The sequence below is a fragment of the Verruconatronum alginivorum genome, from assembly GCF_056590205.1.
Map to the genome: position 1 here is coordinate 3,400,978 of NZ_JBWPVQ010000001.1, position 57,671 is coordinate 3,458,648.

General features: G+C 60.1%; 50 protein-coding genes (1 of these 50 running past the window's edge). 28 read left to right on the forward strand and 22 right to left on the reverse strand.

Features of this window, described 5'->3' with window-relative positions; all coding sequences use genetic code 11:
- Positions 1-56 precede the first annotated feature (56 nt).
- Both ACWUI2_RS12110 and ACWUI2_RS12115 read right to left on the reverse strand, forming a co-directional pair.
- Complete coding sequence (locus ACWUI2_RS12110; protein ID WP_486983105.1) at positions 57-914, reverse strand: SMP-30/gluconolactonase/LRE family protein; 858 nt, start codon at positions 912-914, stop codon at positions 57-59.
- Between the two features lie 23 nt (positions 915-937).
- Complete coding sequence (locus ACWUI2_RS12115) at positions 938-2,749, reverse strand: sodium:solute symporter family transporter (protein WP_486983106.1); 1,812 nt, start codon at positions 2,747-2,749, stop codon at positions 938-940.
- A 349-nt stretch (positions 2,750-3,098) separates the two neighbouring features.
- Here ACWUI2_RS12115 and ACWUI2_RS12120 point away from each other — a divergent pair, with 349 nt between their 5' ends.
- The 9 genes from ACWUI2_RS12120 (at position 3,099) to ACWUI2_RS12160 (ending at position 17,036) form a co-directional block, all read left to right on the forward strand.
- Positions 3,099-3,947 (forward strand): ion transporter, encoded by an 849-nt coding sequence (locus ACWUI2_RS12120; protein WP_486983107.1) that lies wholly within the window; start codon positions 3,099-3,101, stop codon positions 3,945-3,947.
- A 246-nt stretch (positions 3,948-4,193) separates the two neighbouring features.
- The gene (locus ACWUI2_RS12125; protein ID WP_486983108.1) at positions 4,194-6,743 is read left to right on the forward strand and encodes a TolB family protein; all 2,550 of its coding nucleotides are present in this window, start codon (positions 4,194-4,196) and stop codon (positions 6,741-6,743) included.
- 62 nt (positions 6,744-6,805) lie between these two features.
- The gene (locus ACWUI2_RS12130; protein ID WP_486983109.1) at positions 6,806-7,699 is read left to right on the forward strand and encodes a formylglycine-generating enzyme family protein; all 894 of its coding nucleotides are present in this window, start codon (positions 6,806-6,808) and stop codon (positions 7,697-7,699) included.
- 297 nt (positions 7,700-7,996) lie between these two features.
- Positions 7,997-9,784 (forward strand): hypothetical protein, encoded by a 1,788-nt coding sequence (locus ACWUI2_RS12135; protein WP_486983110.1) that lies wholly within the window; start codon positions 7,997-7,999, stop codon positions 9,782-9,784.
- A 121-nt stretch (positions 9,785-9,905) separates the two neighbouring features.
- Positions 9,906-11,291 (forward strand): MBOAT family O-acyltransferase, encoded by a 1,386-nt coding sequence (locus ACWUI2_RS12140; RefSeq protein WP_486983111.1) that lies wholly within the window; start codon positions 9,906-9,908, stop codon positions 11,289-11,291.
- Positions 11,292-11,293: 2 nt separating this feature from the next.
- Positions 11,294-12,439 (forward strand): hypothetical protein, encoded by a 1,146-nt coding sequence (locus ACWUI2_RS12145; protein ID WP_486983112.1) that lies wholly within the window; start codon positions 11,294-11,296, stop codon positions 12,437-12,439.
- A 7-nt stretch (positions 12,440-12,446) separates the two neighbouring features.
- Positions 12,447-14,606 (forward strand): fibronectin type III domain-containing protein, encoded by a 2,160-nt coding sequence (locus ACWUI2_RS12150; RefSeq protein WP_486983113.1) that lies wholly within the window; start codon positions 12,447-12,449, stop codon positions 14,604-14,606.
- A gap of 505 nt (positions 14,607-15,111) precedes the next feature.
- A complete protein-coding gene (locus ACWUI2_RS12155) occupies positions 15,112-16,362 on the forward strand; it encodes a DUF3592 domain-containing protein (RefSeq protein ID WP_486983114.1) in 1,251 nt (416 codons plus the stop codon).
- Positions 16,363-16,658: 296 nt separating this feature from the next.
- Complete coding sequence (locus tag ACWUI2_RS12160; RefSeq protein WP_486983115.1) at positions 16,659-17,036, forward strand: hypothetical protein; 378 nt, start codon at positions 16,659-16,661, stop codon at positions 17,034-17,036.
- Between the two features lie 92 nt (positions 17,037-17,128).
- Here the strand turns inward: ACWUI2_RS12160 and lpdA are convergent, their stop codons facing one another.
- Positions 17,129-18,523, reverse strand: a complete 1,395-nt coding sequence (gene lpdA / locus ACWUI2_RS12165; RefSeq protein ID WP_486983116.1) for a dihydrolipoyl dehydrogenase — start codon at positions 18,521-18,523, stop codon at positions 17,129-17,131.
- Between the two features lie 33 nt (positions 18,524-18,556).
- On the reverse strand, positions 18,557-18,985 hold the full coding sequence (locus ACWUI2_RS12170; RefSeq protein ID WP_486983117.1) for a phage holin family protein: 429 nt from the start codon (positions 18,983-18,985) through the stop codon (positions 18,557-18,559).
- A gap of 207 nt (positions 18,986-19,192) precedes the next feature.
- Here ACWUI2_RS12170 and ACWUI2_RS12175 point away from each other — a divergent pair, with 207 nt between their 5' ends.
- The 5 genes from ACWUI2_RS12175 to gpmI all read left to right on the forward strand — a co-directional run bounded on the left by ACWUI2_RS12175 (position 19,193) and on the right by gpmI (position 24,408).
- Positions 19,193-19,849 carry a phosphoribosyltransferase gene (locus ACWUI2_RS12175; RefSeq protein WP_486983118.1) on the forward strand — a complete coding sequence of 219 codons (657 nt, stop codon included), beginning with the start codon at positions 19,193-19,195 and terminating at the stop codon, positions 19,847-19,849.
- 87 nt (positions 19,850-19,936) lie between these two features.
- Positions 19,937-20,581: a dienelactone hydrolase family protein gene (locus ACWUI2_RS12180; RefSeq protein ID WP_486983119.1), complete on the forward strand. Its 645-nt coding sequence runs from the start codon at positions 19,937-19,939 to the stop codon at positions 20,579-20,581.
- Between the two features lie 88 nt (positions 20,582-20,669).
- Entirely contained in the window at positions 20,670-21,809 is a 1,140-nt protein-coding gene (locus ACWUI2_RS12185) for an LptF/LptG family permease (RefSeq protein ID WP_486983120.1), read from the forward strand.
- Positions 21,810-21,831: 22 nt separating this feature from the next.
- Positions 21,832-22,827 (forward strand): calcium/sodium antiporter, encoded by a 996-nt coding sequence (locus tag ACWUI2_RS12190; protein WP_486983121.1) that lies wholly within the window; start codon positions 21,832-21,834, stop codon positions 22,825-22,827.
- 6 nt (positions 22,828-22,833) lie between these two features.
- Positions 22,834-24,408, forward strand: a complete 1,575-nt coding sequence (gpmI, locus tag ACWUI2_RS12195) for a 2,3-bisphosphoglycerate-independent phosphoglycerate mutase (protein WP_486983122.1) — start codon at positions 22,834-22,836, stop codon at positions 24,406-24,408.
- Between the two features lie 67 nt (positions 24,409-24,475).
- Here gpmI and ACWUI2_RS12200 read toward each other — a convergent pair whose 3' ends face one another.
- The 4 genes from ACWUI2_RS12200 to ACWUI2_RS12215 form a co-directional block, all read right to left on the reverse strand.
- Positions 24,476-25,279 (reverse strand): PEP-CTERM sorting domain-containing protein, encoded by an 804-nt coding sequence (locus ACWUI2_RS12200; RefSeq protein WP_486983123.1) that lies wholly within the window; start codon positions 25,277-25,279, stop codon positions 24,476-24,478.
- 365 nt (positions 25,280-25,644) lie between these two features.
- Entirely contained in the window at positions 25,645-26,967 is a 1,323-nt protein-coding gene (locus ACWUI2_RS12205) for an MEDS domain-containing protein (protein ID WP_486983124.1), read from the reverse strand.
- 131 nt (positions 26,968-27,098) lie between these two features.
- Complete coding sequence (locus ACWUI2_RS12210; RefSeq protein WP_486983125.1) at positions 27,099-28,262, reverse strand: phosphotransacetylase family protein; 1,164 nt, start codon at positions 28,260-28,262, stop codon at positions 27,099-27,101.
- A gap of 1 nt (position 28,263) precedes the next feature.
- Entirely contained in the window at positions 28,264-29,292 is a 1,029-nt protein-coding gene (locus ACWUI2_RS12215) for a phosphate acyltransferase (protein WP_486983126.1), read from the reverse strand.
- A gap of 74 nt (positions 29,293-29,366) precedes the next feature.
- On the opposite strand from ACWUI2_RS12215, the gene murJ reads away from it, so the two are divergent.
- From murJ to ACWUI2_RS12275, 12 genes are all read left to right on the forward strand, one after another.
- Positions 29,367-30,962, forward strand: coding sequence for a murein biosynthesis integral membrane protein MurJ (gene murJ, locus ACWUI2_RS12220; RefSeq protein WP_486983127.1), 1,596 nt, complete (start codon positions 29,367-29,369; stop codon positions 30,960-30,962).
- 5 nt (positions 30,963-30,967) lie between these two features.
- Positions 30,968-31,951 carry a bile acid:sodium symporter family protein gene (locus ACWUI2_RS12225; protein ID WP_486983128.1) on the forward strand — a complete coding sequence of 328 codons (984 nt, stop codon included), beginning with the start codon at positions 30,968-30,970 and terminating at the stop codon, positions 31,949-31,951.
- A gap of 70 nt (positions 31,952-32,021) precedes the next feature.
- Positions 32,022-32,426 carry a type VII toxin-antitoxin system MntA family adenylyltransferase antitoxin gene (gene mntA / locus ACWUI2_RS12230; RefSeq protein WP_486983129.1) on the forward strand — a complete coding sequence of 135 codons (405 nt, stop codon included), beginning with the start codon at positions 32,022-32,024 and terminating at the stop codon, positions 32,424-32,426.
- A 155-nt stretch (positions 32,427-32,581) separates the two neighbouring features.
- Positions 32,582-32,845, forward strand: a complete 264-nt coding sequence (hepT, locus tag ACWUI2_RS12235) for a type VII toxin-antitoxin system HepT family RNase toxin (RefSeq protein ID WP_486983130.1) — start codon at positions 32,582-32,584, stop codon at positions 32,843-32,845.
- Positions 32,846-32,948: 103 nt separating this feature from the next.
- Positions 32,949-34,316, forward strand: a complete 1,368-nt coding sequence (locus tag ACWUI2_RS12240; RefSeq protein WP_486983131.1) for a trypsin-like peptidase domain-containing protein — start codon at positions 32,949-32,951, stop codon at positions 34,314-34,316.
- An 82-nt stretch (positions 34,317-34,398) separates the two neighbouring features.
- Positions 34,399-35,550 carry an exosortase/archaeosortase family protein gene (locus tag ACWUI2_RS12245; RefSeq protein ID WP_486983132.1) on the forward strand — a complete coding sequence of 384 codons (1,152 nt, stop codon included), beginning with the start codon at positions 34,399-34,401 and terminating at the stop codon, positions 35,548-35,550.
- Positions 35,551-35,898: 348 nt separating this feature from the next.
- Positions 35,899-37,275, forward strand: coding sequence for a TolC family protein (locus tag ACWUI2_RS12250; protein WP_486983133.1), 1,377 nt, complete (start codon positions 35,899-35,901; stop codon positions 37,273-37,275).
- A gap of 3 nt (positions 37,276-37,278) precedes the next feature.
- Complete coding sequence (locus tag ACWUI2_RS12255) at positions 37,279-37,869, forward strand: Maf family protein (RefSeq protein ID WP_486983134.1); 591 nt, start codon at positions 37,279-37,281, stop codon at positions 37,867-37,869.
- Positions 37,870-38,112: 243 nt separating this feature from the next.
- Complete coding sequence (locus ACWUI2_RS12260; RefSeq protein WP_486983135.1) at positions 38,113-39,201, forward strand: hypothetical protein; 1,089 nt, start codon at positions 38,113-38,115, stop codon at positions 39,199-39,201.
- A gap of 26 nt (positions 39,202-39,227) precedes the next feature.
- A complete protein-coding gene (locus ACWUI2_RS12265) occupies positions 39,228-39,977 on the forward strand; it encodes an RluA family pseudouridine synthase (RefSeq protein WP_486983136.1) in 750 nt (249 codons plus the stop codon).
- A gap of 3 nt (positions 39,978-39,980) precedes the next feature.
- Positions 39,981-40,523: a transglycosylase SLT domain-containing protein gene (locus tag ACWUI2_RS12270; protein ID WP_486983137.1), complete on the forward strand. Its 543-nt coding sequence runs from the start codon at positions 39,981-39,983 to the stop codon at positions 40,521-40,523.
- A gap of 19 nt (positions 40,524-40,542) precedes the next feature.
- Positions 40,543-42,915, forward strand: a complete 2,373-nt coding sequence (locus ACWUI2_RS12275; protein ID WP_486983138.1) for a DNA topoisomerase 3 — start codon at positions 40,543-40,545, stop codon at positions 42,913-42,915.
- Between the two features lie 432 nt (positions 42,916-43,347).
- Here ACWUI2_RS12275 and ACWUI2_RS12280 read toward each other — a convergent pair whose 3' ends face one another.
- The 14 genes from ACWUI2_RS12280 to ACWUI2_RS12345 all read right to left on the reverse strand — a co-directional run bounded on the left by ACWUI2_RS12280 (position 43,348) and on the right by ACWUI2_RS12345 (position 56,326).
- Entirely contained in the window at positions 43,348-43,752 is a 405-nt protein-coding gene (locus ACWUI2_RS12280) for a type II toxin-antitoxin system VapC family toxin (protein WP_486983139.1), read from the reverse strand.
- On the reverse strand, positions 43,722-43,997 hold the full coding sequence (locus ACWUI2_RS12285) for a type II toxin-antitoxin system Phd/YefM family antitoxin (protein WP_486983140.1): 276 nt from the start codon (positions 43,995-43,997) through the stop codon (positions 43,722-43,724). The genes ACWUI2_RS12280 and ACWUI2_RS12285 overlap by 31 nt, the downstream gene beginning before the upstream one ends.
- Positions 43,998-44,047: 50 nt before the next feature.
- Complete coding sequence (locus tag ACWUI2_RS12290) at positions 44,048-45,850, reverse strand: sodium:proton antiporter (RefSeq protein WP_486983141.1); 1,803 nt, start codon at positions 45,848-45,850, stop codon at positions 44,048-44,050.
- A 29-nt stretch (positions 45,851-45,879) separates the two neighbouring features.
- On the reverse strand, positions 45,880-46,722 hold the full coding sequence (locus ACWUI2_RS12295; RefSeq protein WP_486983142.1) for a cytochrome c oxidase assembly protein: 843 nt from the start codon (positions 46,720-46,722) through the stop codon (positions 45,880-45,882).
- 117 nt (positions 46,723-46,839) lie between these two features.
- On the reverse strand, positions 46,840-47,211 hold the full coding sequence (locus ACWUI2_RS12300; protein WP_486983143.1) for a cytochrome C oxidase subunit IV family protein: 372 nt from the start codon (positions 47,209-47,211) through the stop codon (positions 46,840-46,842).
- Between the two features lie 19 nt (positions 47,212-47,230).
- Positions 47,231-47,845, reverse strand: coding sequence for a cytochrome c oxidase subunit 3 (locus ACWUI2_RS12305; RefSeq protein WP_486983144.1), 615 nt, complete (start codon positions 47,843-47,845; stop codon positions 47,231-47,233).
- Positions 47,842-49,743: a cytochrome c oxidase subunit I gene (gene ctaD, locus ACWUI2_RS12310; RefSeq protein ID WP_486983145.1), complete on the reverse strand. Its 1,902-nt coding sequence runs from the start codon at positions 49,741-49,743 to the stop codon at positions 47,842-47,844. The genes ACWUI2_RS12305 and ctaD overlap by 4 nt, the downstream gene beginning before the upstream one ends.
- Before the next feature lie 18 nt (positions 49,744-49,761).
- Positions 49,762-50,811, reverse strand: coding sequence for a cytochrome c oxidase subunit II (gene coxB / locus ACWUI2_RS12315; RefSeq protein WP_486983146.1), 1,050 nt, complete (start codon positions 50,809-50,811; stop codon positions 49,762-49,764).
- A gap of 326 nt (positions 50,812-51,137) precedes the next feature.
- Positions 51,138-51,938 (reverse strand): 3-ketoacyl-ACP reductase, encoded by an 801-nt coding sequence (locus tag ACWUI2_RS12320; RefSeq protein ID WP_486983147.1) that lies wholly within the window; start codon positions 51,936-51,938, stop codon positions 51,138-51,140.
- A gap of 20 nt (positions 51,939-51,958) precedes the next feature.
- Positions 51,959-53,110, reverse strand: a complete 1,152-nt coding sequence (locus tag ACWUI2_RS12325; RefSeq protein WP_486983148.1) for a Gfo/Idh/MocA family protein — start codon at positions 53,108-53,110, stop codon at positions 51,959-51,961.
- 131 nt (positions 53,111-53,241) lie between these two features.
- Complete coding sequence (locus tag ACWUI2_RS12330) at positions 53,242-53,649, reverse strand: four helix bundle protein (RefSeq protein ID WP_486983149.1); 408 nt, start codon at positions 53,647-53,649, stop codon at positions 53,242-53,244.
- 43 nt (positions 53,650-53,692) lie between these two features.
- Positions 53,693-54,142 (reverse strand): dimethylsulfonioproprionate lyase family protein, encoded by a 450-nt coding sequence (locus ACWUI2_RS12335; protein WP_486983150.1) that lies wholly within the window; start codon positions 54,140-54,142, stop codon positions 53,693-53,695.
- A 208-nt stretch (positions 54,143-54,350) separates the two neighbouring features.
- Entirely contained in the window at positions 54,351-55,736 is a 1,386-nt protein-coding gene (locus tag ACWUI2_RS12340; protein ID WP_486983151.1) for a glycosyl hydrolase, read from the reverse strand.
- Positions 55,737-55,759: 23 nt separating this feature from the next.
- Positions 55,760-56,326, reverse strand: a complete 567-nt coding sequence (locus tag ACWUI2_RS12345) for a helix-turn-helix domain-containing protein (protein WP_486983152.1) — start codon at positions 56,324-56,326, stop codon at positions 55,760-55,762.
- Here ACWUI2_RS12345 and eda point away from each other — a divergent pair.
- A complete protein-coding gene (eda, locus tag ACWUI2_RS12350; protein WP_486983153.1) occupies positions 56,234-57,034 on the forward strand; it encodes a bifunctional 4-hydroxy-2-oxoglutarate aldolase/2-dehydro-3-deoxy-phosphogluconate aldolase in 801 nt (266 codons plus the stop codon). The two genes, ACWUI2_RS12345 and eda, sit on opposite strands and share 93 nt — an antisense overlap.
- Before the next feature lie 368 nt (positions 57,035-57,402).
- On the forward strand, positions 57,403-57,671 hold the 5' end (the start) of the coding sequence (locus tag ACWUI2_RS12355; RefSeq protein WP_486983154.1) for a DUF5703 domain-containing protein. It continues 2,662 nt past the right edge of the window; the window shows 269 of its 2,931 coding nt (coding positions 1-269); it begins with the start codon at positions 57,403-57,405; its stop codon lies beyond the right edge, outside the window.

Genomic DNA, 57,671 nt, shown 5'->3' on the forward strand with positions numbered 1-57,671 from the left:
CAATCGCATTGGCTCAGACCACAGGTCACAGACAGGAATGTCTGTGTCACGATGGGTCAGTCGAGGAGAATGCGGGATCGATACTCCAGGCGGCCGCGGCAGCCGGGGTCGTAGGTGAAGAGCGCGCCGTCGTCGGTCCCTTTTTCCGGGTCGCCGCCGCCGGTGGTGATGTAGAGCCGGTCCATTTCGGGGCCGCCGAAACAGAGGGAGGTGACCATTTCGACCGGCAGGGGGATTTTGTCCACGACTTTGCCGTCGGGCGAGTGACGGAAGATCGCGCCGCCTCCCGCCCGGGCGGACCAGAGGTGGCCGGTTTCGTCGATAGTCAGGCCGTCGGGAAGTCCTTCTTCTTCGGGGCCTTCGAAAATCGTTTCACGGTCGGTGAGTTCGCCGGTGACGCGGTCGTAGCGGAAGCGGTAAAGGGTCCGGTTCGGGGAACAGGTGTAATAGAAGGTCTTCTCGTCACGGGTGAAACCCATGCCGTTCGGGATGGCGCAACCCGTGAAGAGCGGATGGATCGTGCCGTCGGGATCGAGGCGGATCAGGCCGCCGTGTTCGGGGTCGTCGGCGAGGCGGGTGGCGTAGACGCGACCGGCCGGGTCGGCGATGACGTCGTTGAAGCGGTTGGCTCCGTCGCGGGGATATTCGATCAGCGGAATCACGTGCCCGTCGGGATAAAACCGGGCGATGTCGTGGACGCGGAAAAGGAGGAGGGTGCCGTCGGCTTGCTGGGTGAAGCCGCCGACCGGCGGGCCGTCGTAGATTTGGGTGACTTTGCCGGTCCGGGGCTCGAGTTTGTAGAGTTTGCCTGCCGGGATGTCGGTCCAGTAGAGCGCTTCGTGGGCGGGATCCCAGAGCGGATTTTCTCCGGTTTGGCAGTGGCGGTTGGCGATGGGTTGCGGTGCTGCTGGCATGACACTCCTTTCGTTTCGGTGACTCAGTCGCGGTCGGGCTCGGTCTTCCGCGGTCCGGCTAAAAGATAACCGAAGACAAAGGTGATTGTCGAGCCGAGCGGCGCATACCATGGCCAGGCGATCCGGCGTTTGATTTCCAAACCGGTTTCGGGATCGGTTCCGCCCGGGAGATATCCCCACCATTTCAGGGCGAGCACCACGAGGAGGGCGAGGAGGAGGTAGGTGGTTTTGGGGAGATAGATCCGTTGTTCGGCGGAGGGCAATTGCAGGAGGGTGGCGATCCAGAGGGTGAGCAACAGCGCCGCGCCGATCCCGACCGTCCAATAGGCCCATGGTTGGAACCAGGCGATCGCCAGCACCGCCAGCACGCCGATCGGGGCCGACCAGAGGAAACCGCGCCCGTTGATGTTCAGGCGTTCCGCGAAGAAGGCGAGGAAAAATCCGGCCATCAATCCGCCGCCGACGTAGCCGGCCATGCTCAGGGCCAGGCCGAGGAGGTGGTTGTAATGTCCCGCCGCCAAGTGGGCCACGTAGGCCATCAGGCAGAGGACCACGCCCCAGACGACCACGATGATGCGGGAGACGAAGACGGTCCGGCGGTCTTCTCCGGGGCCGGGACCGCCGGAGCGGGCGAGGTGGCGTTCCCGCCAAGGGAGGTAGAAAGCGGACATGGAGGTTTGGGAGAGGGCGGCGAGGATCGAATCGAGGCTGGAGATCGCCGCGGCGAAAATACCGGCGATGATCAGTCCGGTGACTCCGGCAGGGATCACGGTGAGGATGAAAATCGGGAAAATGCGGTCGCCGCTTTCCTGGTAGGCGGCGAGGGCCTCGCCTTCGAGGGGGAAGTGGGTGTAGTAGGCGTAGAGACCGACGCCGACGAAGAGGACCAGGACGGTCACGCCGATTCCGGCCCAGCTGGCGATGATCGCTTTGCGGGCGTCGCGTTCGTTGCGGCAGCAGAAGAGCCGTTGGGTCATCAGCTGGTCGGTGCCGTAGGCTCCGATGTTGCCCCAGGTGGCGGCGATGGCGGCGGTCCAGATGGTGAATTGTTCGGTCGGGCTGAAACTGAATTCCCAGAGTTCGAATTTCCCGGCGGCGCGGCCGAGTTCGATCACCTCGGTGAAACCGCCCGGGACGTGGAAGGCGATGGTCACGAGCGCGGCGATGCCTCCGCCGAGGAAAACGAAGAAAAGCAGGACATCGGTCCAGATGACGGTGGCCATGCCGCCCATCAAAGTCCAACCGATGGATACGACGCCGATGATGGCGATGGCGGCGACCAGCGGGGGAATGCCGGTGGCGGTTTGGAGCGAGGCGAGCGGTTCGTGGAGGACGAGGGACAGGATGATCGCGGTGAGATAGACCCGGGCGGATTGGGCGAGCATGCCGCCGAGGGAGAAGAGGGCGGTGGTCAGGGCGCGGACCCGATGGCCGAGTTGGTGGCCCATGTAGTCGTAGGGGCTGTAGATCTCGCGTTTGTAATAGGCGGGAACGAGGACGTAACCGACGACGAGGCGGGCGAGAAGGGCGCCGACTAGGCCGAGTTGGAGGTAAGTGAAGTTGCCTCCCGGCTGGAAGACGACGAACGGGACGCTGACGAAAGTGATGGCGCTGATCTCGGTGGCGATGACCGAACCGGAGACGGCGGGCCACGGGAGTTTTCGTCCGGCGAGGAAGAAATCCTTGATGTTCTGTTGTTTGCCTGCGAGCACACCGCCGACGACAGTGGTCACGAGGAAGTAGCCGAAAACGACCGCCCAGTCCAGCGCGGTGAACCGGCCGCCCAAATCGCCGACCGCCCCGGCGATGTCCGCGAAAATGAAAGAGAAAATCACGCCTCAGGGTGCGCGCTTCGCGCGCGATAGACGATAGCAAATAGCAAATAGACGATAGCAATTGTCGAACAGACGAACGATAGACGGCAGGTGGCGGTGCTGGCGCGATTGAAAGTGGTGGGGAAAACAGACAACCGTCTGTCATTGCGAGGAGGGAGGAACGACTGACGCGGCAATCCACCTTCCGGGAAAGGGGGCGCGGGTCGCTGTTTCGTGGATTGCTTCGTCGGCGGAGCCTCCTCGCAATGACACGATGGGTAATCCCACCACTTCTGATTACATGGCTCCGGCGATGCCGCGGTTGGAAAAAGGGATTGAAGTCGTGAGGCTGGTCGGGTGACTTCGGGGGATGGCTGAGCAGGATATTGTCGAACTTTTGCGGCGGAATGGGGTGATCGCTCCGTGGCGGCTGCGGTTGGCGCAGTGGGTGGAGTCGAAACGGATCCAGACCTTTGTGATTGTGGTGATTCTGGTGAACGCGGTGATTCTCGGGTTGGAGACCGATGCGGGGATCATGGCGAGTCCGTGGGGGCCGTGGTTGGTGTTGGTCGACCGGATCTGTTTGGCGATCTTCATCGTTGAGCTCGGGTTGAAGATCGCCGCCTTCCGGTGGGTGTTTTGGCGAAGCGGCTGGAATGTGTTCGATTTTCTGGTGGTGGCGGTCGCCTTGGTGCCCGGGGGCGGGGCTTGGGCGGTGTTGCGGTCGCTGCGGGTGTTGCGGGTGTTGCGGTTGCTCACGATGATTCCGTCGCTACGGCGGGTGGTGGCGGCGTTCATTCATTCGATCCCGGGGCTCAGCGGGGTGGTGATGATGATGGCGATCTTCTTTTTCACCGCCGGTGTCTTGTCGACCAACCTGTTCGGAGAGACTCATCCGGAATGGTTCGGCTCGCTGGGACGGAGTCTTTATACGCTCTTCCAAATCATGACCTTGGAAAGTTGGTCGATGGGAATTGTCCGTCCGGTGATGGAGGCACATCCGCTGGCGTGGGGCTTTTTTATTCCATTTATTATCGTCGCGACGTTCACAATTTTGAACCTTTTCATCGGAATCATTGTCACCACGATGCAAGAGCTGAACACTCTGCCGGTGCCGAATCTGTCAAAAACGGAATTGATGGAGACGGTGGAGCGGATGGCGGATGATTTGAAGCGGCTTCGTTCGGCGCTGGGGGAGAAACCGCCAGAGGGGGAGTGACGGTCAAATTGACTGATTCTCCGGGAGGGGAAGCCGGGGACGCTTGTGTTTAGGCCACTTCCAGGCGACGGGAAACCGTTGAAACCTTGGTCAACGATTGAACGAATTCCCGTTGTCTCATCCCCCCTCGGTGAATTGATTACTCCCTTAATGTGAAGTCGCTGACTCCCTTCTCTTCATCCCGAGTCGACTAAACGAAGAGAACCAGGCGGGTCTGTCAGTCGTTGAATCCCTTTTGTTGAAATTATGATATTTGGAAGGAAGTCGAAGGACCGGAACAACGGAAATGGTTTTGTCGGAAGCGTGGCGCTTCGGTCGGTCATCGGGGCGATGGCGCTTTCCTTCGGCTTCGTCGGCTGTGGCGGCGATCAAACCGGCGGGGAAGCCTGGCAGGATCGCGGCGAGGGCAGTGAAGTCCGGCGGACGGTTGCTCCGGTTTCGATCCAGCGGGCGTCGTTTGATTCTTCGCGAATTGAAGGGATGACGCTGACGGAGGTGGTGGCAGCCCGGGCGGAACACCCGGGCTTGGAGCCGGTGATCGAGAAAGTGGTGTATTCGCGGTTTCCTTACGGGATCAAGATGATCGACGACGGGATGGAGTGGGAGTTGACCTATCATTCCAGCGAGACCGCCGCTCCAGTGATCTCTCCGGACGGCACCCGGGCGTTGTTTACCTTTCCGAAAGGGGAAGAGGATGCGCTTTGGGTGATCGGACTCGATCCTGGAAGCCGGGCCGAGCCGCTGGGGGAAGGCTCGCAGGGGAGTTGGTTGCCTGATGGGGATGGAATCGTGTTCCAGCGTGGCGGGGCGATCTATCGGCGCGGATTGAATGGAGGCTCCGAGGAGCGGATCAGTCCAGACGGATTGGAGAATTGCGCCTGGCCGGTGGTTTCCCCGGATGGGGCAACGGTGATGTTTGTCGCCGGAGGCGAAGCCGATGGCACCGGTCAACGTGCGCTTTACCTGGCCGATGCGAACGGAGGAGGCGAGAGCCGCAGCGTGGTCGAAGGGGCTATCGGAAGCCGGCCGGCCTGGTCGCCCGACGGAGGCGCGATCGCTTATCAAGATGGCTCGCGAATCTTTTTAACCGATGTTGAAGGGCGGGAGAGACGTCCGCTCACTGACGAAGGGGGATACCAATCGTTTCCGGTTTGGTCGACCGATGGCGGCGGGGTCGCTTACAATCATTCTCCCCGGCCGGAGGGCCCTTGGCGGTTGCGGGCGGTCGACGTGGCGGGGGCCCATCGTTCGGTCTTGGTGGAAGTGGCGATGGAGCAATTCGACCGGGAGGAACCGCGTCAGGAAGACATGGACCCGGGGGCTGGAATTGTTTGGCAGGCTGGGAACAATGGCTCCGCGACGGCCCCGGCGGCGGGCTTGCATTATCTCGCGGAAGGGGGCGAGGCCGCGCTTGCGCTCAGTTCCGATCTGAAGGTGGAGTTGTTCAGCGAACGGGCGGAGTTGCTCGAGGGAGCGGAAAAGTCCGGGCATCATTTGACGCTGGCCTTGGCCGACGGAGAGACGGTGTCGGTCTGGGCGGATGCTGAATTCTTCGTGGCGCCGGACCGTTTGGGCGACGACCTGATTTTCGAGGTTGGTTCCCTCAATGGGGAGGAGCTGAATCTGAGTCACGGGTCGTATGTTTTGGCGATGTTGGAGGGAGGTAACGGCATCGCGGTTTTGGCTGCTCCGGACGGGGAGATCCGTCTGCGGAAGGCAAGCGACGGCGATGGCGTGCGGGTCGATTTGTCTGGTGAAGGGGCGGTGTACGTCGGATTGCTCTCGGCCGGAGAAGGTAAGACCTGGTCGAAACGAAACGGCAGTTGGGAGCCTCCCTTCAAGGCGGTCTGGCGGGTCGCCGGACGCGACGGCGACAAGCACGCGGCCCGGATGGCGGTCTTTGGCGAAGGAGAAACCGCGGGGGATGTCCGCCGGTTGGTGGAGGCGGTTCGGAAGCATTCCGGCAGTCCGGCGGTGATTTATCCGTTCGAGCGGACCAGTGATACCTCGCTTCACCTGGTGACGGTTTCCGACCTGCTGCATCAGGCGCTTGGGCGGGCCCGGGCCGAGGAAGCATTGCAGCGCGCCGCGGTGGCGAATTTCGTGACTTCGGAACGTTGGACCACGTTTCCGACGGTCGACAAGACCCTCGACATGATGCATCGGGCGCACATTTCACCGACGGTGATGGCGGGCGGATTCTATGCCGAGATCCCGGAAGACGTGGCCAATTGGGCCGACGATATGGCGGCACTGTTCGCGTTGAAAGATCAGCGGATCGAGGAGTATGCCGAATTCGTCTCATTTTTGGAAGCGAACGGCAACGGCGGGGAATCGATCGCCCGGCACCGGGGGAAGCTCAAGGAATTGGTGGAGAAACGAGATCAGCTGGTGTCACGTGACGAGCTCGACGGCCGGTTTTCCGAACTGAAGAACGGCGACCTTTCCCGGCAACGGGTCTTGAACCGCTGGGTCCCGGAAGTCCGCCAGGCGGCCGCCACCCGGACTGAACTCCTGCAACAATACCGGCAGACCGTCCGGCAATTGCGCACCGACTTGAATCTCGCCGTGGCCCAAAATGCCGGCGGCGATAGCGACGCCCTGCTCGAGATCCGGCGGCGGGCCGACGAACTGCTCTCCGGCCGAATCCTGGCCGAGGAGGATTGGCGCGGCGAGGCGGTGGTCCGGCCTTACTTCGATCTCGCCCCGGCGACCGCTCTCGCGGGGGACCTGCGGCACGGCAATGTCCAGCGACCGAACACGATCCGGCACGACCGGACCCCGCGGATGTGGTGAGCGACGTTCCATCCGTGACTGGAAATCAATTTAACGACACAACCGACAACCATCCTTCAATTATGAAAACACTTATCTCACACTCCACTTTGATTGAAAATCTTTTGAAGCGCTCGGCGGCCGTTTCCCTCATGGCGGCAGGAACCCTGTTTCTCTCCGGTTGCGGAGCGCAGGAGACGGCCTCGGCCCAAGGCGAAGGCGACCAGGAGGGCGGCGGAATCGAAGAAGTCGAATCGGAAAGCGGCGTGGCTATGATCCGGCTTCCGGGCGGTGAGTTTCGGATGGGCGACGACCGGGGGGGCGAAGGGGAGCAGCCCCGCCAAGTGCGGGTCGATTCGTTTTATATTGGGAAATATCCGGTCACCCAGGAACTCTTCCAGCGGGTGATGGGGGAGAATCCGTCGAACCGGAAGAACCCGAACAATCCGGTCGAGCAGGTCCGGTGGTCGGACGCGGTCCGTTTCTGCAACGCGCTCTCGGAGAAGGAGGGGTTGGAGCCGGTTTATGACCTTGACGATTGGTCGATCAATTACGAAGCCAACGGCTACCGGTTGCCGACCGAGGCCGAGTGGGAGTATGCGGCGCGCGGGGGCACGACGACCCGGTTTTTCTTCGGCGACGACCCGAACCGCCTCGGCGATCACGCCTGGTTTGCGGCGAATTCGGGGGGGCAGCCCCGTCCGGTCGGCCGGAAGCGGGCCAATCCATGGGGATTGCACGATATCCTTGGCAATGTTTGGGAGTGGACCAACGACTATTTCGAGGCCGTTCCGAATGGCACCGACAACCCCCGCGGCCCGGAGTCCGGCGACGAGCGGGTGGTGCGGGGCGGTGCCTGGGATTCCCGCGGCGAGCGGTTGGCGGTGTTTCACCGGCATTCGGAGGAACCCGGTTACGCCGATGTTTGCGTCGGATTCGATGTTTACGGGTTCCGCTTGGCCCGCAACGCGAACTAACCCTGTCCTGTTGATTTGAATACGAACATCATGGTTTTCCGTCGGAAACGAACTTTAGTCGGAGGGTATCCGAAAAGGGTTGCGGCCGTTCGCTTGGCTGAAACAGCGGGGACACACCCCACCATGCTCGCGCATGGTCCCCCCCTCTCAAGAGGGGAATGGCTTACAAAAAGATCCCCTCTCGAGAGGGGGGGACCGCTCGCTAGAGCGGTGGGGTGTGTTTCCAGGCCGGTCCGGTCGCTACGAACCCTTTTCGGACGGGACCTAGTCGGCCTTCTCCTGACCGGGACCGCGTGGATGCTCCTCGCGGGCCAAGTCCAGGGGAAGCCGGAGGTGCTGGCCGGTCCGTCGGTCGGTGAACTCGAAACGGTCCCGTCCGGAGAGACCCCGAGCCTGGATGGGGCGGCGTTGCTCCGGAGCGACTTCGGCGGTCTATCGTTGACTGAGGAAGGGATCTTTTTCGCGACCCGCGATGCGGAAGGGGAACTCAACGAACGGACCCGCTTGATCGCATTGCGCGATGGGCGCCCGGCCGTCAGTGCCGCCACCCTCCGTCTGGAGGAGAATGACGGGGAGCGGATCCGGGCGGTGCTGGTGCAGAACGGCCACGATGCGGCGGCCTTCGTTTTCGAAAACGGCGCTCCCTCGGTTCGGATCGAGCCGTTGCTCGACGGATTCGGCCTGCGGTTGGAAGGCGAGGCCCGGCATCTGATTGCTCCGACCTTCATCGGAGATGATTTTCTGTTCAATCCGGCGGAGTTCGGCGCCGGTGCCCGGCCGTTGCCGATCAACCCGCATTACCTGATGCTCCTTGGGGAGGGGACCGCGATGGTCCAGATGATTCTCCCGGGGGAAAGGCAGCGGGCGCGGGTTCAGGTGTCCGGCGACGGGGATTCTGCGGCGATCGCGGCGGTTGATTTGCTTTTCGCCGGGGAAGCGGTGCATCTCAGCGGCTTCGAGAAAGCCGACCTCTGGTATGAACAATCGTTTCAGGAAATCTTTGCCGGCGTCGAGAATGGGGACGGGGCGGAAACCACCTTGGATTGGTCGCCGCCATTTCCGGCGAACTGGAAGGCGGTCTTGCAGGGCAAGGATCGGGAGACGGCTTGGTTCGCCACGGACACCCGGCGCGACGACGCGGAGATCGTGCACGGACGAGTCGAATACGTTTGGCCGTTTTGGATTTCGAACGGAACGGCGAACCTCGCGGTTCCCCATCCCGACCTGCAGGAGGCCGATCCGCTGGAGTTTTACGAGACCCTGGTGATTTATCCGCTTACCCGGATCACCGGAGATCCCCGTCGGCCGGTCGCTTCCCACAGCCGGTACTGGCTGTATCCGGCGTTCGATCCGACTCCGGAAGAGATCCGGGTGCCGGAAGACGTGCTTCGCTCCGTGCTGGGAGACCGGTTTGAGCAACATTTCCCGGAAGGGGTCCGGCAGGAGACCTTGTCGACCCGTCTCGGGGCGATTTGCTCGGTGCGAAATGCCTTCGCCCACCAGATGAACGGTTACCGGGACGCCCCTCCGGCCAGGCAGTCGCAGACGATGCGGTTGAGCGCCGACCGGTTGTTCGAGGAAGGGGTCATCCAATTCCGCCGGTCCAGCGCCTACCAGGAGTTCGGTCAAACCGTGGAGCGGAAGGCCGGGGAGTTCGCCGAACAAAGCCCCGGATCCGCCGAGCAAGTCGAAGCGCTTCGAACCATCGCTCGGGAGATGGTTCCTTATCACAATCGGATGGTCAACGCCTTCGCCGACCGCCGCGCCGGTTGGGTGCATTACGAGCCGACCAGTGAGGATCCGGTGGAGATTCTCGAAGAATTGCATGCCCGCTTGATCGCCTCGCTGCAATTGTCGCACTCGGCGAAACAAGCGGAGTGGGCCTACCACAGTGACAAGCTGGAGCGTTTCGCCGTCGTGGGACAAAACCGCTTCTCCGGTCCCCGGTATCTCACCCTGAAGATGTTCAACCGGGCGGCTCGGGTCGCGGTCGAAGCCCCGGAAGCGGCTGACTTCGCGCGGGAAATCCAACGGATGTGCGTGGCGATGCTGCAAGACAAGCATTGGTCGGAAGGAACGAAGTAGATTCGTCCGCGTCGCCCCGGCCCTCCATTTCATTTTCCAATTGATTAAGGTTAAGTTTTTCTTTTTTTAACACCAATTAACGTAGGCTCCGACGGGAGCATATCACTCCGGAACTCTCTCTATGCTATTCCAGACCTGGCATTTCCTGATCTTCTTCGTGGTCGTCTATCTGCTGTATTTGCAGTTGAAAGGGACCCGTTTCAAACTGCCGCTGCTGCTTGCCGCCTCCTACTTCTTTTACGGATGGTGGAATCCGCTTTACCTGCTGCTGATCGTCTATTCGACCCTGTTGGATTATACGGTGGTCCACTGCATGGACCGGAGCCAACGGAAAAAGCTCTGGCTGACGGTCAGTATCTGCAACAACCTCTTTTTGCTCGGATTCTTCAAATACGGGCAATTCTTCGCCGACAATTTGAACGCCCTTTTCCGGGCGACCGGAGTTCCGCTCGACGTGCCGATGGCCGACGTCCTTTTGCCGGTCGGTATCTCGTTCTACACCTTCCAGTCGATGAGTTACACCATCGACTTTTACCGCGGCCAGATCCCGAAGGAGCGGAATCTGATCAAGTTCGCCACCTTCGTGTCGCTCTTCCCGCAGTTGGTGGCCGGGCCGATCGAACGGGCGAAGACCTTCCTGCCGCAATTCGCGAAGACCGCCCGGATCACCTGGCACAACATCTCCGACGGCATGACGCTGTTCATGATCGGATTCTTCAAGAAAGTGGCGATCGCCGATTACCTCGCCCTTTATGTCGATCCGGTTTACGCCTACCCGCAGGATCAGACCGGGGCGACGCTCCTGTTTGCGACCTTCCTGTTCGCCTGGCAGATCTATTTCGATTTCAGCGGTTACACCGACATGGCCCGCGGTATCGCGCGGATGATGGGCTTCAACCTGATGCTCAACTTCAACCGCCCCTATCTCGCCAATAGTCTCGGTGATTTCTGGGGACGATGGCACATCAGTCTTTCGTCCTGGTTCAAGGACTACGTTTACATTCCCTTGGGGGGCAATCGCCGGGGCACGGTGAACACCTACATGAACATGTTCCTGGTCATGGTGATCTCCGGACTCTGGCACGGGGCGGCCTGGACCTTTGTCATCTGGGGGGCTCTCCATGCCATCGGCCGGATGTGCACGCGGGCGTTGGAGCAGACCACCACCTATCGGGTGCATACGCCGAACATCGTCAAACAGGCGCTGGTTTTCGCGTTCGTTTTGCTCACCTGGGTCTTCTTCCGGGCGGAAAGCCTGGGCGACGCCTGGTTGATCATCGGGAAGATTTTCTCGGCCTCGCTCTTCGCCGGGGCAGAAGTGCCTTATCTCGCCTTGGCGTTCTGTTTCGCGATTTGGATCTTTCAGTATCTCGACGAGTCCCGCGTTCAGCTCGTGCTGAAGCCGGTTTATGTCCGGGTCGGCGCGGCGACCTGCATGATCCTCTACGTCCTGGCGTTCCTGATTTCCGGAACTCCTGAACAAGCCTTCATCTACTTCCAGTTCTAACCATGCCTGCTCAAACACCGATAGATAAACCGGCCCGGCTCGAAACGACCACTCCCGGTCAACCCGAGAGCCAGGAAGAAGTTTTTCGTTTCAGCTCGCAGACGCTCCGTTTGCGGATGCGCGAATGGTTGGCGGTCTTCGTCCTGGTCCTGGTGGGCGTGTTGGCCATTCCCCGGTTCTGGGCGATGTTCGACTCGTTCGAAACGGGGGAAAACTTCCGTTTCCCGTATGACCTGAGCAACGACTACTGGTTGGTCTCCCGCTGGATCGACGAAGCCGCGGCCAACTATCCGATCCTCACCCTTGGTGACTCGGTGATCTGGGGGCAATATGCCGGTCGGAATGAAACCCTCGCCGCCCATCTCAACACGCAACTCGGGCGGGAAGAGGTCGGCAACATCGGCCTCGACGGCCTGCATCCGGCGGCGATGTATGGATTGGTTCGCTATTACGGAAAGGATGTCCGCAACCGCCAGGTCTTGATTCAGTTGAATCCGTTGTGGATGAGTTCCACCCGGCACGACTTGCAGTCCGACGAAGTGGTACGGTTCAACCACCCGAACCTCGTTCCTCAAGTCTGGCCGAACCTGCCGGTTTACGATCCGACCTTCGAAGAAGCGTTTTTCTCGATCGTCGAACGCTCGGTTAACTTCTTCTCCTGGGCCCGGCATTTGCGGTTGGCCTATTTCGAGAACTTGGACTTCCACAGTTATACGACCCTTTATCCGAACGAGAATCCGCTCCGGTTTCTCTTTCAGGAACTTCCGGCGCCCGACGAAAATCCGCGGAGTCCGGCGATTCCGTGGCAGCAAGGCGGCTTCACCGTGACCGATTTTCCGTGGATCGATCTCGAAACCTCGTTCCAGTGGTATTCGTTTCGCAAGATGGTCAACCTGTTGCAACGTCGCGGCAACGAGGTCTTCATTTTGGTCGGTCCCTTCAACAAATACATGATGACGCCCGATAGCCTGGAGCGTTACGAGCAATTGAAGGGAGAAATGGTCGCGTGGCTGGAGGCGGAAGGAATTCCCCACAACGCCACCGCGATGTTGCCGAGCGAGGAGTTCGGCGACGCCAGTCATCCGCTGGGCAGCGGGTACGAGATTCTGGCGCGCGCTCTCCTCGAAGATCCCACTTTCTTCCGTTGACCGCGTGATGGCGGGCAAGTTTACGCGGTATTGGCTCGCGGGCGTCTTGACGCTCGGGGGTTGGGCGACCCTGCGGGCGGGAGAGGAACCGGTCGGTTTGCTGCTGACTTGGCAGACCGATCCAACCACCACCATGACGATCGACTGGCACGTGGAAGAATCGGTGCCGGGGGATTCGGCCGCCGTTCTTCGTTTCAAACCGGCGGGGAGTGACGAATGGGCGGCGCGGGAAGCCGTTTCGGTGGAGTTTCCCTATTCCCGTCGACAAGTTCGCCGGGTGGAGTTGACCGATCTGACCCCCGGCGCGGAGTATCGGTTTACGGTCGGGGATTTCGAGCGGCAATACCGGTTCCGGACCATGCCGTCGGAGTTGGACGGCCCGCTGGTTTTCGCCACGGCCGGGGACACCCGCCACGCCCATGATTGGATCCGGTTGATGCGGTATGTGATCGACGAATACGATCCGGCATTCGCTCTTTGGTCGGCCCCGAAAGCCTATTATGGAAATCGTCCGGAAGGTTCTCTCGAACGGTGGGAAACCTGGTTTGAAGTAGCCAAACGAGCGTTGGTCGACGCGGACGGGAACGTGCTGCCGATCGTCGCCAATATCACTTCCCAGGAAGTCCGTTTTCCGGTCGGAGCGGCCGGCGTCGCCACCGACGAGATTCGGGAAGAAGCGGCCCCGTTTTTCTACTCGTTGTTCGCGTATCCGGGACAACCGGGCTACGGCGTGCTCGATTTCGGAGATTACCTGAGCTTGATCGCGCTCGACACGGAAACGAACGTGATCGACGGAGAGCAGTCGGATTGGTTGGAAAAACGGTTGGCCGAGCGCCGCCGGGTTTCGCACGTGATCCCGCATTATTACTTGGCCGGTTTCCCCTCGGACCGGGATCTATATGAGCGGAACTGGGAAGTCCGGGAGGAATGGGCTCCGCTCTTCGAGCGAAACGGTATCCGTCTGGTCTTCGAGGAATCCGACATGACCTACAAGCGGACCTCTCCGATCCGGGCCGGTCGGCCCGACCCGCATGGGGTGACTTATCTCGGAAGCGGCTCGTGGGGTGCCGGAGGAAGAACCCGTTACGATCCGGCGGTCTCATGGTATCTGGAGCGGGCGGAGCCGTCGTATTACTCGATCGTGGTGACCTTGGACCAAGGGCGGGAAAGTTATGCCGTGGTCAATATGCACCGCGAAGTGATCGACGAATATCCAGGCACCGACGAGAAGTCGCCGAAGTTGCTCGGGCTTGGGCTCGGATCGAGCGAAGCATTCGTGGGGTGGATCGCCCGTTTGCTCGGCGAGACCAACGAGGAAGAACGTGCGGCCGGAGCGGAGTTGTTGGAAGTATTCGCCCGGCATTACGATGCCGGACGCCCCGGGGATCGGGCGGCGTTTCTGGAAGACGTGTATTCGTTTTTTGAATCCGAAGACGTGTCGGAGGAGAAACGCCACGTGGCGTATCAGATTTTACTGATCCATGTGGAAGGGTCGGAGTCGGCGCGGGAATGGCTGGATCGCGGTATGGCGGATCGGTCGGCGCGGATCCGGGCTTTGGCGCGGACGGTTGATGAAAGCGATTTGCGGACGGCGGAAGGGCGATTGCTGCTGCAGACGGTGGGAGAGTCCCATGTGTTGGAGATGCGGGAGCGGGCTTTCGCGCGGAAGACCAACCGTCCGTTGTCCGAGTCGGGCGGGGAGGACTTCGAAACGGCGTGGGAGTTCGAGTTTCCCGCCGAAGGGTGGAGATTTCGGAAAGATCCATGGAGAGTGGGGCATTTGAAAGGATGGCCGGATTCGGCTGATGACGAGACGGATTGGATGGAGGTCGAAACCGGCATTCACTGGCACCACTTCCTGGGAGAACAGTATCAAGGAGTCGGGTGGTATCGCCGGGAAGTTGAGATCCCGGCCATGGGAGACTACGACGCGCTCGCCCTCTGGTTCGACGGGGTCGAGGAAAACGCTTGGGTTTGGATCGACGGTCGATTCGCCGGGCAACACAACATCGGTCCCGATGGTTGGAACATTCCCTTCCAGGTGGATGCGACCGACCTCATCCGTCCGGGCGAAACGCATCAGATCACGGTCCGGGTGATGAATCAGCGGAGCGTCGGCGGGATTTGGAACACGGTGCGGCTTTGGGCCGGCGAGCAAAAGCCCTGAGGCGCTTCATCGTTTAGCCTATTTTCTGCGATTGGGATAGCCGCGAAAAAACACAATAAGGCTCAAAAAAGAGGAAGATGAATTCGCAGCCCTGAGTCAACCGATCACTCATCCGGTGAAACAGACTTCTTCAAATGACCCTCTTTTTTGAGCATTTTGCGCCTTTTTGCGGCTATTAACTCCGACTTCTCTCTTCGCGACGGAGGCGGAAGTGTCAAACGTCGGGGGGAAGGGTCGCGTTTGAAAGTGGTGGGAAAAACAGACAACCGTCTGTCATTGCGAGGAAGGAGGAACGACTGACGCGGCAATCCACGTTCCGGGAAAGGGGTGCGGGTCGCTGATTCGTGGATTGCTTCGTCGGCGGAGCCTCCTCGCAATGACACGACGGTGATTCCCACCACTTCTGATTACTCCAGGGAGGCAGCCGGGGACTAAACTTCAGCTTGTCATTGATGAGTAAACATCCCTAGTTTGGATCTCTCTGGACATGAGGAGGGGAACACGAGTGAACGGGCGGAGATCGGCGGGCGGCCTGGGGTTGTCCCTGTTTGGGTTGGTGTTCATTGTGGTCGGGCTCGTGTTTACCTGGTTTTTTTCGGTGGAAACCTGGATGCGGATGATCGATGCGCGGGGGTGGGTTGAAACCCCGATGGTGATCGTGGAGAGCCGGGTCGAGACAGTCCGGACCTCGGATGGAACCAATTACCGGCCGGAAATCGTGTTTACCTATAGGTGGGAAGGGGAAACCTACCGGAGCGATTCGTGGCGATTCATGACGGTTTCATCGAGCCGGGGGTGGGCGAGGGAAGTGGTGCGGGAGTATGCGCCGGGCACTCGGCACAATGGTTGGGTCAACCCGGCCGATCCGACGGAAGCGGTGTTGGACCGAAGTCTCGGGCTCTGGGTTGCAATGACTTTTCTGCCCTTGATATTCGTGGTGGTTGGTCTGGTGATTGTCGTGGCCGGATTGCGGTCGAAGCGGCGGTCGAAAGGACTGGTTCGCTCGGGGGATTCGCTGGCCGGGGAAGGCTGGCGGGAAGGATCGTTGCTCGGCCTGCCCGCGTATCCGGTGGAACGTGGCGGAGGCGATCCGGTGCGATTGGAGCAGAGACAGGGGACGGCGGGGAAGTTGGTCGGTCTCCTGATTTTCGGCCTGTTTTGGAATGGGGTCACTTGGACGCTGCTCGGCCTGTTGTTGGCGGAAGGGCGGCGGGACGGAAGACACGAGATGTTTCCGATTGTTTTCCTATCGATCTTCGCATTGATCGGTTTGGTGATCGCCCTCGCTTTTCTCTATTCCCTGCTTGGGGCGTTGTTCGGTCCGAAAGTGGAAGTGTCGGCCTCGACGGCGATTTTGAAACCGGGCGGAACCTGGGAAGTTTCGTGGCGATTTTCACGGGGGGCGGGCCGGGTGCGGGAGTTTCGGTTGGCGCTGGAGGGCCGGACTGAAGGAGACTATACCCAAGGAAGCGGGAAGAACTCGAGGCGGGTGACCGATAAGAAAACGTTTTTACTGCGCGAGTTGGTGATCGCGACGCATCGCGGCGAGATCGTCCGGGGGACGGCGCAAATCGCTTTGCCGACAGAAGGGTTGCCCCCCTCATTTGAAGCGCCGAGCAATCGGATTCGTTATCAACTGCGGTTGGACGGGAAAGTGCGGTTGCTGCCGAATTTGAAGGAAGAGTTTCCGCTGTATGTGGTGCCGCTGGTGGGACCGGAAGTCGGGGAAACAGGGGAAACCGTCAATCACCGGTGATGCTGGATTCGGCATTTAAACACGGATGTATAGCCACGAAGCAACGAAGTGAAGTTGGCGTAGCATGAACACGAATAGACACGAATGAAGGACTTACTGAAGCACGCCCTTGGGTTGAGGCATGCCACAGTTAATCGCCGCGAAAAGGCGCAAAATACTCAAAAAAGAGAGCTGTGATCTTGCTTCCTTGTTTTGTGCCTTTTGTGCTTTTTGCTTCGTCATCTTCGCTTACGCTACGTCGCGGCTATCACGTTGCGGACTGTAGATGAATCGAAACCCAAGGGGGAAACTGGAGAATGAACGAGCCGATATCGATTGTGTTGCCTGAGGAGCCGCCGGTTTACGAACCGAGGCAGGAGTTGTTGGGGACGTTGGTCTGGAAGCGGGCGAAGCCGTTTTCCAAGATCGAGTTGATGTTGTTTTGGTATACGAGCGGGCGGGGAGACCGGGATAGTTCGGTGGTCGAAACCTTGGAGTGGAAAGATCTCGGGACGGAAGGGGAACGTTTTTTCGAGATTCGGTTGCCCCGGGCTCCGCATTCGGTGCGGAGCGAGAACTTGGAGATCCATTGGCGTCTGGAGGCGGTCGGCCATCCGGGAAAGGACCACACATTCGTCGACCTGGTGATCGCCCCGGGGCGGCAAGTCTGTCGTCTGCTCCCTCTGGGGGAGTAGACAATAGACAATAGCCGATAGACAATTGGGACTTTCTATCGTCTATCGTCTATCGGCTATCGTCTATGCGCGCGCAGCGCGCCCCCAGCGCGCTAAATGTGGATCGCTTCGTCGTGGACGGCGGCGGCGGCTTCGCCGAGGGCTTCGGCGAGGGTCGGGTGGGCGTGGATGGTGCCGTGGATTTCGTCGATGGTGACTTCCAGGGACATCGCCAAGCCGTATTCGGCGATCAATTCGGTGGCTTCGGAACCGATGATGTGGGCGCCGATGATCTCGCCGTCCTCGCCGGCGAGGACTTTGACGAAACCTTCCGATTCGTTGGCGGCGACCGCCTTGCCGGAGGCGGTGAACGGGAATTTGCCGACGGTGTATTTGATCCCCTTTTCCTTGGCGGCCTGTTCGGTGAGCCCTTGGCTGGCCACCTGCGGTTGGCAGTAGGTGCAGCCGGGGAATTGGGTGACGCGGCGCGGTTTGCTGTGGCCGAAGATGCCGTTGACCGCTTGGATCGCCTCGAAAGTGGCGGTGTGGGCGAGCCAGGGCGGTCCGATGATGTCGCCGGCGGCGTAGATGCCCGGGGTGCTGGTCTGGTAGCGGTCGTCGACCTTGAGGTAGCCGCGGTCGAGTTCGAGTTTCACCCGGGGGGAAACGGCCCCGTCGAGATTCGGGGTGACCCCGATCGCGAGCAGGAGGGAATCGGCTTCGATCGATTCGGTTTTGTCGCCTTTGACCAGATCGCAACGGACTTTCTTCTTTTCGACCTGGATGTTTTCGACGCGGGTGGAGGTGTGGGAAGTGATCCCCTGTTTTTTGAAACTACGTTCGAGGAGACGGGCGCACTCCTGGTCTTCGACCGGGAGGAGTTGGGGGAGCATTTCGACCAAGGTCACTTTGGTGCCGAAAGCGTTGAAGAAGTAGGCGAACTCGACGCCGATCGCGCCGGCGCCGATGATGATGATCGACTTCGGTTGTTTTTGGATGGCGAGCGCCTCGCGGGAGGTCATGACCCGTTCGCCGTCGACCGGGAGTCCGGGGAGGCGGCGGGCGTGGCAACCGGTGGCGAGGAGGATGTTGCGGGTCTTGAGGAAGCGGCCCTTCTCTTTGCCCTCGGTGACCTCAACCATGCCGGGCACGTTGACCTGACCGCGGCCGACGATGTATTCGACCTTGTTTTTGCGGAACAGGAATTCGATTCCCTTGGCCATCTGGTCGGCGACTCCGCGGGAGCGGGCGACGATCTTCGGGAAATCGTAGTCGATTTTGTCGCAGGAAAGGCCGTAGTCGGCGGCCTTTTGGATCTTGAGGTAGAGCTCGGCGCTCTTGAGGAGGGCCTTGCTCGGGATGCAGCCCCAATTGAGGCAGGTGCCTCCGGCGCGCTCCACCTCGATGCAGGCCACTTTTTTGCCGAGTTGACCGGCGCGGATGGCGGCTGCGTATCCGGCGGGACCCCCGCCGATGACTACAAGATCGTACGTTTCGTTATCAGGCATCTACTGGTTGGTTGGTGGGCGAAAGGCCCGGGTTTAAATGTCAATTACGTCGTCGTCCTTCGGCGGCACCCGTTTGCGCGGGCCGCCTTCAGTCGGTTGGCTCGGCGGAGCGCTGAAAAGAACGGCGTTTAGCAAAAAAGTCGTGATGCTGATGATCAGGCCGCCGGCGAAAGCCGATCCGAAACCGGCCACGTGGAACCCATCCACCAGTCTCCCCACCAGGAGGAAAAGTAAGGCGTTAATAAAAAGAATCCCGATTCCCATCGTCAAAACAATAAACGGGAGGGTGAAAAGGAGGAGGATCGGCTTGAGGACGGCGTTCAAGAGACTCAGGAGGAGGACGACGACGATCAAGGTCGGGGCGTTGGCGTAATGGATTCCGGGCACGATGTGGGCGCTGACCAGCACGCCGAGGGCGAGCAGGAGCCACGTTTGGATCAGTCGGGAGATCGGATGTCTCATAGGGAGCACTATAGCACCGGTGGGCGGAAGCGGAAGGATGAAACCGCGCACTACGTGCGCATAAACGATAGCTGATAGACGATAGACGATGGAAAGGCGGAGTGATTTTGGGTGTGGGTTGGCGGGGGGGCGATCTTTGTTTATGTTACGGGATGGGGAAAGCGGGGGATGCGTTTTCCAGGAATTTTTTGCGAGGAAGGAAATGGAATGAGATTGATGTTCAGGGATCGGGTGGAGGCCGGGGAGCTTTTGGCGGAGCGGCTTTTGCATCACGCGGGGAAGAGGAATGCGATCGTATTGGGCCTGCCGCGGGGCGGGGTGCCGGTGGCGTTCGAGGTGGCGAACCGGTTGAGGCTGCCGCTCGACGTTTTCCTGGTGCGGAAACTCGGGGTGCCGGATCACGAGGAATTGGCGATGGGAGCGATCGCCAGCGGCGGGGTTCGGGTGCTGAACGCGCGCCTGGTCTCCCAATTGCGATTGCCGGAGGAAGCGATCGAGGAAGTGGTCGCACGCGAGATCCGGGAATTGAAACGGCGGGACCAGGCTTACCGGAAAGGACGGGAGCCTGCCGAGGTGAAGGGGAAGACGGTGATCTTGGTCGACGACGGAGTCGCCACCGGGTCGACGGTGATGGCGGCGGTCGAAGCGTTGCAGGCGAAACAGGCGGCGGAGGTGGTGATCGCGGTTCCGACGATCGCGGCGGCGACGATCCCGGTGTTGCAACGGAAGTCGAACGAAGTGGTCTCGGTGATCGCCCCGGACGACTTTTTGGCGGTCGGACAATGGTATGAGGATTTCTCCCAGACATCCGACCGGGAAGTGGAGGAATGTTTGGAGAAAGGGCGGAACCGGCGGGCGGCGTAGCTTCTTCGCCGGGAGGCGAAGGAGCATAGACGATAGGCGATAGACAATAGGTGATAGGCGATTGGGGGGAGGTTCATGATGGGGAAAATGGCGGAGAAGCAGGTGAAGATCCCGGTGGGGAATGTCGCTTTGGAGGGGGATTTGGTTTTGCCGGAGAGGGCGAAGGGACTGGTGGTGTTCGCGCATGGGAGCGGGAGCAGCCGGAGGAGTCCGCGGAACCGGTTTGTCGCGGAGGTGATCCGGGAAGGGAACGTCGGGACGTTGCTGTTCGATCTGTTGACCCGGGAGGAGGAGGCGTCGGAGGCGGAGACGCGGCATCTGCGGTTCAATATCGGTTTTCTGGCCGGTCGACTGCGGGAGGTGGTCGACTGGTGTGGTCGGCAGCCGGAATTGCGGGAGCTGCCTCCAGGGTTTTTCGGATCGAGCACCGGGGGCGGGGCGGCCTTGGTGGCGGCGGCCGATCTGCGGGACCGGTGCGGGGCGGTGGTCTCGCGCGGGGGACGCCCGGATCTGGCCGGGGCGGCGTTGCCGGCGGTGAGTGCGCCGACGCTGTTCGTGGTCGGTGGGCGTGATACGGAGGTGTTGAAGTTGAACGAGCGGGCGCTGGAGGAGTTGACCTGCGAAAAGGAATTGAAGGTGGTGCCGGGGGCGGGGCATTTGTTCGAAGAGGAAGGGACGTTGGAGGAAGTGGCCCGGTTGGCGGCCTCGTGGTTCGCACGGCATTTGGGATAACGGAGCGGATTCAGGAGGAAAGCGGGCGGGAAGCTGGAATTCGTGCTTTCTCCGGCGATAATATTCGGTCAATCTCCTCCCTTTTCCGATGAATCTTCTCCACCGGTATCTGTTCAAAAGCATTTGCGGGGCCAGCCTGATGGCGGTTGGCCTGTTCGCGTTTGTGCTGCTGATCGGAAACGTGTTGCGGGATGTGGTCGGTTTGGTGGCGGACGGCCAACTCGGGCTGGGGCTGGTGTTGCGGCTGGTGTCGCTGTTGATCCCGTATGTGGTGGCTTACGCGTTGCCGCTCGGGATGTTGACGGGGGTGTTGCTGGTTTTGGGGAGGTTGTCGGCCCAACGGGAAATCACCGCGATGCGGTCGGCCGGGTTGAGTTTGTTTCAAATCGCTTCGCCGATCTTCTTTTTGTCGCTGGTCGGACTGGTTTTCGCGGTGTTGGTGAACTTCCATTACGCGCCGCAGGCCCGCACCCAATACCGGGAGGATCTGGCGCAGGCGATCCGGGTCAATCCATTGAGCTTCATCGTGGAGCGGACCTTCGTGAACCATTTTCCGGGATACGTGTTGTATGTCGGGGAAAAGCGGGACCGGAGTCTGCGGGACGTTTGGGTTTGGGAATTGGACGATCAGCGGAGGGTGCTGAAATTCATCCAGGCGGAGCAGGCGAACCTCGATTATGATCCCGGGACCGAATCGTTGTTGTTGTCGCTCGATTACGGGTATTCGGAAGCGCGCAGTGAACGGGATCCGGAGGAAGTGCGGGCGGGGCGGCCTCCGTTGGAGTTCGAGCGGACCAGCATCCGTTTGCCGCTCGAGCAGATTCTCGGAGGGCGAACCGAGACGAAGAAACTCTCCCGCATGACCTTCAATGAAGTGATGCGGGAGCGGCAGCGGGTGTTGGCCGAGATGGAGGAGGGGCCGACGGAGGAACATCGGCTGGCGTTGCTCCGGATTCGGATGTCGATTCACGAGCGGTTCGCGATGGCTTATGCGATCCTGTCGTTGGCGATGTTGGCGATTCCGTTGGGGATCACGATCCAACGTAAAGAAACGTCGGCGAATTTGTTCGTCGCTTTGATCCTCGCGCTCACGTTTTATCTGTTGATGGTCATCATTGCCTGGTTTGAACGAATGCCGCATCTGCGTCCCGACCTGATGTTGTGGATACCGAATCTCGCGTTCCAGGCGCTCGGGATCTGGTTGTTCGTGCGGACCGAGCGGAGATGAGTTCGACGGAGGAAAGGCCGGTATGAATCTCGGGGACTTTGTCGCGTCGCTTCCGTTGGTGGTATTGTTGGTGGTCTTCGCGGTCGGGGTGGCCGGGTTGACGGCCGGAGGCGATTGGATTTGCCGGGGGGCGGTGCGGTTGGCGGCGGCGTTGAACGTGCGCCCGGTGGTGATCGGGTTGACGGTGGTGTCGGCGGCGACCTCGATGCCGGAGTTTTTCATCTCGCTGCTCGGATCGCTGCGGGGAAGCTACGATCTGTCGGTCGGCAACATCGTCGGGAGCAACATCGCGAACATCGGTTTGATCCTCGGGATCTCGGCGCTGATCTGTCCAATCGCGATCCGCATGCGGCTGATCCGGATCGACGTTCCGATCCTGATCGCCGTCTCGTTCTTGTTCGCATTTTTATCATGGACCTCGCTGGGACGAATCGACGGCTTGATCCTGGTCGCCTGTTTGGTGGGGTATCTCTGGTTTCTGGTGCGGGCGGCGCGGCAGCGGGAGGAAGGGGAAGACGAATTCGAGGAAGAACTGGCGGACGATTTGCGGAAAACATCGTTGGGGGGGAGTCTGTTTTGGGTTTTGTTGGGAACGGCGGCGCTGGGCGGATCGGGCTGGTTGTTGGTGCAAAGTTCGGTGGAGTTGGCCGGACGGTTCGGCGTGAGCGAGGCGTTGATCGGGTTGACGGTGGTGGCGGTCGGGACGAGTTTGCCGGAATTGGCGACATCGGTTATGGCGGCGATCCGGAGGCACGCCGACCTCTGCGTGGGAAACGTGGTCGGATCGAATCTGTTCAATCTGATTTTGGTCAGCGGATCGGTGGCGCTGATCAGTCCGTTGGAAGTCGACCGAAATTTGTTCCAGCTGGAGTTTCCGGTGATGTTGCTCTTTGCGTTGTTGCTTTGGCCGTTGATTTTTACCGGAAGAATCGTCAGCCGGAAGGAAGGGGCGCTGCTCTTGATTTTGTATGGCGGGTTCGTCATTCTCACCAGTCTGTTTCAAGCCGGGAGATTTTAAAATTTTATGTCAGACCATAAACCAGTAGTCTTGATCATCCGTGACGGATGGGGCGCGAACCACGAGTCGGGCCACGACAAATTCAACGCGGTGAAAATCGCCCGTACGCCGTGCGACGACGCGTTGCGCGCGAAGTATCCGGTGACGGAGCTCGCCGCCTCGGGGGAGGACGTCGGTCTGCCGGACGGAATCATGGGCAACAGCGAAGTCGGTCATCAGAACATCGGGGCCGGCCGCATCGTGGACCAGGAGTTGGTCCGGATCAACAAGGCGTTGAAGCAACGTCAGGTGAAGTCGAACCCGGTGTTCGCCGCGGCGGTGGAGCGGGTGAGAAAGAACAAGAGCCGCTTTCATCTGATGGGAATCGTATCCGATGCCGGGGTACACGGGATGCTCGACCATCTGTATGGCTTGCTGGAAATTTTGAAGGAAGAGAACGTCGCCGACGTTTGCATCCATGCCTTCACCGACGGACGCGACACCAGTCCGTCGAGCGGAATCGAGTTCATTCGCCAGGTAGAGGCGAAATGCCGGGAGATCGGCGTCGGCCGGATCGCCACCGTGAGCGGACGATTCTGGGCGATGGACCGGGACAACCGCTGGGAGCGGGTGGAGAAGGCTTACAACTGCCTGACCGGGCGCTCGGTGGAGAAGACCGCGAAAAGCGCCGGGGAAGCGGTCGAGGAATATTACCGGAATCCGCTCGATTCCTCGCGCAAAGGGGACGAGTTCGTGGTGCCGACCCAGATCGTCGATCCGGAGGGGAATCCGGTCGGAGTCATCCGCGACGGGGACAGTGTATTGTTTTACAACTACCGGGGGGACCGTCCGCGGGAGTTGTCGAAGGCGTTCGTGGAAACCGGTTTCCAAGGATTCGACCGCGGAAACAAACTCGACCTATTCTTCGTCACGATGACCGCCTATGAAGCCGGGTTGCCGGTTGAGGTCTTGTTCAAGAAGCCCGAGAAGATGAAGAACATTCTCGGAAGTTACGTCAGTGACCGGGGGATTCCGCAGTTCCGGTGCGCCGAAACGGAGAAGTATCCGCACGTGACGTTTTTCTTCAACGACTACCGCGAAGAGCCATTTCCGTTGGAAGACCGGGCGATGGCGCCGAGTCCGAAAGTGCCGACCTACGACCGGCAGCCGGAAATGTCGGCGGCGGAAGTCACCGCGAAAACCTGCGAGGCGATCCGGTCGAAACGTTATGGACTGGTGGTGGTGAATTTCGCCAACCCCGATATGGTCGGGCACACCGGTTCGTTGGAAGCGACAGTGCAAGCGGTGGAAACGGTGGACGCCGCCGTGGCGGAGGTGTTGGCGGCGGTGAAGGAAACCGGTGGCAAAGCGGTGGTGACGGCCGACCATGGGAACGCGGACCAGTTATGGGATCCGGCGATCGACGGACCGCACACCTCCCACACGTTGAATCCGGTGGAACTCTTCGTCGCGGGGGAAGGTTGCGAAGGATTGAAACTCCGTTCCGGAGGTCGTTTGGCCGACATTGCTCCTACGATCCTGGAGTTGATGGACCTGCCGAAACCAGCCGAAATGACCGGCGAGAGCTTGATTGAGAAGTAGTTTAGTTGGAACGCCCGCATGCCCGGGGGGCGTGCGGGCGTGCGGTGATAATCGATGATCGGGTCGTTCAGCTTCGCAGGGTGCGGCGTCGGTGGAAAAGTGCGAATCCGAGGAAGCCGATGCCGACGATCAAGGCGTAGGTGCTTGGTTCCGGCACAACGGTGGTGATGTGCAGGCTGGCGGCCGATACGCTGCCCGTGAAACCGGCATTTACGTCCCTCACCTGCAAGGTCCAGATGCCTTCGGCTGTCTCGTGGAGACCCGAGAAGGCATCAAAAGTAACCGCTGTTCCGCTGAAGCCACTGGGCTGGTAAGTTCCAGGAGAAATGGGTGAACCTGAAGACGTTGCCGCCGCCGCCGTCCAGATGTCGGCGCCCCCGACCGCGAAAACATAGGTGCCGTTGAAGGTCGCTGTCGAACCCACAGTGTCCCATTCTGAGGAACCGACTTGAACCAGGAAAGGTTGGCCGGGCATCTGCGCCCCGGGAGGATTGATTGCCAGTGAGATATCGCCAGCCCGTGGGTGTTCCAGGGTGACTGAAACCGATACGGATTGGATAGGGGCGTTCAATTCGGGGACGGCGAATGAAATCACCAGTCCGGCATGGTCGTTGTCGGGTATTGCTCCGGTCCCGGTTCCGGGAATGGCAAATTGGGCCCCTGCTTGAGCGGCCCAAAGTGAAACGAAAGCTGCAACCAATCCAGTTTTCTTAAGTAATTCCATAAGTGAAATATGAATGAAGCTGTTCACCACGTCTGAAAGTATTGTCTTCTGCAATACAAAAATGAGGGTGGGGACGTTTGCTGTCGCTCGCTGTGGCCGACGGGTCTTCGGCTGAAGCACGAAGCTCCGGCTGATGCTCTGTTTCATCGAATGAAAATTCGATGCTACGGGTAGCATCCGGCTTTCGCCGGATGAAGGAGCGGGGTCTTCGGCTGAAGCACGAAGCTCCGGCTTATGCTCTGTTTCATCGAGTGAAAACTCGATGCTACGGTAGCATCCGGCTTTCGCCGGATGAGGGAGCGGGGGCTTCGGCTGCAGCGCGAAGCTCCGGCTTATGCTCTTGTTTCATCGAGTGAAAACTCGATGCTACAGTAGCATCCGGCTTTCGCCGGATGAAGGAGCGAAGCTCCGGCCTATGCTCTGTTTCATCGAGTGAAAACTCGATGCTACGGTAGCATCCGGCTTTCGCCGGATGAAGGAGCGGGGTCTTCGGCTGAAGCGCGAAGCTCCGGCTACGAGGCGTGGGCGGGAGCCGGGGAGGCGGGTGCGTCCGAGGGGATGGGAGCGAGGTGGGGGATTTGGGCGGTGAGGGTGGCGCCTTGACCGGGGGTCGAGTTAATGGCCAAGGTTCCGCCCAGCAGTTCGAGTCGTTCGCGGATGCTTAACAATCCGAAGCGGTCGCCGACGGCTTCGTTTTCCAATTGGGTCGGATCGAATCCGTTCCCTTGGTCTTGCACCGAGAGTTCGACGTTGCCCGCGACATTCTGGAGATGGACGACGGCTTCGGGGACGTGGGCGTGCTTTGCCACGTTGAAAAGCATTTCCCGGCAGACTTCGAAAAGAGTCACTCGCTCGTTGATGCCGAGGTGCGGTTCATGGGGCGGCAGGTGGATGTGAACCGTTAGAGCGTGCTGCTGTTGGAACCAGGATCTCAGCCACTGGAGCGCCGGGAGGAGGCCGCGATCGTGCAGGATCGGCGGACTTATTTCGGTGGTCAGGGTGCGGCAGGCGGTCAAGGCCTCGTCGAGCAACTCCGCGATTCGGTCGATGACTTCGTCCCGGGCGAATCCGGCACTGTCTTTGACTCGGGCCAAATTCAGTTGGGTGCCGACGATGGTTTGCTGAAGTCCGTCGTGGAGGGCTTGGGAAACCCGGCGACGCTCCTTCTGCTCCAAATGGACCATTTGATGGGTCAATGATTTGAGGCGTTCGTGGTTTTCCCGAAGTTCCTGCCGCATGTGGCGGAGGGTGGCGCTCTCGATGATGTCCCAGACGCCGTCGCGGCGGATCAACACCAATTCATGGGCTTTGGCGACGTCGACCACGTCCGCCGCGGAACAGATCGCCAGGGGGTAGGTGCAAACCGCCGATATGCGGTGGTGGCGGAGGGTTTGATCGATATGGCGTTCGTATTCGAGGAGGTCCGACCACATGCCATCCTGTGCCCAGACGGTGTTGCCCGTCACCCGCAAGCCGGTGAAACCCGCCTCCAGTGCCGTCGCTTCGTGGTCGACGAATTGTTGGATGACGCGGGCCCTGTCGAAACAACCGTTTTTCACGTACCAGTCGGTGTGTTCGACGATTTCGATCTGCCCGGACTCCGAACGCTCCTTCCAGTCCGGAACCGCGTCGGCCATCGCCTGTTCGGCCTGAGCGACCGTTAGGATTCCATCGACGATCCAGAGGCATTTCTCGTTGCGCGCCAACCCGGCGGTCAGATACGGGACCAAGACGTCGAGCATGTCCTGCGGCGTCTGGTAAAAATGGCAGAGATGGGTGCCGTGTCGCATGTTTTGCAACACTTTGAGGATGCGTTCGGTCAGATCATTTCCCATGGCGGATGCTTCGGCCGGAAGCCCGGTGCGGGAACTCTCGACGTGAAGGGAGGGTGGACCAATCGGGGGAAATAGCAAGTCCCGATCCGAAATAGCCGAAATAGTTGAAAAAAGCGCCGAGCCGCCGGGCTTCAGAGCGACTTGACCATCATGTCGATGTTCACGTGGTCGAGTATCATCTTTTTAATGACAGGGATTTTATCGGAGTCCTCCGGTTGGGTCTTGATCGTCATCCGGTTGATTTTGGAGGCGATCATGTAGCTGTCCTGCGCGGCGGCGATGACCGGTATATTGGTCTGGGCCAGAAGCTCCATGATTTTCGGATGAGGCATGATGTCTCGGGTCAGGATGATGCCCGAGATCACTTTCTTTCCGGAGATGCCGGCGGTGGCGATGGCGGAGAGGATCACGTCGTCGCGGTCGCCGGGAGTGATGATCAGGATGCCGGGCTGGAGGTAATCGATCATCCCTCGGGCGGTCATGGCTCCGATCACGAAACGGTGGATACGTTCGTGGAGGCCTTGGGCCTTGCCGTTGATCCAGCGTCCGTCGACCTCTTCGACCACTTGGGCGAGGTTGGGGGCTCCGAGCATTTTTTGAATCGGCAGGACCCCGAGCAGGGGAATGCCGAGGCGTTCGAGGCCGCGTCCGGCGTATTCGGTGACGAGATCGATTTTGTCGGCCTGGACCTTGTTGAGAATCGCTCCGATGACCTCGACTCCCTGTTGGTCGAAGAGGGCCTTGTTCAAGGCGATCTCGTCGACTGGACGACCGATGCCGCCTTGGGCGACGATGACCGCTTTGGCGTTCAGCAGTTTGGCGACCCGGGAGTTGGAAAGATCGAAGACCGCGCCGACTCCGGCGTGACCGGTTCCCTCGATAATGGTGATGTCTTTTTCCCAGGAAACCCGGTCGAACGCCTGGCAGATCTTGTGGACCAGTTCGTCGTGCATCGCCCCGGGATCGGTGAGGTAGCGGCGGGTGAACGTGGAGTCGACGGCGATCGGGCTCATCTCCTCCAGCGGCACCCGGACGTTGTAAATCGCGTCGAGGAGGTAGGAGTCCTCGTCAATGTGATGCCCCTTGACCTCGACGAAACGTTGGCCGACCGGTTTGATGAATCCGATTCTTGGATACAGACTTTGGAGGGCGGCGTAGAGACCGAGGCAGGTGGTGGTCTTGCCGTCGTTCTGGCGGGTGGCTGCGATGAAGACGCGCCGGGTTTCGGTGTTGACCGGACTTTTCTGTAATTTGCGGCGGGCGGCGCCTTCGCCGGAGGAAGTCGGAGGAATCATGTCAACCGTAGAGGAGGCGATGGTCGATGGCCTGGCAGCCGACGATGGTGGCGGTGCCGAAGATGTCGTGGGCGCTGGCGCCGCGGCTGATTTCGGCGGCCGGTTTTTTGAGGCCGGTGATGATCGGTCCGAAGGTGTTGGCACCGGCGAGCATCTGGACCATTTTGGCGGAAATATTGCCGCTGTTGAGATCTGGGAACACCAGGACGTTGGCCTGTCCGGCCACGCTGCCTTCGACCGCTTTGGTCTGGGCGACGGTCGGATCGAGAGCGGCGTCGACCTGCATTTCCCCGTCGATCTCCATCGCGATGTCGAGGGTCTTGGCCTTCTCGCGGGCGGCCTCGGCGGCGGCCTGCATCTTGAGGATCGACGGATGGCGGCGGGTGGTGCTCTTGGTGGAATAGCTGAGCATGGCGACTCGCGGATGGCCGTTGGTCAAGTGATGGGCGAGACGAGCGGTGGTGACGGCGATGTCGGCCAGTTGTTCGGTCGTCGGTTCGGGGATGACCCCGCAGTCGGCAAGGAACAAGCTGCCATCGAGGCCGAATTTCGGGTCGTCGAGGTCGAGGATCAACATCGAAGAGGCGGTTTGGACGCCATCCTGCCGGGGGATGATTTGGAACAACGGCCGGAGGGCGCTGGAGGCGGTGGCGGTGGCGCCGGAGACGATCGCGTCGACCTGGCTGGTGGCGAGCATCATGATGGCGAAGTAGTTGGGATTCTTCATCGCCTCCCGGGCCTCCTTAGCTTGGATTCCCTTGTAGCGGCGGAGGTTTTCGAACCGCTGGACGAAGTCGTCGAAGTCGTCGCTCCGCTCCGGCTCCACAATCCGGATACCGTCGAGACTGATATCGAGGCGGGCGGCGGTCTCCTTGATGCGGGTTCGGTCGCCGACGAGGACCGGCACGCCCATCCGCCGGGTGGTGAATTGCCGGGCCGCTTGGAGGATTCGGGGGTCCGCGCCTTCCGGAAAGACGATCCGTTTCGGATGGCGCTGCATTTTCTCAATTAATTTCTGGATAAGTGCCATGAGCTTTTTGGAACAGGCGAGACTGACGAAAAATCTCCTTTTAGAAAAGGAAATAAAGAAACATAACTGGGGGCGTGTCGAGGAGTCTGGAACGTATCGGGATCGTGTCGATCGCCACCGTTTTGTCACGGTTGCTCGGTTTTGCGCGCGATGTTTTGACCTTCGTGGTCTTCGGGACCTCGGCGATCAATTCCGCGTTTCTCTTCGCCTTCACCCTGCCGAATCTGTTCCGTCGTCTGCTGGGGGAAGGGGCGCTGACGGCGGCTTTGGTGCCGAACCTGACCGAAGAAATCGAGCGGTCGGGGCGGGAAGGGGCGTTCGCCCTGTTGAGTAAAGTCTTCTCGTGGATTTTCGTGGTGACGACGGTGCTGGTGGTGGCGGGGATCGCGGCCTTCCTGGCGATCCCGTGGATCCCGGGTTTGCCGGAGCGGTGGTATGTCAGTTCCGGCCTGGCGATTTTTCTCTTTCCTTATCTGATCTTCGTCTGCTTGGCGGCGGTGTTGGCGGCGGCGTTGAACGTGCTCGATCGCTTCGCGATTCCGGCGTTGTCGGCGGTTTGGTTGAACCTGGCGATGATCGTGGCGCTCGGTGGATTCGGCTTGGTTTTCGCGGAAACCGACGAAGGGCGGATGTTGTATCTTTGCGCCGGGGTGTTGGTTGGCGGTTTTTTGCAGATGGCGGTTCCCTTCGGGGCGATGATGCGCGAAGGCTGGCGCCCGAAGCCCGACCTGAAAACCTCGCCGCGGTTGAAGGAAGTTTACCTGTTGATGCTGCCCGGGCTGGCCGGGACGGCGATTTTCCAAGTCAACGTCGTGGTGTCGCGATCGCTGGCCTTCGGGGTCGACGAAGCGGGGGTGGCGGTGCTTTACCTGGCGAACCGTTTGATGGAGTTTCCCCTCGGCATTTTCACCATTGCGGTGGCGACGGTGATTTTCCCGTTGTTGTCGCGTCACGCGGTGCGGTCGGCCTGGGAGGAATACGGGGAAGTTTACCGGAAAGGATTGCGCCTGATTCTGTTGATCACCCTGCCGGCGGCCGCCGGGATCGCGCTCCTCAGCGAACCGATTCTCGGACTCTTTTTCCAGTGGGGGGCGTTCGGGGAGGACGATACGGCCGTGACGGTGCCGGTGCTGGCGGTGTTCGCGTTGACCCTGCCGTTTTATTCGATCGCCACCTTCGCCACCCGCGGATTCCATTCGGTGAAAAACACCGGGACGCCGGTCAAGATCGCCGGCCTCTCGTTCCTGGTCAACCTCGCGGCCAGTCTGGCGTTGATGAAACCGATGGGGATTCTCGGCCTGGCCCTGGCCAATCTGATCTCGATCGTTTTCCAGAGCTACCTCCTGCAATGGCAATTCGCGCGACGGCGTCACGGGTTGCGGATCCGGACGATCTGGCCCGATGCGGTCAAAATGGCGGCGGCGGCGGCGGCGATGGGAACGGTGATTCACTGGACGAGTCCGGTGTTGCAGGCCTGGGCCGGAGGGGGGAAACTCGGGGATGCGGCGGCGATCGGGCTGTTGATCCCGGGCGGAATCGCGGTCTATTTCGCCCTGATTTGGACGCTGCGGGTGGAAGGACGGGCGGAGGCGAAGTTGCTCGTTCGTCGGTTTTTGCGGAAAACCGGAGGAACGGAGGCTGGACCCGGCGGGGATGGTTCGGTTAGGTAACCCGGATGGTATCGTGGTTCACCAAAAACTGGTTTCTCGCCGGGCTCCTCGTGGTCGCCGGACTGGGGATTTTGCTGCCTGAAATCGGGGCGAGCGGGGGACCCTTGCGGACGGAGTGGACGACCAAGCTGGCGATCTTCGCGCTTTTTCTGATTCGCGGCACGCTGTTGCCGCTGCGGGAGTTGGGGCGGGCGGCGCTCAACTGGCGGCTCCATGTGGCGACGCATCTGATGATCTTCGTGGTGTTTCCGGTGGCGATGCTGGTGGTGGTGGAGGCGGTGGGGAGGATTTGGGTCATCGATCCGAACCTGCGGCTCGGCTTCCTCTTTCTGGCCGCCCTGCCGACGACGGTTTCCACGGCGGCTCTCTTCACCACGATGGCGGGCGGAAACACCGGAGGAGCGGTGTTCAACTGCACCCTTTCAAACTGTCTCGGGGTCTTGATCGTGCCGGTCTGGATGGCTTGGATCCTGCAGCGGGAGGCGACGGCCGGGGTTCCGCTCGGCAGCATGCTGGGCCAGATCGTGATTCTGGTACTGGTGCCGTTGCTGTTGGGGCAGGCGTTGAAACCGTTTTTGCGGGAATATTCCGCCGGGCAGCGGAAAGGCTTGGAAATCTTCAGCAGTCTCCTCCTGTTGTTCGTGATCTTCGCGGCATTGGCGGATTCGGTGGCGGCGGGAGTCTGGCTGGAATACGCCTGGCAGATGTTGGTGGCGGGGGCAGTCGCGGCCGGGGTGGTCTTCGTGACGGCGATGGTGGCGGCCCGGTTGGCCGGGAAAATGCTCGGTTTTCAGCGTCCGGACTATCTCTGTTTTTTCTTTTGCGGAACCCAAAAGACCTTGGCCTGCGGCGTGCCGATGGGGAACATCATCTTCGCCGACAACCCGGCGCTCAGTCTGATCCTCCTCCCGATCCTGCTCTACCACTTCATCCAACTCTTCGTCGGCGGCTTTCTGGCGGCGGGGCGCGGGCGCGCTTCGCGCGCATAGACGATAGCCAACAGCTGATAGCGATGGGGGAATCTTGACGTTAAGCGGGTGGTTATGGTTATTTCGTAAGGTGAAGATAGGGGCAAATCACATCGGAGAATCCATCCGCGATGTTCTCGCCCGAGTCCCGGAAATTAAATTGGCTATACTTTTCGGATCGGCTGCGCAGGGGTCTTTGCGAGGAACGAGCGATATTGATTTGGCAGTTGCGGGGAATAAATCCCTGAGTGTCGAAACCCGGTTTCATTTGATTGGAGAACTTGCCGCCGCATTGGGGCGTCCCATCGATCTCGTCGATCTGTCGAATGCCAGCGGACCGCTGCTGGGTGAGATCTTGCGAGGACGGGTATTGGTCAAGGATGACCCCTCGTTACTCTCGCGTCTCATGCGCAAGGCCTGGAGTTGGGAAGCGGACATTGCGCCGACTTGGAGAGTGAATGTGAGGGCACGAAATGCGCGAATTTTCAGTAAATGATGATTTGTTTCGAGCGAAACTCGACTCGTTGGGCCGATGCTTGGAGCGGATTCGGGAAAAGTGTCCTGGTGATGCACGGACTTTGGCAGGGGATTTCGACCGGCAGGATATTTTGGCGGTGAATTTTGGAGCGGGCGGTTCAATTGTGCGTCGATATGGCTTCCCATTTTATCTCGCGAACCAACTATCCGCCGCCACAAACCATGGGGGAAGCTTTTGATGCCTTGGCGGAGTTGCGAGTCATTGACACCGATTTGGCACAATCTCTTCGTCGGGCGGTTGGATTCCGGAATCTTTCCGTTCATGCGTATAGTAAACTCGATTGGAGTATCGTCCATCGTGCCGCAGTGGACGGGGGCAAGGACCTGGCTGCGTTTGGAAAAGCATTGGAAAGCCGACTTTTTCGGGAGAATGAGTGAGTTTTGCTTCATTCCTGGCTCCTTTCCGGACCCAAGTTGAGGGGAAGGGGTGGGGAATTTGTTCGCAACTATTGGATGAAGTTGTTGTCTGGGGTTTTTCACCATGACCGTATCTTGGCTTCGTTTGCTGGTTGTTTGTTTGTTGCCCGGCCTCTTTGGCGCGGGGTGTCGGACCGTGGTCGTCTCCTCGGGAGACGACGTGGTGCGGCAGCGGGAGTTTGTCAACTTGCTCGATTCGGTGGTGCGGATCGACGTGCGGGAGAGGACGATCCAGAACGGCCGTCCGCAGACGATTTCCGGGGTCGGATCGGGGGTGATTATTTCGCCCGAAGGCCATATCGTGACCAACGCCCATGTGGTCAGTTTCAAGGCGGTCGACATCTCGGTGACTTTGGCGAGCCTCGAACGGGTGAACGCCCGGTTTATCGGCTGGGACCATTGGACCGATCTAGCTCTGATCCAATTGGATATGGAGGAAGTGGAGCGGAGGGGGCTCCGGTTCGCCACGGCGGAGTTCGGGGATTCGGATCAACTGTATCCCGGGAAAACGGTGTTCGCGGTCGGCACGCCGAACGGCCTCACCCGGACCGTGTCGCGGGGAATCATTTCGAACGTCAGCCGGTATTTCGAAGGGGCCGACGGCGTCCGCGGCTATGAGACCGGCTTTTTCAACACCTGGCTCCAGACTGACGCCGCGATCAATCCCGGCAACAGCGGGGGGCCGTTGGTGACCGCGCGGGGAGAAGTGATCGGGATCAACACCCGGGGTTACCTCGGTTCGAACAACCTCGGGTTCGCGGTGCCGGCCAGCACGGCCCGGGCGGTGGTGACCGAGTTGCTCGAAAAAGGCGAAGTGACCCGGAGTTACATCGGGTTGCTGGCGGGGCCGTTGCAGGATTTGGAAGAATTTTTCGCGATCGGGGCGAACCAGGGAATGTTGGTCGCCAGCATCGATCCGCGGTCGCCGGGGGACAAGGCGGGGCTTCGGGCGGGGGATATTTTGCTCACCCTCGATGGCGAGCCGTTGGACGGACGTTTTCCGGAGCAGTTGCCGCCGATCCGGAACCGGATCGCCAATTACCCGGTGGGCGGTTCGATGGAGTTCATGGTCCGGCGGGGCGCCGACGTTTTCCCGGTGACCGTCACCACCGAGCGCCTGGAAAGCCGGGTCGGGGAGGAGTGGGCCTTCGAAAGCTGGGGGTTGAGTGTGCGGAAAGTTTCCCGCGCCTATGCCCGCGAGCAGCGGTTGCGGGCGGACGACGGATTCGTGGTGATCGGGACCCAGCGGGCCTTTCCGGCGGCCGAAGCCCGGCTCCAGCCGAATGACATCATCGTCCGGGTCAACCGGGAGAAAGTCGGCACCCTCGACGAATTCAGGGAAATTTACGAACGGTCCCGCGAGGAAAAACAACCGATTCTGTTTGAGATTTCGCGGGATCACTCCACATCACTCTTGGTCATGCGACCGTAGTCCGAGCCAAAACCATTGACTCCATGGGCCGAAAAGCTCTCCTTTAAACGCTACCTGTCACACGATTTTTCTTAGCCGCAACATGTCCACGCCATCCATCACCGCCACCTTCAAGGAATTCCCTGACTCTTTTCGATTCGCGCTGTTGTTGGCGGCGGGGTTCATGCTCTTCATCATTTGGGACCAGTGGCATTGGTGGAACACCCGGGAGGATTACTCGTTCGGTTTTCTGGTGCCGATGTTCGTGGCCTATGTGATTTTCGACCGTTGGGCGAAGATCGTGGAGTTGGTGACCGGTAAGCCGGCCAACCCCGAGGCGGAGACGAAGTTGAGCATCACGACCGGCGGCCTGCTTCCGGCCTGGTTGGAAACTGTGGCGCGGGCGGCGGCTTACACCCTGATCACCGGCGGGATCCTCCTCTTTTTCACCGGCGCGTTTTACCGGGCCGGTGCCGGGCCTTCAAATCCCGGTTCTCTTTTTATCGCGCTTGGGTTCGGAGTGGTGTTGTTGCCCCTGTTGTTTTTGTATGCGCCAGCCGGATACGTGGGAGAGAACGCGCCGCGGAATTGGTGGGAAGCCTTCCGCTACGATCGCCGGGTGCAGATCGCGTCGCTCTTCCTTTTCGTCGCCTTCATTTGGCTGATTTCGGCGCCGCTGGTGTCGGTGGTGGAGAGCAGGCTCAACCTCTTCCTGCTCGGGAAGGTGACCTACGTGGTGGTGTTCGTGTTCGAAATGGGAGGGTTTCCGCTGGAACAGCGGGGGAACGTCCTGATGCTCCCCAATGGGGGCGAAGTCGGCGTGGCCGAGGCCTGTTCGGGGATCCGTTCGTTGACCGCCTGTTTGTTCGCCGGCTCGTTTCTTGGAGCGGTCTTCTTCGACAAGTTCTGGAAAAAAGTGGTGCTGGTCGGCGCGGCGCTCTGCCTGGCGGTCTTCACCAACCTCTTGCGCAGCCTTTTCCTCACCACCTGGGCCTACAACTACGGGGCGGATGCCATCGCCGGATTTGTGCATGACGCCGCCGGGTACGCGGTCCTGGGTCTGACCTGCATTGGCCTGATCTGCCTCCTGCCGATTTTGAATTTTTCGCTGAAGGTCGATCCCGCCGACATCGATTTCGACCTCGACGACGAGGACGAGGGCGATGACGCTCTGGACGGGGATGAGTCGACGGAAGGTTCCGGCGGAGAAGAATCCGGCGAACCGGAGTTGGAAGAAGCCGGGAAAGAACGTTGATTCCCGTAGCATCGAGTTTTCACTCGATGAAACAGAGCATAAGGCGGAGCTTCGTGCTTTAGCTGAAGACCATCAAACTAGGCACTGACGGCGACTAAAGCGCGCCGCTCCTTCATCCGGCGAAAGCCGGATGCTACCCGTAGAGCATACGCCGGAGCTTCGTGCTTCAGCCGAAGACCCGTCGACCACGGCACTGCCGGCGGCTAGAGCGCGCCGCTCCTTCATCTGGCGAAAGCCGGATGCTACTCGTAGCATCGAGTTTTCACTCGATGAAACAGAGCAAAAGAGAATCGGTTTTACATTGGCGGGGGCATCGGGCATTGATGGATGGCTATTATGATGCGGAAAATGAGGGCACACCGGGGGGCGATGGCAATCGGACTGATCGCGGGTTTTTTGGCGGTATCGGCATCGGCGGTCGTCGGGGAGACGGGGGAATCGTCCACCATCTCCCTGGGAGGGGCGCTGATGCGGGTCGAGTCGGAGAATCTCGATGTCCTGCTCAACCGCGAGGCGGTGCAACAGGCGATGGCGACCGCCCAGCGGGAACGCTCGCCGTTGTTTCCCCGGCTCGACTTGGAGGTGTCGCAGGCGCGCAGTCAGGTGGTCAATATCGGCCGGGGGTTCGACGCTCCCGGGATTCCGACCCAGATGCGCCCGGGGAATCGCTTCGACGCCCGGCTCGCCGGGAGCGTGGCGCTGGTCGATCCGGTTTTGATCGCTTCCTACCAGGCGGCCAAGCTCGGGGTCGAGGTGACCGAATACGAGCACCAGCGGTTGCTGCAGGAGGTGCTCAACTCCACTGCCGTCGTTTACTTTTCCCACCTGCGCAACCTCCGGCGGTTCGAAGTGATCCGCGCCAACATCGAGCGCGGGGAAACCTTGTTGCGGTTGGCGCGCCATCAATTCGAGGTGGGGGTGGCGACCCAAATCGACGTCACCCGGGCGGAGGTCCAGCTGGCTTTTGACGAACAGGCCCGGTTGCAACAGGAAACCGTGGTGTTCGAGAGCGAACTTCTCCTGAAGCGGTTGCTGCAATTCGACCTTCAGGCGCCGCTCTCGATCGGGGACTTCGCGGCCAGCCGTCACTTGCCCGGGGATGCGCCGGATGTGTCGGTGGAGGCGGTGCTGCCCGACCGTCCCGAATACTTGCGGGCGCGGTCGCAGTTGGAGCGAAACCGCTTGGAGCGCCGCGCGGCGGGTTGGGAGCGGTTTCCATCGATCCAGGCGTTCGGGGATTACGGATTCGTCAGTCAGACTGCCTGGGACGGCGACGGCGACACCGGTTGGACAATCGGGATCGCGGCGACCATGCCATTGTTCGAAGGATTCCGGATTCGGTCGAACAAGGACTTGGCCGACTCGCGGATTCGGGCGACCCGCTTGGAACTGCGGCAGATCGAGCAGGAGGTCTCGTCGGACCTGTTGATGGCGTGGCAGGATATGCGTTCGCGGCTCGCCCAAGTCGGAGTGGCGGAGCAGAACGTCCGGTTGTCGGAAGAGGAACTCCGGTTGGCCCGGATCCGGTTCGAGCAAGGGGTGGCGGACAACCGGGAAGTGATCGACGCCCAAAACCGGGTGGCGGTGGCGGAGGACAATTTGGTCGAGGCGGTCTACCGGTATAACCTGAGCCGGTTGGAATACGCCCGGAGCAAAGGGGATGTTCGTCTGTTGTTGGCCGATCAGGAAGTCGCGCCCGCGGACCGCGGAGGCGAAGAGAACTAAGCGATGGCGGACGATCCGATGATGACGTTGATTCTGGCCTCGGCGTCGCCGCGCCGGGCGCAATTGCTCGGGGAGCTCGGCATTCCGTTCACGGTGGTTCCGGCCGATGTGGAGGAAGACCCGGGCGACACGCTCGGACCGCGGGAGATGGTGTTGCACAACGCTCGCCTGAAAGGAATGGCGGTGGCGGAGCGGTTTCCGCGGCAGGTGGTTCTGGCGGCGGACACGACGGTTTTCATCGACGACCGGGTGTTGAACAAACCGCGCGACCTCGACGAAGCCTGGGAAATGCTGCGGCGATTGTCCGGACGGACTCACACCGTCTTCACCGGTTTTTTCGTCAAGGGCCCCGATGCTCCGTTCGAAATCGAGGAAGGGGTCGAGAGCGAGGTGACCTTCAAGGAGCTCGACGACGCGACCATCGCCAGTTATTTCCAGAAGGTGAACCCGCTCGACAAGGCCGGAAGTTATGGGATTCAGGAAGGCAGCGAGCAGATCATTCGGAATTACCAGGGATCGTTGTCGAACATCATCGGTCTACCAATGGAGGAGACCAAGCGGGCGCTGCGGCGGTTTGGTCTGTTGAAGGAGTGACTTTGGAGACGGGGTTTTATACCACGAATAAACACGAATATACACGAATGGCGGAAGTTGCTGTTGATAGCCGGTGCCTGCTGGTGGAGCCGACACACCCCACCATGCTCGCGCATGGTCCCCCCCTCTCAAGAGGGGATTGGCGTGAAAAAGTTCCCCTCTTGAGAGGGGGGGACCGCTCGCTAGAGCGGTGGGGTGTGTCGTCGTGCGGATGGGGTCCAATGCTGCCCCTCTTCATCTAGAATGCGGACGTCGGAACAACGGGGCGTGACTCCCGCCCGGATGGCGGGGGAAAGCGGTTGGGGAGGACGGGGAGGCCCGATTCTTTTGGGGGTTGCGGGGACCTTCTTGTTGCATGCCGCCTTGATTTCGTTCGCCCCGGAGGAGTTTCCGCGGACTTGGACTCCGGCGGTCCGGGAAGAAGTCCGTCTGGAGGTGATCCTGGACGACTTTGCCGAAGAGGAGGAGCGCCCGGAGGAGTTTATCCGGACCAATCCGGACGTGGTTTCGAATCCGCCGGACGAAACCGATTTCTTCTCCGACCGCGACCAACAGGCGGGACAATTGGAGGAGCGGACGGAGGGGGATCCGTCGTTGCCCGACGTGGAAGGAGAGGAACCGGAACCGACTCAGAATGTGGTTGATGGGATGGACGTGCCGCCGCTTCCGATGGAGGATTTACTGGATGCGATGCGGGAGGAAGCCGGATGGATGCCGGAGCCGTTGCCGGAGCGGGCGATTCCGGGGTTCGATCCGGTCGAGGAAGCGGAAGGACTTGACGTGCCGGTGACGCCGGAAGCGCCGGATCTGGAGGAGTCGCCGGTCATAGGGGTCGATCTCGGCGCCGGCGAAGCCGAAAGCGACCGGTCGAGGCTCGATTCGCCCTTGGAGACCGACGGCGAAGAGGAGCGGAGACCGGACCGGGCGACGCCGCGGCCTCGTCCGCGGCTTCCCCAATACACCCAAGGTCCGACCGGGAGTCGGCGGGGATCGGCTCCTGCGGTCGGTTCGGTTTCGGTCGATGCCAACTTCAGCGAGTTCGGGGACTATCTGTCGCGGATGCTCGACGCCATCGTCCGGCAATGGCATATCCTCGCGTGGGATTCGCTTCCCTCGGGCGAAGTCGGGACGGTGGTGATGATCTCCTTCCGGGTCGATTCCTCGGGCCGGATCGACGGGTTGGAAGTGCTCGGGTCTACCGCCAGTTTGATCGCGACCTTGATCTGCCAGGATGCGATTTCATCGCGGCAACCGTATGGCGAATGGACGCCCGACATGAAGGAAGTTCTCGGGGACGAACAAACCATTCGTATCCGGTTTCACTACCGGTGAAGAAAATCCGAAGAAAATTATGAATTATGAATTATGAGGGGGGGACGTTGGCCACAGAGCTTCCGCTCGGCAAGGGAGTCCGGATCGTGGCGACTGATCCGAGCGGGTTGGTGGCGTTCGAGAAACCGGCGGGAGTTTTGTCGCATCCGAACGTGGCGGCGGATGCGTCCCGGTCGCTGTTGCGGGCCCGCTACGACTCCGGCGAGGAGTGTTACGAAATCGGCGACGGTGAGGACCGGCGAAAGGTTTGGCTGTTGAACCGGCTCGACTCGGCCACCTCGGGGATTTTGTTGTGTGCGGTGCGGCGGGAAATCGTTGATGCGGTCCGCCGGGAATTCGCCGAAGGGCGGGTGCGGAAAACCTATTTCGCACTGGTCTTCGGCGCGATGGTGCCGCCGAGGCAGACCTGGCGGGACCGATTGCAGGTATCCAAAGAAGGAGGACAATTGCGGACCCGGGCCCAGGGGGGATTGGAGGCCGAAACCGAGGCTCGGGTGGAGCGGTCGTATCCGGGGCGGATTCCGGTGAGTCTGTTGGAGTTGAAACCGAAGACCGGCCGGACCCATCAGTTGCGGGTGCAGTGCGGACGGCGGAAACTGCCGATCATCGGCGACCAGACCTACGGCGACTTCGCCTGGAACCGGGAGTTCGCGCGGGCGACGAAACGGAAACGGCTGTTTTTGCATTCGGCCGAAGTCGCCCTTCGGTTTACGGCGGAAGGGCGGACCGTGACATTTTCGGCTCGCTCTCCGCTGCCAAAAGAGTTCATTCCCTGAGTCATGCTGCAAATCGACACGCGGGCGGCCAGAACGCCGACAGGACTCGTATTGATCGGATTGACGGTCGTGTGGGGTCTGTTGTTTTTATTTTACGCCGGGTGGGAACGCCCCCCGAAGTTCATCGCGCGCGAGGAAGTCTGGAAAGTCGTGCAACAGGAAGCGGCGAAACACGACCTCGATCCCCGTTTCGTGTTCGCGATTATCGCTGCCGAAAGCAGTTTCAACGCTCGGGCGCGGAACGGCGACGCCCGCGGATTGATGCAGTTGCGACCGTTGGCCTGGAAGGAAGTGTCGGACAAATCCCACCGGCGGGCGTGGAACTGGAAGGAAAACATCGCCGTCGGGACCGCTTATCTCGGGTTTTGCAAAACGTTCCTGGAAACCCGCGGTCAGTTTTCCTATCCGAGATTGGCGGCCTCGTATCGTTTCGGACCGTATGCGGTGCAAAAAGCCGGTTTCCAACTCGACCAATTGCCGGCGACCCGCAACGAAATTTATCGCGAATTGCTGCGGGGCAACCGGGCTCCGGTGCCGATTCCATGATGCGGGAGATGACGGTTCGATGAAAGTGGTTCTCGCCGAAAAGCCGTCGGTCGCGCGCGATCTCGCGAAATTTCTCGGGGCCGACTCCCGCGGCAAAGGATACTTCGAAGGCAACGGTTGGACCGTCACCTGGGCGTTTGGGCACATGGTGGAGTTGCAGGAACCGGAGGATTACAATCCGGAATGGAAATCGTGGCGCCTGAGCGATCTGCCGATCCTGCCGGAAGCTTTCAAACTGCGAGCCCGCGACGAGGAGTCGGCGGGGGAGCAATTGCGAACGATTCAACGCCTCTTCCGGGAAGCCGACGAAATCGTTTGCGCGACGGATGCCGGGCGCGAAGGGGAGTTGATTTTCCGTTACATCCTGACTTGGACCGGCTGTGAAGGGAAACCGTGCCGCCGGCTCTGGATCAGCTCGCTGACCGCCTCGGCGATCGAAAAAGGATTCGCCAGTCTGGCGCCGGCGGAGAAATTCGACCGCCTTTACCATGCGGCCCGGTGCCGGAGCGAAGCCGATTGGATCGTCGGGCTCAATGCCACCCGCTTTTTCACCGTCGAATACGGGAGACGGAACCTGCTCCTCAGCATCGGCCGGGTGCAGACCCCGATTCTGGCGATGATTGTCAATCGCGACCTGGAGATCGAGTATTTCAAACCGCAGGACTATTGGGAGGTCCACACCCTCTGCCGGGGAGCCACCTTCAAGCACACCGACGGGAAATTCGACGACGTTGCCAAAGGGGAAGCGGTGATGGAGGCGGCCAAGGCCCATCCGCTGGTGGTGCAATCGGTCACCAAGAAGAAGGAAAACGCCAATCCGCCCCAGCTCTACGATCTCACCTCGCTCCAGCAGGACATGAACCGGATGCACGGTTTCACCGCCGACCAGACGCTCCGGCTCGCCCAGAATCTTTACGAAAGCAAACACCTCACCTATCCCCGGACCGACAGCCGCTACATCAGCCGCGACATCCAGCCGACGATCGCTCCGTTGTTGGAGGCGTTGCGCCGGTTGAAACCGGACGAAATCGGGGCGCTCGATCTGGCCAGGCTCCCGTTCACCAAACGGATCGTCGACGACAAGAAAGTCTCCGACCACCATGCGATCCTTCCGACCGAAGTGGTGGGGGATCGATTGAGCGGCGACGAACGGAAACTTTACGACGCGATGGTGATCCGGTTGATCGCGGTCTTTTATCCCCCCTGCGTGCAAGCCGTGACCGTGGTCGACGCCTTGGCGGGGGAAATCCCGTTTCGGGCCCGGGGGAAAGTGATGGTCGATCCCGGTTGGCGGGCTTTGTATGGAAAAGCCGGGCCGGACAACGCCGACGACGAAGAGGGAAAGGGCAAAGGAAAAGGGAAGGGAAAAAGCGAGGGAAACGAACCGGAAGCGGCGCAGGAGATGCCCGATTTCCAGGAAGGCGAATCGAATCCGCACGAACCGTTGCTTCAATCGTTCAAGACCTCGCCGCCAAAACGGTTCAACGAAGCGACCTTGTTGCAACTGATGGAAACCGCCGGGAAAATCGTCACCGACGAGGCGTTGAAAGAAGCGTTGAAAGAAAAAGGGGTCGGGACCCCGGCGACCCGGGCTTCAATCATCGAAGTATTGATCCAGCGGAAATTCGTCGAACGGAAGAAGAAGAACCTGATCAGCACCGAATTCGGGCGCGGTCTGATCTCCCTGGTGCAGGACGAACGTTTGAAATCGCCGGAGTTGACCGGTGACTGGGAATTCCGGCTGAAACAGATCGAGCGCGGCGAATACGATCCCGCGACCTTCATGGCGGAGGTCGCCGAATACACCCGGGAGATCCTTCGGCAAACCTCCGAGAAAACGATCGACACCACCAACCTCGGGCCGTGTCCGGTATGCAACGCGCCGGTGATCCGGGGACGGGCGGCCTACGGTTGCTCCGAGTGGAAAACGGGATGCAAATTCGTGTTGCCGGGATCGGTCTGGGGCCTGACCCTGGCACCGGAACTGGCCCGGGAAATCTTGTCCCACAAACGGAGTCTGACCCCGCATCCGATTCAGCCTAACGGCAAGAAATTGTTCGCCACCCTGAGTTTGGGCAAAGACGGAAAACTCGATTACGAAGTCGCCCAAGTGGCGAAGAAGCAGAACGGGGACGAACGGATCGGGACCTGTCCGGTTTGCGGGGGCGATATCGTCGACGGAACGAAAGGTTACGGATGTTCGAATTGGAAGAACGGATGCCAGTTCGTGATTTGGAAAACCATCGCTCAAAAGCCGATCACCCCGGAGATCGCCGTGGCATTGTTGACCGCGGGCCGAACGGAAGTTTTGACCGGATTCAAATCGAAAGCCGGCAAAGATTTCGAAGCCAAACTGAAAATCGCCGATGGAAAGGTGACCTTCGATTTCTGAGGGTGGCAGGTGACCAACGCGTAGCATCCGGCTTTCGCACTGTTTCATCGAGTGAAAACTCGATGCTACGGTAGCATCCGGCTTTCGCACTGTTTCATTGAGTGAAACCTCGATGTGACGGTAGCATCCGGCTTTCGCCGGATGAAGGAGCGGCGCGCTTTAGCCGCCGTTTGTGCCGTGGCCGACGGGTCTTCGGCTGAAGCACGAAGCTCCGGCGTATGCACTGTTTCATCGAGTGAAACCTCGATGTGACGGTAGCATCCGGCTTTCGCCGGATGAAGGAGCGGCGCGCTTTAGCCACGCTTTAGCCGCCGTTTGTGCCGTGGCCGGCGGGTCTTCGGCTGAAGCACGAAGCTCCGGCGTATGCTCTGTTCCATCGAGTGAAAACTCGATGCTACGATCTGACGAACTTCGGATGCTGCGGGACCGACCTCAAACCGCCAATATGTCGACTTGATACAGGCGGATCAGGCTGTCGCGGGAGGCGAGTTTCCAGCGGCGGGCGGTGGATTGGGCGATCAGGAGGCGGTCGAAGGGATCGTTGTGGTGCCAGGGAAGGCGGGCGCTGGCGGCGCAATCCGTTGAGGAGACCGGAAGCTCCTGGAAACCGGTGGCGAGGGCGGCGTCGATCCAGTTTGCCGGCAGTGACAATTTGCCTTTGGCGGCTTTCAATTCCAGTTCCCAAGCCGTTGCGGAGCTGAAGAAAATGGTGTTTGTTGGATCCTCGATGGCGGCCCGGGCCTCGGGACGCAAGGTCTGGGGAGCGTGGAGCGCCCACAAGAGGGCGTGGGAATCGAGGAGGAGAGTCACGGTTGCTTCTCCTCGGCGACGTTCCACTTCGACGAATCCTCGGAGCCGTAGAAGGCGTCTTCCAGGTCCGGATCGGGATCCCAGCAACCTTCGGTTTCGGTGACGAGACCGGCGAGCGCCCCGAGTTTCCGGGGTTCGACCTGTTTCTCGAACGGGGTCAGCCGGACCACCGGTTTGCCGGCCTTCGCGATCACGATCTCTTCTCCGGACGCCGCTTCCTCGACCAGCTTCGAGAGGTGGGTTTTGGCGTTCTGAATGTTGATGATCTTCATCAGACCAAGTCTGGTCTGGTTTGGTTGGTTGTCAAGTGGGATTCGTCGGATCAGAATTCCCAGACGATCGGAATGATGATGATCGAGCCGATGAAGTAGAGGAGGTTGAGCGGAATGCCGATTTTCAGGAAGTCGGAGAATTTATAGCCGCCGACGCCGTAAACATAGGTGTTCGTCTGGTAGCCGATCGGGGTGGCGAAACTGGCGGAGGCGGCTACGGCCACGGCGATCAGGAAGGGACGGACGCTGACGCCGAGGGATTCGGCGATGCCGAAAGAGATTACCGCGATCAAGACGGCTGCGGCGTTATTGGTCAGGATCTCCGTCAGGAGGGTGGTGATGAGATAGACGCAGGCCAGCATCGCGAGGGGTTTGAGCGGTTCGGCGACGAAGAGTTCGACTCCGCGGATCATCCAGTTGGCGATAAAGAGGGCGGTGCCGGATTTTTCCATGGCGATCCCCATGGCCAGCATGCCGAAAATGAGGAAAAGGAGGTTCCATTGGATTGCGGCGTAACCCTCTTTCGGTTTGATGCAGCCTGTAAGAAAGAGGAAGACGACGCCGATGACGGACGACATCACGATCGGGATGGGGGTGAGTGTTGCGGTGAGGACCACCGCCGCGATGGTGGCGAGGACCAAGGGCATTTTCCCGCGTCCGGAATTCGCTGGAACGTGCGGCTTGTCGAGGAGGAGGAGGTCTTCGTTGGTGCGCAGGTATTGGACGGCCTGCTCCGTGCCGAGCATTAGGAGGGTGTCTCCGAAGTCGAGACGGAGGGTGTCGAGCTGTTCGCGGACGTTTACCCCACGCCGGTGGACAGCGAGGATGGTCATGCGGAAGCGTTGGCGGAAGTTGAGCTCGCGGATCGTTTTGCCAATGACGGCGGAGTTGGGGGGGATGACCGCCTCGACCAGGATCCCCTCGTGGGCGGCGATTTGTTCGAGTCCGAGACCGACTTCGGCGGTAAAGTCGACCCCTTCGATGCTACGGGCGTGGGCGATTCCGGCCGGGCGGCAGGCCATCACCAAGCGGTCGCCGGCTTCGAGGTCGACGGTTTTCAGGTCGGATTGCACCGCGACGCCGCGGCGGACGATTTCGATGACCCGGAGGCCCCTGGAGCGGAGGATGCCGGCATCCTGCAAGGTCTTGCCGACCATCGGGGAGTTTGGTTGGACGAAGGCTTCGGTCAGGTATTCGCGGCGTTCTTCCTCGCTCAGCATGGAGGTCAAGGTATCGCGGGCGGGAAGAATCCGGCGGCCGAAAACCACCAGATAGACCGCTCCGATCGCCAGCAAGGGGAGGCCGATGTAGGCGATTTCGAACATGGAGAACGGGGCTTCGCCGCGGTCTTGGGCGACCCCGCTGACCAGGAGGTTGGTGCTGGTTCCAATGAGCGTGCAGGTGCCGCCGAAAATCGAGGCGTAGGAGAGGGGAATCAGCAATTTGGAGGCGGGAACGTTGAGGGTGCGCGCCAAGCCGAGGACGACCGGCATGAAGACGACGACCACGGGAGTGTTGTTGATGAAGGCCGAGACGGCGGCAACCCCGAGGACCATGGTGAAGACGAACCAGGCGTAACCGATCCGGGTGATGCCTTCGAGTCGTTGCGCGAGGAGGTCGATGGCGCCGCTACGTTCCAAGGCGGCGCTTAAGATGAACATTGCGCCGACCGTGATCGGGGCGGGGTTGGAGAACACGCTGAAAGCTTGGTCGACCGTGATCAATCCCGTTGCCATCAGGATCGCGAATAGGGTCATGGCGGTGAGATCGACCGGGAGTTTTTCGAGCGCGAAACTGACCAATGTCAACGTGAGCAGAACGAAGATGAGAGCGATTTCCCAAGTGAGTTCCATGATCGGTAGTGGGGTTCCTCAGGGCGAAGTCAGGAGACCACGCGGGAGCCTCGCGGAAGGGGCGAGGGATTGCGGGACGCGGTGGCTTCGCGGGCCTCCTCTTCCTCGTGTTGTTTGTTCCATTGGTAAAAGCTGTATCCGATCAGGAACATGCCGACGAACTTGGCAAGCACCGCTTTCATGGTGCCGCCGAGGATCTGGTCGTCCATGGCGCTCAATTCGGTGATCCGGGGAGCGAATTCGTAGGTTGGATACAGGACTTCGCCGGAAAAAACGAGGTAGGTCGCCACCGGGATTTTTCCGAGCGAAAGAACGAAGATGAAAAGGATTTGGGGCCCCGGGGGGAGTGCGGGGACGTCGCGGGAGCGGGTGAAGACGAGCCACCAGACGAGGAAGGCGGAGCCGAACATGGTGACGTGCTCAAGGTTGTGCACCCAGCGTTGCTGGAGGGCGGCCTCGTAGAAGGTCGGAACATGCCAGGCGGAGAGGGTGAAGATGAAGATGAAACCGGCGACGACCGGTCGGGTCCCGAGGCGGAGCAGACCTCCGGGGACCGGACGGCGGAGGACTGGACGGGTGAGCCAGTCGGGCAGACCGAGGATCAGCAGGATCGGCACCGGATACATCAGCAGGATGTGCTGGGTCATGTGGGCGCTGAACAGGTAAACCTCGCCGATGAAGTCGAGGGGGCTGCCGACGGTCAGATAGAAAAGGATCAGTCCGCTATAAAAGCAGATTGCTTCGCGGAGCGGGTAGGGGGTGTTGGGGGCAAGTTTATACCGCCACGGGCCGGTGTAGACGGCGTAGAGCCAGGCGATCGCCAGAAGACTGCCGATCAGTTCGGGTTCCGTATGCCAGTGCCACCAATTCATCGGGGATTACGTTTACCACTTGCGAGCGATCTCTGCAATGACTTCGGATTAGCGGCGGTTGAGTTATCCGCCGCACTGAAGGCGAGACGGCCGGGGTGGGAAACCCTCCGAGGAGGGTTACACCGTTTCGACGAGGGCGGGAACCTCGTGCCGTGCTTGAGGAGGTTCGGCTTCCCAGTCGGGTTCAAACTGGTCCCAGACGAACAAGGCCCAGAGCACGAAGGCGGTGCCGCCACCGATCACCAGTCCGAGGAAGAAGAGGACGGCGATCAAGGCCCGGTCCCACCGCATGTGCATGAACCACCAGATGACTCCGAGGAACTTGACGAAGGAGAGGATGCCGAGCGACCAGAAGAGGAACCAGCGCGGCAGAGGCATCCAGATCAACACGATTTCGACGCCGGTGATCAGCGCCAGAATCATGGCGAGATAGATGAAGGTGAAGAACTTCTTCTTATCCTCCGGATTGTTGGGAAAAGGTTTTTCCATGTGAGTAGCCTTGCCGTGGTTAGACATATTCGAGGAGGTAAACCACCGTGAAGATCACGATCCAGACGATGTCGACGAAGTGCCAATAAAGACCGGCCGATTCGACGTCGATCGCTTCCTTGTGGGTCAGGCGCCCGGAGAACGAATAGAAATAAAGCGACAGGAGCCAGATGATCCCGATCAAGACGTGGATCCCGTGAGTGCCGGTCAGCACGTAGAAGGTGGAGCCGAACAGGCTGCTTCGGAGGGTCAGGCCGTCGTTGACGAAGTGAATGAACTCGTAGACCTGGCCGCTCAGAAAGAGGATCCCGAAGAAGCAGGTCGCGAGGATGCATCGGCGAAAGCTCTTCAGGTTGTTCTTTTCAATCGCCGCCACCGCCAGCGCCATCATCAAACTGCTCATCAGCAGGATGAAGGTACTGACGGAGGTCAGTTCGATATCGAAGATGGCCCGCGGATCCGGGGTGCCCGGCGGCGGATTATTCCGATAAACGATGTGGTTGGCGATCAGACATCCGAAAAACATGCAGTCGGAAGCCAGGAAGGCCCACATGAAAAGCTTCTTGTTTGGGATCCCGGTGCTGTTTTGCTCCATGTGATGCCCGGTTTCTTGATCAACTGCCAGGTTGCTCATTTCTGATCTTTCCGCGGATGAATGTGGTAGCCGCCCGGGCCTTCAAGGGCCCAGCCGTAAATGCCAACGAGGGCGATAGCGAGTCCGATGAACGGCCCGAAAAAGAATTTGTCCATGTAAAGGACCCCGTAGACTCCGGCGAGGACGCCGATGACGACCACCAGGGGGAACCAGGATTGGTCGGGCATGTGGATGCCATGCGCCTCCGGTTTCTGATCGGGCGGCAATTTCGCGGGAGGCGTGTGTTTCCGGTGCCAGAATTCGTCGCGGTGGGTGACGGTCGGCACGCGGGCGAAGTTGTATACCGGGGGAGGGGAGGGAATGGTCCACTCCAGGGTCCGCGCGTCCCATGGGTCGTCGCCGGCCGGTTTTCCTTTCAGCGCGGAATAGATCAGCTGGCCGATGAAGACGCAGATGCCGATACCGAGAAGGAAGGCGCCGATGGTGGAGACCATGTTCCATTCGTTCCAACCCATGTTGTCCTGGTAGGTGTAAATCCGGCGCGGCATGCCGCCGAGACCGAGCCAGTGCATCGGCAGGAAGGCGACGTTGAAGCCGACGAAGGTCATCCAGAAAACGATTTTTCCGACCGTTTCGCTCATCATCCGGCCGCTGACTTTCGGGAACCAGTAGTAGCAACCGGCGATCAGGGAGAAGAGGCTGCCGCCGATGAGCACGTAGTGGAAGTGGGCGACGACGTAGTAGGTGTCGGTGTGCTGGAGGTTGGCGGGGGCCACGGAGTGGGTGATGCCGCTCAAGCCGCCGATCAGGAACATCCAGATGAAGCCCAAGGCGAAGAGCATCGGTGTGGTGAAGCGGATTTGCGCTCCCCAGAGGGTGCCGATCCAGTTGAATATCTTGACCCCCGTCGGCACCGCGATCGCCATGGTGGTCAAGGCGAAGGCCAGGAAGGCGACCTGGCTCAGGCCGGTGGCGAACATGTGGTGGCTCCAGACCGCGAAACCGACCACCCCGATCAGGATCCCCGAGAATACGATGATCGCGTATCCGAAAAGTGGTTTGCGGGAGAAGACCGGGATGATTTCGGAAATGATTCCCATCGCCGGCAGGATCAGAATGTAAACCTCCGGGTGACCAAAGACCCAGAACAGGTGCTGCCAAAGGATCGGTTGTCCGCCGAAGGCCGGTTCAAAGAAGCCGGTGCCGGCCAGACGGTCCATCATCAAGCAGGCGAGGGCGATGGTGATGGCCGGGAAGGCGAGGATGATCAGGAAGTTGGTCACGAGGGTCATCCAGACGAAAACCGGCAGGCGCATCATCTTCATCCCGGGCGCTCGCATGTTGATGATGGTGACCACGAAGTTCAAGCCGGCGACCACCGAGGCTACCCCGAGGAGCTGGAGACCGAAGACCCAGAAGTCGGTGCCAAGGCCGGGGCTGTATTGTTTCGAGGTGAGCGGAGCGTAGCCGAACCAGCCGATGTCCGGGGCATGGGCGAGGAACCAGGAGGAGTTGATGAAAAGGCCGCCGGCGATGAACATCCAGAGGCTGAAGGCGTTCAGGCGGGGGAAGGCGACGTCACGCGCCCCGATCATCAGTGGGACAAAATAATTGAAGAACGCGGCGCTCAGCGGCATGACCGCAAGGAAGATCATGGTCGTCCCGTGCATCGTGAACGTCTGATTGAAAGCATCGGCGCCCATGAAGGTGTTGTTCGGGACGGCCAGCTGGATGCGGAGAAGCAAGGCCTCGATGCCCCCGACCAGGAGGAAGAAGAGGGCGGCGATGGCATACATGATGCCGATCCGCTTATGGTCGACGGTGGTGAGCCAGCTTACGATTCCGGTCTGGGCGGTTGGCCGTTTGAGCCATTGGCTCCGTTGCGGATGGTCGTCGCCTCCGTGGGAAGAGACATGGGTGGAAGATGATTCGTGCATTGCGAAGGAAATATGGAATTATTCGAGGGACATCAGGTAGGCGACGAGGGCCTCGATTTCAGCTTCCGTCAAATTCTGGGCCATGACCGCGTCGGTCATCAGGTTGCCCGGTTTGACCCGTTCCGGTTCCCGCAACCAGCGGGAAAGGTTGCTCTCGGTGAGAGTCAGCAAACCGGCGGCGATGGTGGTGCGACTGCCGAAATGAGTCAGATCCGGACCTTCCAAACCGCGGCGCGGAGTCTCTTCGGTGATGTTGTGGCACTGGACGCAGCCTTTGCCTTGGAAGAGATTGCGGCCGGTCAACTCGAGTTCGGTCTGCGGCTGCCGTGCCGGGGCGAGTTGGTTCTCCACCCAGGCGTCGAAGTCGGCTTCTTCCTTGGAGAAAACCCGGAAGAGCATGTTGGCGTGGGAAGTTCCGCAGAATTCGGCGCATTGGCCGTGGTATTCGCCGACTTCATCGGCCAAGAGCCAAAGATTGTTGGCGCGGTGCGGGATCATATCCCGTTTTCCCGCCAGCTTCGGCACCCAGAAGCTGTGGATGACGTCGGCCGTCCGGAGATGGACCAGAATCGGGCGCTTGATCGGAATCGCCATTTCGTTGGCGGTCATGATGCCGTATTCAGGATATTCGAAGGTCCACCACCATTGGTAGCCGGTCGCGATCACTTCCAGCGGTTCGCCGTATTCTTCCGGGATGTGGTAGCTGTAGACCGTGGCACGGAAGGTCGGGACGGCGAGGATCACGAGGAGAAGGACGGAGCCGCAGATCAATCCGATCTCGATCAGAGGATTGCCGTGGGCGTTCGTCGAAATGACTTTGTCCTTTTCCCCGGGACGGCGACGGAAGCGAATAACGGCATAAAGAAGCACGGAGGCGACCGCGACAAAGATGAAGGCGCAGACCCACAGGCTCAGCATGAACAGGTCGAGCTGGACCTGGGCGACCGGCCCCCGGGCGTCGAAGGTGGTCTGCGGCGCATCCTTGAATACCTCACACCCCGTCAGGAACAGGGCGGCGAGCAAGCTCAATGGGAAGAGCTTTTTCTTTAAAAATGAAAATGGGCGCATGCTATCGAAAATAAATGAACTTACTTAACCTGAGGCAGAATCGTGTATGATCAGTAATCCCGCTGATTAAGGCAAAAACAATTTTTAATTGAAACAAAGGGGCGGTTTCTAACGAGAGAAGCGGCATCGGAAAAGCAAAATCGCCTTTTTATTAATTTCTCTTGCGCATTTGATTAGCTTTTCGCCGGTTGGTGCGGGGAAAAGGGCAAAATATGCGGAGACGAGGCGGGCTCGCGGTGGATACGGTTTCCCGGCAACGAAGGATGTTCCCTTCGTTTGTCGAGGGAAACATCCTTGTCGCGACGGGAGGGATCGCCAAGTCGGCGTTAAAGGCGCGGGATGGTCAGTCCGCCGTCGACCATGATGACCTGGCCGGTGGAGTAGGGGAAGTCGCCGCGGGCGAGCGAGGCGACCGCTTTGGCGACGTCGGCCGGATAACCCCAGCGTTTTTGCACGCAAAGGCCGTCGGCGATCAACTTGTCGTATTTGTCGGTCACCCCGGCGGTCATGTCGGTTTTGGTGACGCCTGGACGGACCTCATACACCGGCAGGTCGAACTCCCCGAGGCGGGTCGCCCAAAGGAGGGTCGCCATTCCGATGCCGGCTTTGGCGATGCAGTATTCGCCCCGGTTGACCGACGCGACGGTGGCCGAGATCGAACCGACGTTGATGACGCAACCGAAGAAACCGGAGTCGTCCTTCTTTTGCTCGATCATCCAGTTGGCCGCCGCCTGGGTCAGGAAGTAGGGCCCCTGGAGGTTGACCTTGATCACTTCCTCGAAGCTCTCCTCGGAGGCGTCCAGAATGTCCTTCCGTTCGCGGGGGGCCATTCCGGCGTTGTTGACCAGGACGTTGAGCCGGCCGAAACGCTTCCGGACCTCGGCGAGCATGTTCGTCCGGGCCTCCTTGTCGCCGATGTCGCCGCGGCAGTAGAGAACCCCGGCGCCGGTTTCTTCGAGTTTGGAGATCGCTTCCGTGACAGAGGCGGCCTCGCGCATGCCGTTGATGACGAGATCGAATCCGGCGCGGCCCAGATGTTCCGCGATGCCGAAGCCGATCCCGCGGGATCCGCCGGTCACCAGGGCGACCGGCCTGGGCCGGTTCGCTGTGGATGGGTCGTTGCTCATAATGGGTTTTAGGCTCCGACTTAATCGAGATTCGGAAGGTTGACCCAGGCCCGTTTCTCCCAGGAATCGAGTCCGGCCTCGGCGAGTTGGACCCCCTTGGCTCCCTCGCGGAGGGTCCAGCGGAACGGCTCGTCGAGGGCGACGTGGCGGAGGAAGAGCTCCCACTGGATCTTGAAGGCGTTGTCGTATTCGGTGGCGTCGGGCACTTCCTGCCAGCCGCCGAAGAAATCGATCGGACTGTCGATGTCGGGGTTCCAGACCGGCTTCGGCGTTTCGGCGGAAGATTGGACCCAGCATTTGCGCAAACCGACGATGGCGGAGCCCTTGGTGCCGTCGACCTGCATGGTGAGGAGGTCGTCGCGGCGGACGCGGACGTTCCAGGAACTGTTGAAATGACAAATGACGCCGTTGTCCAATTCGAAGGTCGCGTAGGCCGAGTCATCGGCGGTCGCTTTGTACGGTTTACCCTGTTCGTCGTAGCGGGTCGGAATGTGGGTGGCCCCGAGGCAGGAGACCGACTTCACGTTGCCGAAAAGATTATCGATCACGTAGCGCCAGTGGCAGAGCATGTCGATGATGATCCCGCCGCCGTCTTCCTTCCGGTAGTTCCAGGAAGGACGCTGGGCCGGTTGGTCGTAAACGTTACCCTCGAAAACCCAGTAGCCGAACTCGCCGCGGACGGACAGGATGTCGCCGAAGAACCCTTGCTCCTTGATCATCTTGAATTTCCGGAGGCCGGGGAGCCAGAGTTTGTCCTGGACGACGCCGTTCTTGACGCCTGCGTCCTCGCAAAGTTTGGCGAGCCGGAGAGCTTCGTCGGTGGTGACGGCGGTCGGCTTCTCGCAATAGATCGCCTTCTTGGCTTTGGCCGCCATCTCGACGAATTTGGCCCGGAGCAAGGTCGAGGAAGCGTCGAAGAAAATCTGGTTGTAGTCGTCGGCGAGCGCCTTTTCGAGATCGGTGCTGAAGCGTTCGACGCCGGTCCGTTCGGCGAGAGCCCGCAGTTTGTTTTCGTTCCGTCCGGTGAGGATCGGATCGGGCATGAGGGTGAGGTCGTCGGAGACCTTGATCCCCCCCTGTTTGACAATGGCGAGGATGGAGCGGATGAGGTGTTGGTTGGTCCCCATCCGGCCGGTGACGCCGTTCATAATGATGCCGATTTTTTTGATCATGTTTTAATTAGTGGTTCAAGGTTGAGAGGTGGTTCAACGTTCAATGTTCAAAGTTCAAGGTTGGGAGGGTGGAAGTTGTTCAAGGTTCAATGTTCAATGTTCAAAGTTCAAGGTTGGGAGGTGGAGGTTGTTCAATGCTCAAGGTTGCGGGGGGAGAACTTGGAGCCGCGGAGTTCGGAGCGTTGCAGGTAGTGTATGAAGCCGCTGATTTTGGCGCTGGTTTCAGTTGCCATTTGGTAAAGGGAATCGAATTCGGCTTGGGTGATGAAATCCGCATCGAGTGCCACGTAGAGTTGGGAGCGGCATTCTCCGCAGGAGGCCTTCGCCATGAACAGAAAGTGAAGGAACTCTTTGTTCCCGCCCCGCTCGAAACCTTCGGCTATATTCGACATGACGGAGACGGAGGCTCTACGGATTTGATCCTTCAACCCATAGTCTCGCGCGAATTCTCCCGTATTCGAAATCTTGTAGATTTCACGCGTTAACAGGCAGGCTTTCTGCCAGCTCTCGATATCTTCAAACCGCTCGATTGTAGCCATTTTTCCGGAATTCAACATTGAACCTTGACCATTGAACTTTGAACTAGTTTACCGGTTTCGCCGTGCATTGTGGGGCGGCGCCGGCGGGGAGGGGGGGGACGTCGATGCCGGCTTTCGGGAGGGTGCCTTCGAGTTCCTGTTTCCAGTGGGCGACGTCGCCGGCGGGACCGTAGCAATAGATCATTTTCATCGGCGTGTCGCCGGTGTTGGTCAGTTGGTGGAAGACCTGGGTCGGAATGTAAACCGCCTGGCCGGAGGAGATCGCCCGGCGTTCCTCACCGAGACAGATTTCCCCGTTTCCTTCGACGATAAAATAGATCTCTTCCTGCTCCTGATTGTGCCAGGGAACCTGGCCGCCGTTCGGCTCCAGGATCACCATGCCCATGGCGAAGTTGGTCGCTTGGATCGGGGAAGCTCCTCCGACCAGGTTGCGGGTTCTGCGGCGGGCCGGAAAGGTCCGGCCCTCCATTTGGTTCAAGTCGGCGATAATCATTTCTAAGGGATGTTCAAGGTTCGTGGTGAAAAAATGTTCAAGGTTCAAGGTTCAAGGTTTGTGGTTCAAGGTTCGTGGTTCAGGGGTTTGGTTCCTGTCATCAAGACTGCATTTGGAAACGTTGAACATTGAACCATTGAACCTTGAACGCGCGTTAGCGCCATTGAACCTTGAACGCGCGTTAGCGCCATTGAACCTTGAACGCGCGTTAGCGCTTCGCGCCGAAGAAGGTGTAGTAGGGTTCCTTGTTGATGACGCGTTGGATGTAGAGGGCGGCTTCGCGGGCGTGGTAATCTCCCCACATGCTCGATTCGCCGCACGGGACTTTTTGCTTGGGCGGGATGTAATCCCAGCCATTCGGGCGGTGATAGACGGAGTGGAGCAGTAGCCCTTGATGTTTTGGGTCGGTGCTCAGATACGGTTCGCCGAGAAGCGTATCCAAAACGGTAAGACCGGCCTGCCAGTAGCGGGCGCCTTTCTTTTTCTTCCCCTTGCCCTGGAGATAATGTCCGAGGCGCAGGAGCCCTTGCGCGGCGATGGCGGCGGCGGAACTGTCCACGGGTTCGTGGTCGTTGAACGGATCGGCCGGTTTATCCAGATAGTTGCCGAGCCTGTGGAGGTTAGGAGCCCCCGTATCCCAATAGGGAATACCGTCGGAGGGGGTGTGCTCGATGTAGAAATCGCAGGTTGCCTCGGCTCCTTTCAGCATCATCGCTTCGACTTCCTTGCGGTCGCCGATCTTTTCGAGATCGGCGTCGGAGACGGTGTCGAGGAACTCGAGTTCCTCCGGATAGCCGCACATCACCCAGGCGAGTCCGCGGGTCCAGGTGGTAAACGGCGAGAAACCTTGTTGGGAGCTCGGGCAACGGTAGTTGCCGTCGTTCAGGTTGAAAATGCTCTCATGGACGGTTCGGCCCCGGATGTCGTAGGAATCGCGGCCTTCGCCGTAATAGACATTGTAACGGCCGTTGTTGTAGGCGTGCTCGACCAGGCGGCGGAGCAGCGAAATCTCCTCGTCCCCTTCGCCCATCATGACATGGCCGAGCCGGTGCCCCATCGCGAGGGAGCGGAGGGAACGGATGGTGTCGGCGAAGAGCGACTGCGGTCCGTTGAAGGAACAGATGTAGCCGGTGCCGTCGTGGATGGTGGTCCAGCGTCCTGCCTGGACGGCGGCGCTGCATTTCAGGGCGAGCTCGTAGAAGTTTTTCTCCCATTCGCCGCCTTCAATTTTCCCTTCGTTGAGGAGGCGGAGGAGGTTGCCGTAGGTGCTGACGTTGTTGAACCCATGATCGTGGACCCCGCTGTGGGTGAGGTGGGGAGCCATTAGGTTGAGGGTGTTCTTCCGTCCGCTTTCGAGAAACGACGATTCTCCGGTGGCGTCGAACTGAAGGATCGCCGAACCGTATTGGAAACCCTGGGTCCATTCGGTCCAACCGCGGGTGGTGTATTTCCCCTTGACGGTGAAGACCGGGGAACCGTTGGCGGTGTCGTAGTTCTTCTCGATGTTTTCGATCTTGGCGCCGGACAATTCCCAGAATTTCCGGAGTTTTTGGGTCAGATCGGACGGCTTCAGTGTCTCGTTGATTTTGATCATAGCGTCTGTTGGTGGTTCGGTTTTTAGAAACGTTTGTCTTTGCGGAGATGGATGATGATCAGCTCGCAATCCTCGAGGGCCTCGTAGGTGTGGTCGAGGATGGCGTCGAACTGGATCGCTTCGCCTGGACCGAGGGGATGAACCTCGGAAGGGAGGCGGAAAAGGATTTTGCCGGAAAGGACCCAGCAGACCTCGTAGTCGTCGCGGTGGACCTCCGGGCGGGAAACTTGGGCGCCGGCCTTGGCGGTGCCGCGAAGGGCGCGGAGGTTGCCGTATTGAATGACTTTGAACTCGAACCCGCCCGCCTCGTGACGACTGGCGGTCGCCTTGTGGGCGGTGCGGGATTCCGCCAACCCGAGCAAATCGGTGGCGCTCATGCCGAAGACGCGGCTCAAGCGGAACAAGGTCTCGAGTTCCGCGACGCTCTGGTTGCGCTCGAGTTTGGAGATGACCGCCGGGGAGACTCCGGATTGACCCGCCACCTCGGCAATGCTTAATTGCTTGCCTTTGCGGAGCTCGCGCAGGACGGAAAAGTCATACATCTCTTTTCCGCTCTGGGCGACGGGACGTTTCCTGGACGGGCGAATCATGTTTACAATGCTCGGAATGTTCGCCAAGAATATGAAACGACGCAAAAAAACCAGTCAAGGAAAATAAAAAGAAAGAAAATGACCATGAAGCAGATTTCAAGAACCCGACTTGTTCCGGTCGCCGTGATCGACAACGCCGACGACGCTGTGCCTTTGGCCACCGCGCTGCATGAAGCCGGAGTCGACGTGATCGAGGTGACGTTTCGGACCGAAGCCGCCCCGGAGGCGATCCGCCGGATCCGGGCTGAGTTTCCCGAGATGCTGGTCGGCGCCGGCACCCTGCTTGATATTTACCAGGTGGAACAGGCCCTGGAAGCGGGGGCAAAGTTCGGGGTGTCGCCCGGGATCAACGAATCGGTGGTGTTGAAGGCGATCTCGCTGGAGTTGCCCTTCATGCCGGGGGTGATGACGCCGTCGGACGTCGAGAAAGGATTATCGCTCGGGTGCAATTTGTTGAAGTTTTTCCCGGCCGAGGCGGCGGGCGGCATTCCGATGTTGAAGTCCCTGGCCGGCCCCTATGGTCACACCGGGGTGAAGTTCATTCCGCTGGGAGGCGTTAATATCGACAACGCCCGCGGCTATTTGGATCTGCCGATGGTGGCGGCGATTGGCGGCTCCTGGTTCCTCGACCGCAAACTCGTGGCGAACCGCGATTGGGACAAAATCTCCCGCCTCACCAAGGAAGCGGCGGAGATGGCGAAGGAGTAGGGCGTTTCGATTCATAACACACCCCACCATGCTGGCGCATGGTCCCCCCCTCTCAAGAGGGGATCGGCGTACAGGAAGTTCCCCTCTTGAGAGGGGGGGACCGCTCGCCAGAGCGGTGGGGTGTGTTCCGCCGGTCAGCTTCCCGATTTCTTAACCAACTCCGGGAAGGAACCGGTCCGCCGGCTAGGTCAGGAGACTGGAGGCAACTTTCGCCATCCCACGGTCTTTTTGTTTTTTCTTGCATCGCGCTTTTACCGCGGCCAAAGTAACGGCAATCCCAATCCTAACGTTAGGATTATTGACCAGATAAAACTTCCGGGGGGCCTTCAACGCCTGCTGGGGAACCTTGTCCATTGCCTTTACCAACGATGCAGACTATTCGAACCTTACTCCTCGCCGCGTCCGGAATTCTCACCGGCGCCCTCGTTTCATTCGCCGAAAGTGTTCCGCGTGAGGTCAGCCACTATGATCTCGTTTGGAATTCCCCGAGCTTCAACTCCGCCGGATCGATGCCGATCGGAAACGGTGACGTAGCCCTGAATGTTTGGGTGAACCATAAGGGGGAGATCTGTTTCTACATAGCGAAAGCCGACGCCCTCACGCAAATCAATCGGCTGGTCAAACTGGGGCGGATCCG

Excerpts from the sequence above, each read along its gene's own strand:
- ACWUI2_RS12110 (WP_486983105.1), bottom strand. The coding sequence starts at position 914 with ATGCCAGCAGCACCGCAACCCATCGCCAACCGCCACTGCCAAACCGGA.
- ACWUI2_RS12120 (WP_486983107.1), top strand. The coding sequence starts at position 3,099 with ATGGCTGAGCAGGATATTGTCGAACTTTTGCGGCGGAATGGGGTGATC.
- ACWUI2_RS12125 (WP_486983108.1), top strand. The coding sequence starts at position 4,194 with ATGATATTTGGAAGGAAGTCGAAGGACCGGAACAACGGAAATGGTTTT.
- ACWUI2_RS12130 (WP_486983109.1), top strand. The coding sequence starts at position 6,806 with ATGAAAACACTTATCTCACACTCCACTTTGATTGAAAATCTTTTGAAG.
- ACWUI2_RS12135 (WP_486983110.1), top strand. The coding sequence starts at position 7,997 with ATGCTCCTCGCGGGCCAAGTCCAGGGGAAGCCGGAGGTGCTGGCCGGT.
- ACWUI2_RS12140 (WP_486983111.1), top strand. The coding sequence starts at position 9,906 with ATGCTATTCCAGACCTGGCATTTCCTGATCTTCTTCGTGGTCGTCTAT.
- ACWUI2_RS12145 (WP_486983112.1), top strand. The coding sequence starts at position 11,294 with ATGCCTGCTCAAACACCGATAGATAAACCGGCCCGGCTCGAAACGACC.
- ACWUI2_RS12150 (WP_486983113.1), top strand. The coding sequence starts at position 12,447 with ATGGCGGGCAAGTTTACGCGGTATTGGCTCGCGGGCGTCTTGACGCTC.
- ACWUI2_RS12160 (WP_486983115.1), top strand. The coding sequence starts at position 16,659 with ATGAACGAGCCGATATCGATTGTGTTGCCTGAGGAGCCGCCGGTTTAC.
- lpdA (WP_486983116.1), bottom strand. The coding sequence starts at position 18,523 with ATGCCTGATAACGAAACGTACGATCTTGTAGTCATCGGCGGGGGTCCC.
- ACWUI2_RS12170 (WP_486983117.1), bottom strand. The coding sequence starts at position 18,985 with ATGAGACATCCGATCTCCCGACTGATCCAAACGTGGCTCCTGCTCGCC.
- ACWUI2_RS12175 (WP_486983118.1), top strand. The coding sequence starts at position 19,193 with ATGAGATTGATGTTCAGGGATCGGGTGGAGGCCGGGGAGCTTTTGGCG.
- ACWUI2_RS12180 (WP_486983119.1), top strand. The coding sequence starts at position 19,937 with ATGGCGGAGAAGCAGGTGAAGATCCCGGTGGGGAATGTCGCTTTGGAG.
- ACWUI2_RS12185 (WP_486983120.1), top strand. The coding sequence starts at position 20,670 with ATGAATCTTCTCCACCGGTATCTGTTCAAAAGCATTTGCGGGGCCAGC.
- ACWUI2_RS12190 (WP_486983121.1), top strand. The coding sequence starts at position 21,832 with ATGAATCTCGGGGACTTTGTCGCGTCGCTTCCGTTGGTGGTATTGTTG.
- gpmI (WP_486983122.1), top strand. The coding sequence starts at position 22,834 with ATGTCAGACCATAAACCAGTAGTCTTGATCATCCGTGACGGATGGGGC.
- ACWUI2_RS12200 (WP_486983123.1), bottom strand. The coding sequence starts at position 25,279 with ATGAAACAGAGCATCAGCCGGAGCTTCGTGCTTCAGCCGAAGACCCGT.
- ACWUI2_RS12205 (WP_486983124.1), bottom strand. The coding sequence starts at position 26,967 with ATGGGAAATGATCTGACCGAACGCATCCTCAAAGTGTTGCAAAACATG.
- ACWUI2_RS12210 (WP_486983125.1), bottom strand. The coding sequence starts at position 28,262 with ATGATTCCTCCGACTTCCTCCGGCGAAGGCGCCGCCCGCCGCAAATTA.
- ACWUI2_RS12215 (WP_486983126.1), bottom strand. The coding sequence starts at position 29,292 with ATGGCACTTATCCAGAAATTAATTGAGAAAATGCAGCGCCATCCGAAA.
- ACWUI2_RS12225 (WP_486983128.1), top strand. The coding sequence starts at position 30,968 with ATGGTATCGTGGTTCACCAAAAACTGGTTTCTCGCCGGGCTCCTCGTG.
- hepT (WP_486983130.1), top strand. The coding sequence starts at position 32,582 with ATGGCTTCCCATTTTATCTCGCGAACCAACTATCCGCCGCCACAAACC.
- ACWUI2_RS12240 (WP_486983131.1), top strand. The coding sequence starts at position 32,949 with ATGACCGTATCTTGGCTTCGTTTGCTGGTTGTTTGTTTGTTGCCCGGC.
- ACWUI2_RS12245 (WP_486983132.1), top strand. The coding sequence starts at position 34,399 with ATGTCCACGCCATCCATCACCGCCACCTTCAAGGAATTCCCTGACTCT.
- ACWUI2_RS12250 (WP_486983133.1), top strand. The coding sequence starts at position 35,899 with ATGAGGGCACACCGGGGGGCGATGGCAATCGGACTGATCGCGGGTTTT.
- ACWUI2_RS12255 (WP_486983134.1), top strand. The coding sequence starts at position 37,279 with ATGGCGGACGATCCGATGATGACGTTGATTCTGGCCTCGGCGTCGCCG.
- ACWUI2_RS12260 (WP_486983135.1), top strand. The coding sequence starts at position 38,113 with ATGCGGACGTCGGAACAACGGGGCGTGACTCCCGCCCGGATGGCGGGG.
- ACWUI2_RS12265 (WP_486983136.1), top strand. The coding sequence starts at position 39,228 with ATGAATTATGAGGGGGGGACGTTGGCCACAGAGCTTCCGCTCGGCAAG.
- ACWUI2_RS12270 (WP_486983137.1), top strand. The coding sequence starts at position 39,981 with ATGCTGCAAATCGACACGCGGGCGGCCAGAACGCCGACAGGACTCGTA.
- ACWUI2_RS12275 (WP_486983138.1), top strand. The coding sequence starts at position 40,543 with ATGAAAGTGGTTCTCGCCGAAAAGCCGTCGGTCGCGCGCGATCTCGCG.
- ACWUI2_RS12285 (WP_486983140.1), bottom strand. The coding sequence starts at position 43,997 with ATGAAGATCATCAACATTCAGAACGCCAAAACCCACCTCTCGAAGCTG.
- ACWUI2_RS12290 (WP_486983141.1), bottom strand. The coding sequence starts at position 45,850 with ATGGAACTCACTTGGGAAATCGCTCTCATCTTCGTTCTGCTCACGTTG.
- ACWUI2_RS12295 (WP_486983142.1), bottom strand. The coding sequence starts at position 46,722 with ATGAATTGGTGGCACTGGCATACGGAACCCGAACTGATCGGCAGTCTT.
- ACWUI2_RS12300 (WP_486983143.1), bottom strand. The coding sequence starts at position 47,211 with ATGGAAAAACCTTTTCCCAACAATCCGGAGGATAAGAAGAAGTTCTTC.
- ACWUI2_RS12305 (WP_486983144.1), bottom strand. The coding sequence starts at position 47,845 with ATGAGCAACCTGGCAGTTGATCAAGAAACCGGGCATCACATGGAGCAA.
- ctaD (WP_486983145.1), bottom strand. The coding sequence starts at position 49,743 with ATGCACGAATCATCTTCCACCCATGTCTCTTCCCACGGAGGCGACGAC.
- coxB (WP_486983146.1), bottom strand. The coding sequence starts at position 50,811 with ATGCGCCCATTTTCATTTTTAAAGAAAAAGCTCTTCCCATTGAGCTTG.
- ACWUI2_RS12320 (WP_486983147.1), bottom strand. The coding sequence starts at position 51,938 with ATGAGCAACGACCCATCCACAGCGAACCGGCCCAGGCCGGTCGCCCTG.
- ACWUI2_RS12325 (WP_486983148.1), bottom strand. The coding sequence starts at position 53,110 with ATGATCAAAAAAATCGGCATCATTATGAACGGCGTCACCGGCCGGATG.
- ACWUI2_RS12330 (WP_486983149.1), bottom strand. The coding sequence starts at position 53,649 with ATGGCTACAATCGAGCGGTTTGAAGATATCGAGAGCTGGCAGAAAGCC.
- ACWUI2_RS12335 (WP_486983150.1), bottom strand. The coding sequence starts at position 54,142 with ATGATTATCGCCGACTTGAACCAAATGGAGGGCCGGACCTTTCCGGCC.
- ACWUI2_RS12340 (WP_486983151.1), bottom strand. The coding sequence starts at position 55,736 with ATGATCAAAATCAACGAGACACTGAAGCCGTCCGATCTGACCCAAAAA.
- ACWUI2_RS12345 (WP_486983152.1), bottom strand. The coding sequence starts at position 56,326 with ATGATTCGCCCGTCCAGGAAACGTCCCGTCGCCCAGAGCGGAAAAGAG.